Origin of the sequence: Thiothrix litoralis, from assembly GCF_017901135.1 — a bacterium.
Lineage (GTDB): Bacteria > Pseudomonadota > Gammaproteobacteria > Thiotrichales > Thiotrichaceae > Thiothrix > Thiothrix litoralis.
The window spans coordinates 2,589,724-2,646,598 of record NZ_CP072801.1 but is presented as its reverse complement, the minus strand read 5'-3'; the positions used below and the strand labels follow the sequence as shown (position 1 = coordinate 2,646,598).

Here is a 56,875-nt window from a genome sequence, read left to right as displayed (position 1 = left end):
GCACCCTGATGAAAGTGGTTTACGGCGTGACCAAAGCCGATGCGGGCGAGGTGTTCTGGGATGGCAAGCCCGTACAGATACACAGCCCGGCACAGGCTCGCAGTCTGGGCATTGGCATGGTGTTCCAGCATTTTTCCCTGTTTGACACCCTGACCGTGGTGGAGAATGTCGCGCTGGCGATGGATGAGAAGCAGGACATGGCGCAACTCGCTCGCCAGATCGCAGAGGTTTCCAAGCGTTACGGCCTGCCGCTGGAGCCGGAGCGCCCGGTGCATGGCTTGTCGGTTGGGGAGCGCCAGCGGGTGGAAATCGTGCGCTGTCTGTTGCAGAACCCGCGCTTGCTGATCATGGATGAGCCGACCTCGGTGCTGACTCCGCAAGCGGTACGCAAGCTGTTTGAAACCCTGCGGCGGCTGGCGGACGAAGGGTGCAGCATCCTCTATATCAGCCACAAGCTGGATGAAATCCGCGAACTGTGCCACACCGCCACGGTGCTGCGGAATGGGCGCGTGACCGGCAGCGCTGACCCGCGACAGGAAAGTGCTAAAAGTCTGGCGGAACTCATGATTGGCAAGGAATTGCCTGCCTGCCAACACGGCATGGCTCGCGAGGCTGGCGCAGCACGCTTGGTGGTTTCACAACTAACCCGGCAATCCGCCGACCCGTTCGGGACAGATTTGCAAAACATCGACCTGAGCGTGAATGCCGGTGAAATTTTCGGTATCGCCGGGGTGTCGGGCAATGGGCAGCAGGAATTGCTGTATGCCATCAGTGGCGAAAAACCTTCGCAGCAAGCGGATGACATCCTGCTCAACGGGCAGCCTGCGGGACGGATGAACCCTGCCCAACGGCGGGCGGCGGGTTTGCGTTTCATTCCCGAAGAACGGTTGGGGCGTGGGGCAGTACCGGATATGTCCCTCAACCTGAATGCGCTACTGACGGGCTACGAGGCCGGGTTGAGCCGTTTCGGTTTCATTCGCCAGCGCCAGATACGGGCGTTTGTCAGCGACTGTATCACCCGATTCAACGTCAAGTGCAGCGGCCCAGAAGCGGAAGCCAAGAGCCTTTCCGGCGGCAATGCGCAGAAATTCATTGTCGGTCGGGAGTTGCTGCTCAAGCCGCAGGTGCTGGTGGTGTCCCAACCGACTTGGGGGGTGGATGTGGGGGCAGCCAGCTTTATCCGCCAGACCTTGCTGGATTTGCGGGATAGCGGCGTAGCCATTCTGGTGGTGTCGGAAGAGCTGGATGAGCTGTTTGAAATTTGTGACCGTATCGCGGTGATCGCGGGGGGTAAGCTGTTTCCCAGCCGTGCGATTGCGGCGACCAGTATCGAGGAAATCGGTTTGTGGATGGGTGGTAGTCAGCAACAGGAGCTTGCACATGAGGGGATTTAAACTGGAACCACGTCTGCACCCTTCGCGGAAGATGGTGTATCTGTCGCCCTTAATCGCTATCGGTTTGACCCTGTTGTTCGGCATGGCGATTTTCAGCCTGCTGGGGCAAAGCCCGGTGAAAGCCTTCCATGCTTTTTTCATTGAGCCGATCAATGACTGGTACGGCTTGGGTGAATTGCTGATCAAGGCATCGCCGTTGGCGCTGATTGCGCTGGGCTTGTCGGTGGGCTACCGCGCCAATATCTGGAATATCGGTGCCGAAGGGCAGTTGACGCTGGGAGCCATTGCCGCTGGGGGCGTGGCGTTGTGGCTGCATGACAGTGACAGCCATTGGGTGTTGCCCTTGATGTTTGTGGCGGGGGCGTTGGGGGGCATGGCGTGGGCGGCGATTCCGGCCTTGCTCAAGACGCGCTTCAATACCAGTGAAATTCTGGTGAGCCTGATGCTGGTGTATATCGCCAATCTGTTGCTGAGTTGGCTGATTCATGGCCCTTGGCGTGACCCGGATGGGTATGGCTTTCCACAATCCCGGCTGTTTTCAGATGCAGCGCTGTTGCCCAATTTGCTGGAAGGTACACGTACTCATGCGGGGGTATTGGTGACGTTGCTGGCCTTGGGCGTGGCTTTGGTGTTTTTCCGCTGGAGCTTGCTGGCGTTCCAGATGCGGGTGGCGGGGTTGGCTCCGCGAGCGGCGGGATATGCTGGTTTCAATCAGCACCGGATGGTGTGGACAGGTTTGCTGGTGGGCGGGGCTGCTGCCGGTATGGCCGGAACCAGTGAGGTGGCAGGCCCGATCGGGCAACTGCTGATACCGCTGTCACCCGGTTACGGTTTCGCCGCCATTATCGTGGCGTTTGTGGGGCGTTTGCACCCGGTTGGCATTGTGCTGGCGAGCTTGTTGATGGCCTTGCTGTATCTGGGTGGGGAATCGGCGCAAATGCAGTTGGCGTTGCCCGCTGCGGTGAGTGGTGTGTTTCAGGGCATGTTGCTGTTTTTCTTGTTGGCGGCGGATGTGTTGATTCACTTCCGCGTGCGGCTGACGGGTACTAAGCGGCTTGCTGCCGTCATTGTGCCGGAGCATTGAAATGGATATGCAAATGTTGATTCTGATCCTGACCGCTACAGTGGCGGCGAGTATCCCGCTGGTGTACGCGGCGCTGGGTGAGTTGGTGGTGGAAAAGTCTGGGGTGTTGAACCTTGGGGTGGAAGGCATGATGGTGATCGGTGCGGTCTGTGCGTTCATGGTGGCAGCAGAAACCGGCCTGTTGTGGCTGGCAGTATTGGCGGGAGCCGTGGCCGGAGCTTTGATGGCGTTGATTTTTGCGGTGCTGACGCTGAGCCTGATGGCGAATCAGGTGGCTAGTGGTTTGGCCTTGACCATTTTCGGGGTGGGTTTGAGTGCCTTTATTGGGCAGGCATACACCAGCGTTGCGCTGGATGGCCTTAAAGGGCTTTCCCTGCCTTGGCTGAGTTCGCTACCGGTGGTGGGAAAGTTGCTGTTTTCTTACGATATTTTGGCTTATGGGGCGCTGCTGGCCTTTTTCGGGGTGTCGTTGTTTTTGTACCGTAGCCGTGCCGGGTTAATCCTGAGGGCGGTGGGGGAATCGCCGCATTCGGCTCATGCGTTGGGGTATCCGGTGATCCGCATCCGTTATTTCGCGGTGCTGTTCGGGGGCGCAATGGCGGGCTTGGGCGGTGCTTACCTGTCGGTGGTTTATACACCGTTGTGGGCGGAAAACATGACGGCAGGGCGCGGCTGGATTGCGCTGGCGCTGGTGGTGTTTGCGACTTGGCGACCGGGGCGGGTGTTGTTGGGGGCGCTGCTGTTCGGCGGGGCGACGATTGCTCAATTCCATGTTCAGGGGCTGGGAGTGGAGATTCCCTCGCAGTTCTTAACCATGTTGCCGTATCTGGCAACCATTGTTGTATTGGTCATTATTTCGCGCGATGCGAATGTGATCCGGCTGAATGCCCCGGCTTCTCTGGGGCAGGTTTATCACGACGACGTTCATTGACGTAACCAAGGAGACTTGCATATGCATTATCAATATCTGGCTGGTAAAGCCAAACACTTACTGGGGCTGTGCCTGTTGGCAGGCGGGCTTGCCGCAGCAGGGAGCGTGCTGGCTGAGGAAAAAGCCGCAGCGGCAGCAGGGGAACCCTTGAAGATCGGGTTCATTTACGTTAGCCCGATTGGTGATGCAGGCTGGACTTACCAGCATGATGAAGGGCGCAAGGCGGTAGAGGAAAAATTCGGTGACAAGGTGAAAGTCACTGTTATTGATAGCGTTCCTGAAGGGGCAGAAGCCGAACGCGTGGCTCGCGAAATGGCCTCCAGTGGCAACAAGCTGATTTTTGGCACGTCTTTCGGTTTTATGAACCCGTTGCTGAAAGTCGCCAAAGCCTTCCCGGACACGGCATTTGACCATGCCAGCGGTTATAAGACGGCGGCTAATCTGGGCAACTATAATGCCCGTTATTATGAAGGGCGCTATTTGGCGGGAATCATTGCTGGTTCCATGACCAAATCCAATACCTTGGGGTATGTGGCGGCGTTCCCGATTCCTGAAGTAGTACAGGGGATCAACGCTTATACATTGGGGGCGCAAAGTGTGAACCCGGCTATCAAGGTGAAAGTGGTGTGGGTAAACTCTTGGTTTGACCCCGGTCGTGAGCGTGAAGCAGCCGATGCCCTGATTGATCAGGGGGCGGATATTGTTACCCATCACACCGATTCCACGGCGGTCGTCGCGGCGGCAGAAGAAAAGGGCAAGTACGCGATTGCCTACCATTCCGATATGTCCAAGTACGGCAAGAAAGCCCAGTTGACCGCTGTTACCCATCATTGGGGTGATTATTGCGTGAGTGAAGTGCAGAAAGTGCTGGATGGTACTTGGAAGCCTAGCAGCATCTGGAAAGGCATCAAGGATGGCATGGTGGATCTGGCTCCGTTCAGTGACGCAGTGCCCAAAGATGTCGTCGAGAAAGTAACGACAGCCAAGGCCGCAATTGTCAGTGGTGAGCTGCAACCCTTCGCCGGGCCAGTCGTTGATCAGGATGGCAAAGAAGTAGTTGCCAAAGGCAGCATCATGTCGGATGAAGACTTGTCTAAAATGGATTTCTACGTGAAGGGTGTGGAAGGTAAACTGCCTAAGTAAACCTCGAAACGCCGCACAAAAAAACGCCCGCCGATTCAAACCGGCGGGCGTTTTTTATGGTGTGGAGATTGGCTTAACTCTCCGCGTGTTGGCTGGCTGCTTTTACCGCCTCCAAATCTTCTTTCGCACCATTCAGGAAGAGATTCAGCAACACGGCACTGAAAGACGCCAGCAATATCCCAGATTCAATCAAGGGGTGAATGCCATGCGGCAACCATTGTTTGAAGTTGGGTGCGACCAGCGGGATCATGCCGATGCCAGCAGAAATAGCAATGATCAGCGCATTGTAGCGGTTATGCTTGAAGTCAACGTTGGACAGTATGCGGATGCCGGTAGCAGCAACCATCCCGAACATGACAATGCCAGCCCCGCCTAACACCATGGTTGGCAGCGATTCGACCAGCGCCGCCATTTTAGGCAGCAGCCCCAGCAAAATCAGGATCAGGCCACCGGCGACGCAAACAAAACGGCTACGAATACCCGTGACAGCAACCAAGCCCACATTTTGCGAGAAACTGGTGTAGGGGAAAGCATTGAAGACGCCGCCCAGTATGGTGCCGAGGCCATCGGTACGCAGACCGCGAGCCAATGCAGGTTGATCAACCTTGCGTTCGGTCATGTCGCCCAAGGCAAGGAACATGCCGGTGGATTCGATCATCACCACAATCATGACTAACGACATGGTTAGAATCAGCAGCGGGTCAAACACCGGCATACCGAACTGGAAAGGTTTCACCAAAGCGAACCAAGGTGCATTGGCTACTTTGTCGAAGGTCATCAGCCCCATTGCCGCCGTCAACACCCCACCAAGGATGATACCGAGCAGTACCGCGACATTGGAAAAGAAACCCTTGGCATATTTGGTAATCAACAGGATCGACACCAGCACGGCTGCGGAAATACCAATATTACTGAGTGAAGCGTATTTTGGGTTAGGCACGGACGGGGCGAGCGCCAAACCGTCCGGTATGGCTGGTAAGCCGGAAGCCGTCGCTGTTTTCGCTGCATCGAGCCAGGCGGCATGGTCAGGGTTGATGATACTGGGCGCTGTTGGGCCAAACGGGTTGCCGAAAATCCAGTTAATGCCGATGCGCATCAAGCTGATGCCGATCACAGTAATGATGGTTCCGGTGACAACAGGTGGGAAAAAACGCAGCATACGGCTAACCAGCGGTGCAATAATCACCGCAACTATACCCGCGCCAATGACCGAGCCGAAGATAAGCTGTGCACCTTCCATGCCGGGGGTGGTTTTAGCAATGGCTACCAGTGGTGCAACCGCCGCAAAAGTAACCCCCATCATCACGGGAAGTTTGATACCGAACCATTGGGTTGCACCAAAAGATTGAATCAGGGTGACCAGCCCACAGACGAACAAGTCGGCAGAAATCAGCAGGGCGATCTGCTCAGGGCTGAGTTGCAGGGCTTTACCGATAATCAATGGAACGGCAACCGCTCCGGCATACATGACCAGTACGTGTTGTAACCCAAGGGTGGCTAGCTGCCCGAAGGGTAGGACTTCATCAACAGGATGCGTCGAGTTAGGCATAGGAGGGGCTCCTTGTAACAGTGGGTGAAATAAAAAGTTGATCAATCGGTCAGGATTTATTTAAGATAATGCAAAATCCTTGCCATCTACTCCATCAAAGGAAACTGTCGTTATATGCTTATGAATAATTCGGCTGTGTGGATCAAGAATCCGTTAGCCATACTGGTGTCGGACGGCGTGGATGCTGGCGGCGGTCTGGTCGTGCAAGACGGGATAATCACCGAACTGGTTCGCAGCGGGCAGCAACCTGACACAAACGGTGCACAAGTGTTTGATGCCAGTGCGCATGTGGTCTTGCCGGGGTTGGTCAATACCCATCACCATTTCTACCAAACTCTGACCCGCGCATATCCGGGTGCCTTGAATCAGGAACTGTTCAACTGGCTGGTTTCCCTCTACCCGGTTTGGGCAGGGTTGGAGCCAGACATGCTAGCTGTGGCGACCCGCTTGGCACTGACCGAGCTGCTCTTGTCTGGCTGCACCACCGCCGCAGATCATCACTACCTGTTCCCGGCGGGCATGGAAAATGCCATTGATGTGCAGGTGGAAGCGGCACGGCAGGTCGGGGTGCGGGTGACACTGACACGCGGTTCCATGAGTCTGGGCAAAGATCAGGGCGGTTTGCCCCCGCAAAGTACCGTACAGGCAGAAACCACGATCATGGACGATAGCGAACGCCTGATCCGCGACTACCATGACCCTGCCGCCGGGTCGATGGTACAAATTGCACTAGCGCCTTGTTCCCCCTTCTCTGTGACCACTGAGCTGATGAAAGCCAGCGCCGTCTTGGCTGCCCAGCATAAGGTACGGCTGCACACCCATTTGGCTGAAACGCTGGATGAAGAAGCGTTCTGCCTGAAACACTTCGGTATGCGTACTGTCGATTATCTGGAAAGTGTCGGCTGGCTGGGTAAACAGACGTGGCTGGCGCACGGCATCCACTTTGATGACGGCGAAATCGCGCGTTTGGGCGCTGCTGGAGTGGGCGTATGCCATTGTCCCAATTCCAATATGATGCTGGCTTCCGGTATTTGCCGCACGCTGGAACTGGAAGCTGCTGGTAGCCCGGTCGGTTTGGGAGTGGATGGTTCTGCCTCCAACGACCATTCCAACCTCATCAGTGAAGTGCGTCAGGCCATGTATTTACAGCGCTTGCGTTACGGTTCGGCAAAAATCAGCCATCGGGATGCTTACCGCTGGGCAACGCAAGGTTCCGCACGGGTACTGGGGCGCACGGATATTGGCGAAATCGCGGTGGGAATGCAGGCGGATCTGGCCTTGTTCAAACTCGATGAATTGCGCTTTTCCGGTAGCCATGACCCGTTAGCCGCACTGTTATTGGGCGGTGCGCAACAAGCTGATCGTGTCATGGTCGCAGGGCAGTGGAAAGTGGTGGATGGGCAATTGCCAGATGTAGATTTGGCAGAGCTAATGCACCAACATAATCAAGCCGCTAAGAAGCTGGTGGGGAAAGTAAGCTGATAACGTATTCCGTGCTTGCCAGCTTGGCGCGAAACCTGCATAACTGCTAATGGTCAATGATAAGTAGGAGTAACTATTTCATGCACAAACGTTTGGTCTTTCTGATTACCAGTGTTTTCTTGATGCTCTCTGGCAGTGCATTTGCCCACTCCGGCATTCTGCCCCACCCAGAAACGGCTTCAGAGCCTAGCCATTTTATTGTGCATACCCTGATGCTGTTGCCAGTTGTGCTTGGCGCATGGTTGCTGTTTGCGGGTGTGAAACGTCTGCTTACTCAACGTATCCGTTCCCGCCAGCGTGATTGAAGCTGCCGCCGTCGCAGCGGGCGAGGGCTGGCAGGCTGAATTAACACTAGGCTTTAGTCGGCGTGGTGACAAAACCGTGCTGTCTTCACGCCGTCAGCGCGGCCCACTGGCGGTGCAACGCCCGTTTTACCCCGAAGGCGAAGTCTGCCACGCCTACGTATTGCACCCGCCCGGTGGAGTAGTAGGTGGTGATGCATTGCACCTGCATTTCACGGTTGAACCTGCGGCACACGCTTTGCTGACCACACCGGGGGCGACCAAATTCTACCGCAGTGCCGGATTACAGGCGCAGCAACACCAGCATTTCCACGTCGCAGGTGGCTGTCTGGAATGGTTGCCGCAGGAAAACATTTTCTTCCCCGGCGCGAAGATTGCGTTGCGCAGCACCATCCATCTGGATACGGCAGCGCAATTCATCGGCTGGGAAATCCACAGCCTGGGGCGTCCGGTGATTGCTGAGCCATTCACGCAGGGCAGTGCCTTATTCAAAACAGCCCTGTACCGCGACGGCAAACCTTTGTTGCTGGATCGGCTGCTGATTGACCATGCACAGGCGTTGCATACCGCTGCCGGATTGCGTGGGCAACCGGTCATGGCAACGCTGTTGGCTACCCCTGCCACGCCTGCGCTACTGGAAGCAGTACGCCCGTACTGTCAGGGCATTACCGATGGCAGCGCAGGCGTGACCCTGCTCAATGGCGTGCTGGTGGTGCGTTATTTGGGTAACAGCACCGCACAGGCACAACGCCTGTTTCGCCACATCTGGCAACATATTCGCCCGCTGGTCACGGGACGCCCCGCCGTACCGCCGCGCATCTGGAATACTTAGGAGGAGCACACGACATGGAACTCACCCCCCGCGAAAAAGACAAGCTGCTGCTGTTCACCGCCGGATTACTGGCTGAACGCCGCAAAGCCCGTGGCCTAAAACTCAACTACCCCGAAGCGATTGCCTACATCAGTTGCGCGATCATGGAAGGCGCACGCGACGGCAAATCCGTCGCCGAAATGATGGATTACGGGCGCACCTTGCTGAGCCGTGACGACGTGATGGATGGCATCGCCGAGATGATCCACGACGTGCAGGTCGAGGCCACTTTCCCCGATGGCACTAAACTCGTCACCGTTCACGACCCGATTGTGTAAGGAGCAAGCCATGATCCCCGGACAACTTTTCCCCGCTGATGGCGACATCGAACTCAATGCAGGGCGCGAAACCGTCACCCTCACCGTTGCCAACACCGGCGACCGCCCGATTCAGGTCGGTTCGCATTACCATTTCTTTGAAACCAACGATGCGCTGGCGTTTGAACGCGCCAAAACACGCGGTTTCCGCCTCAATATTCCAGCGGGAACAGCCGTGCGTTTCGAGCCGGGGCAAACCCGCGACGTTGAACTGGTCGCCCTCGCCGGAACTCGCGAAGTTTACGGTTTCCAAGGCAAAATCATGGGGAAACTGGCATGAAAATCAGCAGACAAGCCTACGCCGAAATGTACGGCCCTACCACCGGCGACCGGGTACGGCTGGGCGATACCGCCCTCATTATTGAGGTCGAACACGACCACACCGTGTACGGCGATGAGGTCAAATTCGGCGGCGGCAAAGTCATCCGCGACGGCATGGGGCAATGCCAGCGCAACGCTGCCGAAGTCGTCGATGTAGTCATTACCAACGCCCTGATCCTCGATCACTGGGGCATTGTCAAAGCCGACATCGGTATCAAACACGGGCGCATTGTCGGCATCGGTAAAGCGGGCAACCCCGACACCCAGGCCGGGGTGAATATTCTGGTCGGTGCTGGCACGGAAGCGATTGCGGGCGAAGGCCACATCCTCACCGCTGGCGGGATTGATTCGCACATTCACTTCATTTGCCCGCAACAAATCGACGAAGCACTAATGTCCGGCGTGACCACCATGCTCGGCGGCGGCACAGGGCCTGCAACCGGCACTAATGCCACCACTTGCACCCCCGGCATCTGGAATTTGCACCGCATGTTGGAAGCCGCCGACAGCTTTCCCATGAACCTCGGTTTTCTCGGCAAAGGCAATGTCAGCCTACCCGACCCTTTGCGCGAACAAGTGGCTGCCGGAGCCATCGGCCTGAAACTCCACGAAGACTGGGGAACCACCCCCGCCGCGATCGACAATTGCCTGACGGTGGCGGATGAAATGGATGTGCAAGTCGCCATCCACACCGACACGCTCAACGAATCGGGTTTTCTCGAAGACACGCTGGCGGCGATGAAAGGCCGCGTGATCCACACCTATCACACCGAAGGCGCTGGCGGTGGGCACGCACCCGACATTATCAAAGCGTGTGGGCAAGCCAATATTCTGCCGTCGTCCACCAACCCGACGCGGCCTTACACCGTCAATACGGTTGACGAACACCTCGATATGCTGATGGTTTGCCACCACCTTTCCCCCGCGATTGCCGAAGACGTGGCGTTTGCCGAAAGCCGTATTCGTCGCGAAACCATTGCGGCCGAAGACATCCTGCATGACCTTGGGGCATTTTCGATGATTTCCTCGGACTCGCAAGCGATGGGGCGGGTGGGCGAAGTGATTATCCGCACTTGGCAAACCGCGCACAAAATGAAAGTGCAACGCGGTAGCCTTGGAACTGATCCTGCGACGCACGATAATTTCCGCGCTAAACGCTACGTGGCGAAATACACCATCAACCCGGCGATTACGCACGGTATTTCCCACGAAGTCGGTTCGGTGGAAGTCGGTAAGCTCGCCGATCTGGTGCTGTGGAAACCGGCGTTTTTCGGCGCGAAACCCAGCCTGATCATCAAGGGCGGTATGATTATCGCCGCACCGATGGGCGACCCGAATGCCTCGATCCCAACACCGCAGCCGGTGCATTACCGCCCAATGTTCGGTGCATTTGGCAAGGCCAAACATGCCACGACGATGACTTTCCTCTCGCAAGCAGGCTACAACGCAGGTGTGCATCAGCAATTGGGGCTACAAAGCCTGATTGGGGTGGTGAAAAACTGCCGTAGCATCAGCAAAGCCAGCATGATTCACAACGATTACCAGCCGGTGATCGAAGTGGATTCGCAAACCTATCAGGTGCGTGCCGATGGCGAGTTGCTGATTTGCGAACCTGCGAGTGAATTGCCGTTGGCGCAACGCTATTTCCTGTTCTAACACCTCCTTGTCGGTGGTGGATAGGTGATTGTCCACCACCTATTCTTGGCATTTTAGTTACCAATATTCGCGTAAAGCTCCGTCCTTCAGGTCGAGGATATAAGCGTCTTTAGCTAACTTATCCGTTGGTGGCGTATCTCCCACCTTTCATACGGTTTTCCCGTTGTCATTTACACCTAAACGGGTCATCATCGCCCGATGATTGCCCCCACAACATCCCTCAAAACGCTATCGGTCAGAGTTCGCGACAACAAACACGCGGCGATTCTGTCACGCATGGCATTTGAGGCGAATCAGGTCTGGAATGCAGCCAATGCGGAAACCAAGTCCCGCCAGCAGCACAGCCCATGTTGGCCTTGATTTGGGTTTGAAAGACACCGCGACGTGCAGCAATTTCTACCGCCACCTCGAAGCAAAGTTAGGCATTGCCCAACGCGCCAAGCAAAAAAAGCGCGTGAAAGCCATCCATGCTAAAATCAAAAATAAGCGTAAAGATGCGCTACAAAAGTTCACCACCAAGCTGGTGTGTGAGAATGAACTTATCGTTGTTGGCAACGTTAGCAGTTCCGCCTTAGCCAAAACCACGATGGCGAAAAGCGTCTTGGATGCAGGCTGGTTCATGCTGAAAACACAACTGAAATACAAAGCGATCGCGCGGTCAGTGGTGTTTGAGGAAGTCAACGAAGCGTACACTACCCAAACTTGCTCGTGTTGCGGCAGTATTTCTGTCAACAGTCCGAAAGGTAGAGCAGGACTTGGAATAAGAGAATGGACGTGTGCCGAGTGTGGCACGCTGCACGATAGAGATGTCAATGCAGCTCGGAACATTCTCGCGGCTGGGCATAGCCGTCTCGTAGGAGGAATCCTCGTTCTTTAGGGCGGGGAGGATGTCAATTGGCAAACAGATCATACTGAAAGTTCTGTAAACCTTGGTCGGCACAATGGACACTTCCCTGCATCACATAGGCCGAAGGTGTTGCGGTACCGCCTTTCAGCACCAAACCCTGCACTTCCTGCCCACAACGCTGGCCTTTCACGGGTGTCCCGACTACCGCAACCACCGAAGTGGTTTTATTATGCCGATACACCTGCACTTGCGATGAACCGGGGGATTCCATGAAATAGCAGGGAGCCATCGGCTTCATCCAGACAGTGGGCTTAGCCTTGCCTACCTGCAATTTGCAACCGCCGTCATCATTCCACAACACCAAAGACAAACCCGCCGCTGTGGTCTGGTCTGACACATGTGGTGTATTCAAATGTTTAGGCAAGGCCAGCACCTGATTTTCAGGTGCTTTGTCAGGCTCACACCCCAACAGCGCCACCAGCAACAGGGTGGTACCACCAGAGAGCATTAATGGACGGGCCAAAACCAGACCTCCTCGGAACGCTCGAAATAATCCAGCGAGCCATCCGCCAATGCTGGGCCTTCCCAGTTAGGATATTTTTCACGCATCAGGATACCCGTACCGTCCCACAAGTCGATGTGATCACCCTGGTTATTTTCACCCCAGAAATTCTGGAAGCAAATAAACCCGGTGCGCCCTTTGAAAGCACCCCACGTCACATTGCTACGCACTTCCACCGGGCCGAAACGTTCCGGGTGGCGGCGCATCCAGTCAGACACTTCCCGCGCCCGCAGGGTATGCCCCACATGACCGCTATACCAACAGGTGGTCTTGTCATAGCCTTGCAACAAATCACTACGCAACAAGCATGTCCCCATCAGGATGGCACACTGGTTGCCAAAATTGGGGTTGCCATCAGCATCAAGGCACACGAACGTCTGCCCTGTCGCCACAGTTGGGTGATTGTTCCAGATACGGCGAAACCCCAGATTGATGCCCTCAGTCGGCAAGGATTGCGTCAACTCACTGGCACTGCCAAGCGGCTGAATGGGCGCAACTGACGGTGGCGGTGGTGGTAATGGTGGTGCCGCACTTAATTCATCAATCACAGCCTCCCGTTCAGGCTCTGTGCTCAAGACAGGAGGAACCGGCGCGGGCACGGGAATGGGTGCAGGCACAGGTCGTGGCACTGGGGTCGGGGTAGGTATAGGGGCTGGCGTCGGGGTAGGTGCGGGGCTACTCCCCCGAAGCAACGACAATAACCAACTCCAGAATGAATTCGACGCAGGCATAGGGAACTCCTTAATGAACATGCTTTAACTATAGAAAAAAATCCCCGTGTCAGTCGGACTAAAATCCCGGCAAACGCCCCCGTTCACGCAATTTGCTACTACGTGGAAAATGCGCACTCAGGAATTCCATCTGATCAACGAGAATATTACGCCCTTGTAAAAAGATGTATTCAGCATACGTGGGTTGGAACGGGATTGCGAGTAACGGCATGTGCGCCTGTTCCGGGGTACGCCCGCCCTTGCGGCTATTGCAATGCTTGCAGGCCGTCACGACATTGGTCCACACATCGCGCCCGCCTAATACCTGTGGGTGAACATGATCACGCGACAAATCCTTTTCCTGAAAATGCTCGCCACAATACAGGCAAATATGGTCATCACGTCGGAACAGCAAGGGGTTGCCTAATGGGGGGACATAATGCTGGTGTAATTGCTGCTTGCTGCCGTGGGTAGCAATGATGGAGTTCAGTTCGATCCGGCTGACCCGCCCGGTTCTGGCATTGATACCGCCACGAATCGAGAGAATGGGAGACCCGCAGGTGTAAGCTACCTGATCAGAATAGTAAAGTTTGACTGCCGTCTGGAAATGTATCCATTCCAACGGCATCCCACTGACATCAGTCCGCAGGATTAGTTGGTTCAAGCTGATCATGGCAAGCATGATTGCAGATTCCTGACATAAATCAAGTATTCATGCAATCTTTCATGAAGTTATCACGATCGGCTTAAATTATTGAGCCATGTCAAGTTACACCCCACCCGCTTCAGGCAAACTGCATCCATTGATTATTGAGAAACTCGGAAGGAAACACCCATGTTTAGTTTTGATTATGGTTTACCCGCTGCCATTGTTATCGCGCTGATCCTGTTTGCGTGGTTCAGTTTCTTCTCAGTCGTGTTCGCTTAAGCCAAACCACACATTCATTGCGGCGCAGATTCATTAGGAACGTGCACGAAACAACTTCCCAAGGTTTGTATAGCCCCCACAGACGGCTTGTTGCTATCCTATAGCCCCAACCTCCCGCTGGTGATACAAGACGATCAAGCGCGGCATGGGTGATTTGCAGGAACCGCCTTCCCTGGCTCTAGGCCGGGTGCGTCAGGCGGGAGGTGGTAGAAAAAAAAGTCGACGCCCTTGATGCTGAAGGGCTGGGCAGGGCTTTCCTGAGCATTGTGGGTGAACAGACCGCCGGAGACCCGATGCGTGAGCAGGTACGCTGGACAAACTTGGGTGCATGGCAGATTGAGCAACGTTTACTGGAAGCAGGCTACACGGTCAGTCGTAAGTTCGCCTGCGACAACCTGTACCGCTGGTGGGTGCAACACGGCAAGCCACAATACTCGGATGCCACCTCCATCCTGCTATTGTGCGACGGTGGCGGCAGCAACAGTGCCAACCACTTCATTTTCAAGGAAGACTTGCAGAAACTGGTGGAGCGTATAGGTGTGGAAATCCGCATCGCCCATTACCCGCCCTACACCTCCAAGTACAACCCGATCGAACACCGCCTGTTCCCGCCTGTCACCCGTGCCTGTCAGGGCGTGGTGTTTGACTCACTGCAAACCGTCGAAAAACGGATGGCAAAAACCCAAACCCGCAAGGGTCTGACGGCCGTGGATAAGCTGTACCTGACAGGACGCAAGTATGCCGAAAGTTTCAAGGCAAACATCCCCATCATCTTTGACTGCCATCTACCCAAATGGAACTACACCGCCGTCCCTTCCATTGCAATCGCTTAACCTGGGGAAGTTGTTTCGGGCGCGTTCCTAAGGCGGCTTTAGTCGCCTTCCACGACAAAACTCCCGCCAAAATTGATGGGGTAACGATTACGCAGTGTGGTCTGGAGCTTTTCAGCTTGTGAGCGAGAACGGTAAGTACCGACCCGTAATTTGAACATTAACCCGCGTGGAGTATTCAGGCTGACCAGATAAGCATCGTAGCCATCGCGGGCTAGCTCGTCACGCCAGCTATACAGTTGCCGGGAATCGTAGCCTGCTGCTACCTGCACTGCGTAACGGTTGGTCGTGTACTGGGTGCCTTCACGCTCGCGGACAACCGGCACGGTCTGGCGCTGTCGTGCTTGAATATAGTTATTACCGTTACTACCGAATGAGGGCGGTTCCCATAGGTCGCTGCTGTTGTTATTCCAACTGTTTGGGTTGCCACTATAATTGTTAATATTCCAGCCCTGAAGGTTTGGGCGGTAATTGATGAAGGGCAATTTTCCTGCTCGGTAGAGCATCACCACGCCCACAACAGCAACCACGATCAGTAGCGAGTGAATCAGTTTGAACACGAAACCGCGTTGTTTTGTAAGAGAACTTGATGACACGCGACTTGAATTATTCACTCCAACCTCTTTCGACGTATTGCTGCCCTATGACTATAGCCAAAAAGATGGGGATGCGGGAGATACATTTACGCTAAAATCCACAGTTTATTTTATTGACGGATACGGGATGAGCCCTGACATTTGGAATCCTCGCTTCGATACCTTGCACCCGTGTTTTCAGCAATTACAGAATGTGCGCTGTTGGGATGGTCGGGAAGACTGGCCTGCCTGTGAAGATTTAGCGGGATTATTGCCTGCTGGCTTGCGGGCGCAATCCGGTTTGCCGATTACCTTTGTGCCACAGGATGATACGTTGCCTTTCCCCGATTTGTATTACGAGGAGCGGATTTTTCAGCATGGCATGGTGTCAACCCGCCCCAACTGGCACGACTTTTTTAATGCACTGATGTGGAATGTATACCCGCGTAGCAAGGTGATGATCAATGCGCTCCATGCTGCCGATATAAGCCAGTATGGCAAGCCGCGTACCCCGCAACGCGATGCGCTGACGGTGCTGGACGAAAGTGGTGTGCTCATCGTGGCAAGCCGCCGCGCCTTATTGCAGCACGTGCTGGATTTCGCGTGGGAAAGGCTATTTTGGGAAGAGCGGGCGGCGTGGGAGCAGGAGGTCAGTTGTTACATGATCGGTCATGCCACCCTGGAAAAAATGCTAACACCTTACATCGGGGTAACGGCTCATGCGCTGCTGGTGGAAGTGGAGCCTGCCTTTTTCAGTTTGTCGCTGGCACAACAGCACGCTTATCTGGATGCTGTGGTGGGGAATACCTTGCAACAAGGTGGTTTGGCTTCCACAGCTTGCCTGAATCCTTTGCCGCTATTGGGAGTACCGGGGTGGTGGGATAATGCTAGTCAGGCGTTTTACCGCAACAAGGCTTATTTTCGTGATAAAAGCCGTGAACGCGCAGTGCAAATCATTGCGCCTGCCTGAACTGGAAGGTGTGTACGGTTTCGCCGGTCGGGTTGATGGCGAGTTGGGTTTCTTGCGATTCCGCGCCAAGGTTGGCTTTGATGCGGTAAGTGCCGATGGGTAGTGTGTCGCTGATTTGAGCTTTCAATAAGTGTTCAGCAAGGTAGTCACCTGTGGGGGAGTAAAGGGTGAAACTGGCGTCTACTGGCTGTTGTTGGGCATTGAGTGCCTCCAGCCGCAGCTTGCCCATCACGCCAAGGTCGAAATGCTGGGACAGGGTTTGTCCCGGTGTCAGTTCCAGCGTGGTTTGCTGTTTGGTGGTACGCCATAACACGTTGATCTGATACTTGCCCGGTGGTAACACTTGGCTGGCTTCGGTGCGGGCGGTGAGGCTGGCAACGTGCTCGCCCTTGTCAGTATAAATCAGGTAACTGGCGGTGAGGTTATTATCGCTGCCACTGGCGCTGGCACTGAGTGTCAGGGTGGCAGGGGTGTTGTCAGCGCCAGCCGTACTTTCCGGGGCGGGGAGCGGTGCGGGGGCTGGCAACAGTTGCTGGGCAAGCTGGCTGGCATCGCCAATCAGGGCGAAATGTCCGCCCGTGTTGTCTGCCAGACAATGCAGACTGGTTTCACTGGCCACATTTTCAAACGATAAAACGTGTATCTGCACAGCGGGGTTATCCGCTTTCAGGCGTGCGGCAGTAGCGCAGGGGTCACCTTGGCAACTTTCCGGGCCATCGCTGACCAGCACAATATTACCTTCGCCATTCAACAAGTTGGCGGCCTGTTCCAACGCTGCACTGATGGGGGAACGTCCGTAAGGAGCAATGCCGTTGATGTGTTGTATTAGGCTGGGGATGTCCTGTTCGCCGGGTGTTGCTACAACGCTGATGTCGTTACAGTCCGATTTATAACGGTTGCCATAGGTCATCAGGCCAATAGTGGCGTGCGCGGGTTGTTGCGCCAGCAAGGCTTCAAGGCCGAGGCGTGCTTGGGTAATTTTGTGGAAGCCGTTGGTCTGTCCCCACATGCTGTTGGAAGCATCCAGCACAATCACCAGTTTGCCGTTATCCGCCGCTACCAGTGTGGTGGGTAGTGTTAGCAGTGCCAGCAAATACCCGGCTGTGGTTATTTTGGTAAATGACATATCCATGCCTTGCAAGGTTAGTACGCTTTGTCTGTGAAGGTGGGTATTACGCCTGATTTGGTGCTAAATTGAATACTTTTTACGATAAAAGGAAAAATAGTTATGAGTGTTCAAGACGCTTTCGCCACACCTCGTTCAACGGTTCGTGATGTTGCGGGTGGTAGTGGTGTGCTTACCGATGCCATTATTAATGCCTTGAAAAAAACTCGTCCGTGGGTATTGCTACTCGCTATTGTGGGTTTCATTAGTGCAGCGCTGATGGCGGTGATCGCTGTGCCAATACTGATGGGTAGCACCATGATGAGCGGTTTGGAAGGAGCCGAAGCGGAGCAACTGGGCGCAATGGCGGGTGCTGGTGTCATGATCGGCATGGGCGTGATGTATTTGGTGTTTGCTGCCATTTATTTCATGGCGTCGCTGTACTTGCTGCGTTATGCCGGTTCCATCAAACGGGCAGTCAGTTCCCTGAGTGTTACCGATCTGGAAGCGGCGCTGGATCAGCAAGCCAGTTTCTGGAAACTGATCGGCATTATGGCGCTGATCTTCATCGTATTGATGCTCGGACTGTTTGTGATTGGTATCGGTAGTGCGGTCTTTATGGGAAGTTCTGGTCTATAAGCGGTAGCATTTTTCTGACCGTTCAGGGGGAAACTGCTTGCATGTTTCCCGCCCATCCCTAGAATGGGGTCGCATTATAATAAGAAAGATACATCATCATGCAGGTTGCGACATCCCATGCTCCAGCCGCACTGTTTGGCGAAAGGCTGGTCAAACTAGGCAAATTAAAACCCGTTGATCTGGATCGTGCGTTACGTGCGCAGGCTGAAATACGCCAGCCACTGGGCAGCGTCTTGGTTCGACTGGGAATGCTCACCGAACAGGAAGTGGCTTTCGTGCTGTCACGTCATTTGAACGTGCGCATGGCCTTGAGCAAAGACTATCCCTCCATTGCGGTCGAAAACCCCGGTATCGCTGTCAATTACATGCGTAATGCTGAAATTGTGCCGTTACAGGCAGGCGATGAGCGTATTGTGGTGGCCATGTCCAACCCACAAGATGCCTTTACTTGCCAAGCCATCTGTATGGCCAGCGGCAAGCTGGTGGAGCCGCTGCTAGGCTTGCCGAGCGAAATCCGCGCCAATATTGAACGCTTGTACGGTGCTGAAGCCAGTAAGAAAGATGGCTCCGGCGGTGATGACGATTTCGAGATTACCAGCCACGACAATCACTCTGATGACGTGGAACACCTCAAAGATATGGCGAGTGAAGCGCCGGTTATCCGTCTGGTGAACCAGATCATGACCAGCGCCATGACGCAGCGGGCTTCCGATATTCACATCGAGCCGTTCGAGAGCCACCTCAAAGTCCGTTACCGGATTGATGGTGTCATCCATGAAGTCGAATCCCCCCCACCACAATTAACCGCCGCGATCATTTCCCGCCTCAAGCTGATGGCGCGGCTGAACATTGCTGAGCGCCGCTTACCGCAAGACGGGCGTATCCAGCTCCGCGCCCAAGGCAAGGAAATCGACATGCGGGTATCGACTGTGCCCACCATGCACGGCGAAAGCGTGGTCATGCGTTTGCTGGATAAACACAGCGTCAAACTTGACCTGAATACCCTGGGCTTTTCCGACGATAACTTGCGCAAAGTGCAGCAACAACTGGATGCCCCCCACGGCGTTATTCTGGTCACAGGCCCCACGGGTTCGGGGAAAACCACCACGCTGTATTCCGCGCTGACCCAGTTGAATACCCCGGAAAATAAAGTGCTGACCGTTGAAGACCCGGTGGAATACGAGCTGGAAGGTATTAACCAGATTCAGGCCAACCCGAAAATCGGCCTCAATTTCGCCGATGCCTTACGTTCCATCGTGCGTCAGGACCCGGACGTGATCATGATCGGGGAAATGCGTGACGTGGAAACCGCGCGTATCGCGATCCAGTCCGCGCTGACTGGGCATTTGGTGTTATCCACCTTGCACACCAACGACGCTGCCAGCGGCATTACCCGTTTGATGGACATGGGGCTGGAAGATTACCTGCTCACCTCCACGGTCAACGGTATTCTGGCGCAACGTCTGGTACGGCGTTTATGCCCGCAATGCCGCGAATCCTACCCGGTATTGCCGGAAATCGAGCAGGAACTGGGCTTACGCCAATACCAGCCGGAAGGTGAGATGCGTTTGTGGCACGCCAAAGGGTGCAGCGCTTGCAACAATTCCGGTTACAAAGGGCGTAGTGCCATTCACGAAGTCTTGATCATGGATGACCCGCTGCGCCGCCTGATTCTCAAGCACGAAGATGCAGGCGTCTTGCAGGAACAGGCGCGTAAAGGCGGGATGCGCACCATGTACGAAGATGGCCTGATGAAAGCACTCAAAGGCGTGACCACCTTGGAAGAAGTGCTGCGCGTCGCGGAGGAAACCCCGAATGCCAGCGTATAGTTACAAGGCCATCACCCCGCAAGGCGTTGCCAAAGAGGGTGTTCTTGAAGCCGCGAGTGAAGCGCAAGCCGCTGAAAATCTGCACGCCCAAGGGCTAATCCCCATCAAAATCGTCGCGGGCAAAGCGGCGGTGGCGAGTGGGAATCAAGCCGCTTCTGCTAAGAAATCCGCGAAGCTGTTTGCCAGTAAAACAGTCAGTCAGCCCGACATCATGGCACTGACCCAGCAACTCTCCACCATGCTTCGAGCTGGGCTACCACTCGATCGCGCCTTGGGCATTTTGCTGGAAATCGGTGAAAAACCACCCGTACTGGAGCTGGTGCAAGGGATTCAGAATAACGTGCGCAGCGGCAAGCGTTTTGCTGATTCACTGGATGAGAGTGGCAAGTTTTCACGTTTCTACATCAATATGGTGCGTGCCGGGGAAGCGGGTGGTTCCATTGATGATGCGCTGGCGCGTTTGGTCGATTACATGGCGCGAGCCAAAGAATTGCGCGGCACGGTGATTTCGGCGCTGATTTACCCCGCTATTCTTGCCTTCGTGGCGGTGGTGTCGATCTTTGCTTTGCTGACCTTTGTCGTGCCGCAATTTGCCCAGATGTTTGGCGATATGGGGGCGGAATTGCCGACGATTACCAAAGTGGTCATGGGGGCGGCTGCCACCTTGCAGCATTACTGGTGGGCAGTATTGGGTGGTTTCTTGCTGATGCTGATGTTGGTGCAGTACGTGCTTTCCAATGAAAAGGCACGTACAGGGCTTGACCGCAGCATGTTGCGTTGGCCAGTCGTGGGCGACTTGATTGGCAAAGTGGAAACAGCACGTTTTTCCCGCAGTCTGGGGACGCTGTTACACAATGGTGTGCCGCTGTTGGGGGCGTTGAAAATCGCCAAAAATACCATTGGCAACCGGGTGATGGCGACGGCCGTCGAAGAATCGGCGGATAGCCTTAAGCAAGGGGAAAGCCTGACCCGTACATTATTGGCCAAGGGTGTGTTCCCCCCTTACGCTTTGCACATGCTGCGCGTCGGTGAAGAAACCGGGCGCATGGAAGACTTGCTGCGTGAAGTGGCCGATATTTATGACGATGAAGTCAAAACGTCCGTGAAACAGATGCTGGCGCTGCTCGAACCGCTGCTGATTCTAGTCATGGCGCTTGCCATTCTGGTGATTATTGGTTCGGTATTGTTGCCGATGATCAATATGGCCGATTTGGTAAAATAGTGAAATAATAACAAGGAGTTAATAATGAAGTCACAATTCTCTAAACCCTGCCTGTCTACCCAACAACGCGGCTTCAGCCTGATCGAATTGATGATCGTGCTGGTTATCCTCGGCCTGATCGCCGGGATCGTGGGGCCACAGGCGATGAAATATCTGGGTAAAGGCAAAACGCAATCCTCCAAGGTGCAAATTGAAAATATCAGCGCCGCGCTGGATATGTACCGTTTGGAAGTAGGCAGTTACCCCACCTCGGCTGATGGCTTGAAAGCACTGGTGACAGCGCCTTCCAGCGCCCGGGGCTGGAATGGCCCTTATCTGAAAAAAGGCGAAGTGCCTAAAGATGCGTGGAATAATGAATACCAATACAAGCGCCCCGGCAGCAACAGTCAACCCTATGACCTGCTTTCGTTTGGTGCGGATGGCGCAGCCGGTGGTGAAGGCGACGATGCCGATATTAGCCTCTGGCAGAAATAAGGCGGGTCGCAATAAGGGCTTCACTCTTCTCGAAGTTCTGATTGTGTTAGTGCTGGGGGCGTTGCTGATGGGGGTCGTGGCGACTTCCGTGAGTGAAGGCCCGGTATTGCGCAAAAGCAGTCGGGAAGTCGCGGCGAGTTTGCGCCATGCGCGTGCTCAGGCGGTGATGCGCCAGCAGCCAACTTTGTGGAAGATGAATATCCAAGAAAAACGTTTCTGGATAGACGGCGGAGCTGCGGATGCTGAGCGCAGCCTTAGCCCGTCAATTACCGCCAAAATCAACACAGCCTCCGCTGAAGTGGATGCCGCCAATCAGGGCGGTATTCGCTTTTTTCCTGATGGCAGTTCCACGGGCGGTTCGGTGGAACTGACGCACAATCAACAGACCTACAAGGTCAACGTGGAATGGGTGACGGGGCGTGTCTCGATTCAATAAAGGTTTTTCCCTGCTGGAAGTGATGGTCGCCTTCGTGGTGATGGGCTTGGTGGTGGGCGTTATTTTGCAACTGTTTGGTTCGTCAATGAACAGTGTGGCGCTATCAGACGAATACAGTTTCGCGGTACAGGTTGCCGAGTCGCGCCTCGCTACTGTCGGCAATGAAATCGAAGTCCAGGATGGCAACGAGAGTGGCGAAGAAAAAGGCTCTGGCTACCGTTGGGAAGTGCAAATGGCACCGATTAAACTCAGTGATGAAATGGAAAAGCTGCCTTTACCATTGCAATTGTACCGGGTAGAAGTGGTGGTGACGTGGAAGAGTGGCGATAAGTCGCGAGAGTTCCACTTGTCATCCTTGCGCTTTGGGGAAAAGTCATGAGGCAACGTGGTTTCACCCTGCTGGAAATGCTGATTTCTTTCGCGCTGGTTTCCTTGCTGTTTCTTGCCCTGTTTGCCAGCTTCAATACGATTAGTCGTGGTTGGGATGCAGCGGATACGCGCATCAATAAAACCGAAGACATGCGGCTGATTGCCGATTTCTTGCGTCGTCAATTGAGTCAGGCGATGGTGGTGAAGATAACGGGCAAAAAAGAAGCGAAGGTGTATGCTTTTGAAGGGACTGCTACATCCCTGCGTTATGCCGCGCCGCTGCAACCCTTGCAGCATCAGGGCGGGGTATTTCTGATCGAACTCAATATTGTCTCCAGCAAAGCGGGCAAAAAGCTGGAAATGCTGTTTGCACCTTATCGCCCGGAACTGACTTGGGATGAAGCCTTCAAGGATGCCGAACCCGTGCTGGTGTTCGATGGTTTAAAAGACGCTGATTTTGAGTATTTTGGCGCGGAAGAAGAAGGTAAAGATGCCGATTGGACAAGCGATTGGGAAGACAAGCCGCGTTACCCGAATATGCTGAAGCTGAGGCTGGAAGATCAGGAACGCGCTTGGCCTGAAATGTTGGTGGACTTGCCACAGGTAACTGATTATGCGAAATAGGGTTTCTTCTCGCCAATCCGGTGTTGCCATGATTGTGGTGTTATGGATGATCATGGTGATGATGACGCTTGCTGCGAGCCTCATCTACGCTACCCGCACCGAAACCAGCATGGTGGATTACGCCCGTCGCAGTGCACAAGCCCGTGCTGTTGCGGATGCTGCCGCGCATTACGCCGTGATGCAGCTTTTCTTGCCCAATAAAGACCGCGCCCTCAAACTGGGTGGTGCGCCGCTGCTGTGGGATTACGAGGGGGCGAAGGTGGAAATCCGCGTGGTGGGTGAAAATGGCTTGATCGACATCAATTATGCTAGCCGCCCTCTGCTGGAACTGATCCTGAAACAGACCGGAATGGACGATCAAGCGGTGCAGAATATGCTGGATATTCTGGAAGATTTCCGGGATGTGGATGACCTGAAACGCCTGAATGGTGCGGAAGATGCTGATTACGAGAATGAGGGTTTGGCTTTTGGGGCGAAAGATGCGCCGTTTGAGCGCATTGAAGAGTTGCAGCAGATACTGGGTATGACACCACAACTGTATAAAGCGTTAACACGTTATTTGACGGTTAACTCCGGCGCAAAAGGCATCAACCCGATGTTGGCTCCGCGCCAAACCTTGTTGCTGTTGGCTGAAGGCGATGCGGCAAAGGTAGATGCGTATATTCAGCAGCGGGATGAGGCAGAGGGGCAATATGTGCAGCCTGATTTCGGTGGCGCTTTCTGGGATGCCAGTCAACAACCCTTGTACCGGATGCAGCTCAGGGTCTACACCGATGAAACCGCTCCCCCCTATTTTGAGGAGCGGTCTCTGCGCTTAAGGCCGGGGCAAACCCCACCCTTTATTAATTATTTCCGTATCTTGCAAGAATCTTCCGCGCAGTTTGGGTAAGCGACTTTTCTTCCATCCAGCGTTGCAGGCTACCTTTCTCAGCGTTAACCAAGGGCGCAACGATTAGCAGATAAGCCAGGAAGGTCAGCAGGAAGCCATAGAACATGTAGCTTTCACTGGTTTGCAAGTGCTCTGTCACAATCCCGACGCTAGCCAACAGCACCGCAACGGTTGCCATCGTCAGCATCGTAGCGCATTTACTCATGCCCATTTCCAGCAACAAGTGATGCAAGTGGTCGCGGCCTGCGGCAAAAGGTGAGCGGCGATCCCGCAAGCGCACCAGAATGACCCGTACCATGTCCATCAGCGGGAGGGCAATCAACCACAAGGCTGTTACCGGGCGGAACGCAGTATTGGCAGAGCCACCTTGTGTACCTTCGATCAGCAGCCAGCTTACGCTCAAGCCAATCAGCATGGAGCCTGCATCACCCATGAAAATTTTCTGTTTGAACGGTGGTAACACCAGATTATTGAGCAAGTAAGGAATCAGGGCGGCGATGAAAATCACGCTAACCCCTAATTCTGCTGGATGGCTGGATGGGCTGAACAGCATCACCAAACTCAGGAATAACACCATCGCCACCGAACCCAACAAGCCGTCAATGCCGTCAATCATGTTAAAGGCATTGATAATCCCCAGTACGATCAGGATGGTGAAGGGGTAGCTGAACACACCAAGGTCGATTTTACCCAGCCCCAGCAAGTCACCAAGGTTTTCCAGCGATAAGTCAGTGCCGATACACAGCGCCAAGGTCAGCAATATTTGCATGGTGATACGCAATTTGACGGAAAGGTCTTCGGCATCATCTGCAACGCCTAACAGGACGATGCCAAGGGAGCACAGCAGCCAGGTACTAAGGACAGCATCGGTTGGCAGGGTGAGAATGACAGCGCTGGCGACACCTATGAAGATCGACATGCCGCCGATCAGCGGGACGGCTCCAACGTGTTGTTTACGGCCTTGGGGTATATCTAAAAGACGGGCACGATGAGCCACGGGCTTCAATAGATGAAGTGCAATCCATGTCGCACACAAGCTTGTTATTAGCGATAGTATAAGCATGTTGTCCTCGGGGTTTCTGGCTGGCTTCTTACTTTTTATATGTTAACCAATGCTTATCTATTGTAATTATCGAAGCGGTTCAAGTGAGTAATAATTCTGATTAGTGGAAGGGGTTTTGTGTAAAACTCTGATAGGCGGCATTTTGAATAAGAAATTATCCATCGTCCTTTTTTAAGCAAAGTGCAAGTCTTCAGTGTAATGCCACCTTCTATCAGAATTACATGATAATGGCGGGTTTCTGTGATAATTTGACTATACCTTACCAATAATAATTTTAATTAATAGGGAATGGTATTGACATAAACCTATGTCAATAGCCGTTTTCCTTTAGCAGTTTGATTACATCAACATGATAGATTTACACAGTCATATTTTGCCTGCACTTTGTGATGGTTCCCAAGATCTGGAAACTTCATTAGAGATGGCGCGTTTGGCGGTAGCTGATGGTATTACCCATCTGGCTGGTACGCCGCACATTCATCCGGGGGTATATGATAATTCAACGGATAATATCGCCAAGACCTTGCGTATGTTGCAAGTGGAGTTGTATTCCCAAGACATAGCCTTGCGTCTGGTGATGGGGGCTGACGTCCACATGGTGTTCGGTGTGCTGGAGCGCTTGCAGGATGGGCAGATTCCTACCTTGCATGGTTCACGCTATTTCTTGCTGGAGCCATCACATTATTTGCCTGTCCCGCAGTTTTTGCGGCAGATTGAGGCTTTTTTGAATGCTGGCTATGTGCCCGTGATTACGCACCCGGAACGTTTACGCTGGTGCGAAGACAATTATCAGGATTTCATTACAGCGGCGCGTATGGGGGCTTGGTTGCAAGTGACGGCTGCGGCGATCAGTGGCACGTTTGGGCGTACTGCAAAACGCTGTGCTGAGCGGCTGTTACTGGATGGTGTGGTACATATTATTGCATCCGATGCGCATAATACCGGGTATCGCCCGCCTATTTTGTCTGAGGGGGTGGCGGCTGCGATACGTATTACCGGGGATGATGCTGATGTTATGCGGATGGTGATTGATCGGCCGCTGGCTATTCTGGATAATATTGATCCACGTGAAGTGTTATTGCCGCCGGGATTAATCAGTGCAGCGCCTGCGGTTGAGTGTTTATTATGTTGATCAGTCGTTATTGAGCAGTTTTAGCCACGTCATTTTGATGAACTCCCCTAATTGCGTGAATTCTACTTCGCGGGCGCTGCCTCGCCGCCATGCCAAACCCACTTCGCGGTAACTTTCTTCGGGTAATGCCCATATTTTGACATTTGTGCCGGTGAGCAAGGTTGAGCCTTTCACCATTTCTGGCAGGTAGGAAATACCTAAATCAGCATCTACCATTTGTGTCAGGGTCAGCAGGCTACTGGCGGTGAAGCGGCTGATTTTATCCATGTCCTGCAAATGACAAGCGGATAGGGTATGGTCGCGCAAACAATGCCCATCTTCCAGTAACAGGATGCTTTCCGGGTTAAGGTCATTAAAGATGTGACGTCTGGGGCGGGTATGCTGGGTGTCTTCCCGGCAGGCGAGGAAGAACCTGTCTTTGAACAATGACATGACTTCGACATTGCGTAGTGCATAGGGCAGGGCAATGATAATGAGGTCAAGTTCACCATTCATCAGCTTTTCGTAAACCCGCTGGGTAATGTCTTCGGTCAGGTAGAGGCGTAAGTGTGGGAACTGTTGGCGCAATGCAGGCATTACCCTTGGCAGCAGGAAGGGTGCAATGGTCGGAATGATGCCAACCCGTAGTTCACCGGTGAGTGGTGCATGATTACTGCGTGCCAGTTCCACTAGATTTTCAACATCACGTAGGCAACGGCGGGCTTCAACAGCGATTTGGCGACCGATGTGGGTCACGGTCACATTTTTGTTGGTTCGGTCGACCAGTTGCACTTCCAGTGTGGTTTCCAGTTCGCGGATAGCGGTGCTGAACGCTGATTGTGACACAAAACAAGCCTCAGCAGCCTTGCCGAAGTGTTCGTGGCTTTCGAGCGCAACGAAGTAGCGGAGTTGTTTTACGGTTGGCAGATTCATGGCAACCTCGGGATGAATCGTTTTTAAAGCTTACTACAGAGATAATATTCTATTTTCTCTATGAATGTAACAGTCTTTTGGGGCGTTATGCCTTTTGTCAGCTTATGTGCTACGCCTGCTTGGTTATGGTCTTATTTTTTCGATAAAAAGCCTAATCTATAGTGTGTCTTGTTTTTTATCATTGGCAGATGCTATTTGCTTGATTCTTGTTGGTGGCTAAGGACATCATTGCTGGATTTCTTGACGGCTAAAAATAATCACATGCAGTGTAGGCTTATTCATTAGTGCTCGGGAAAATTCATTGCTTTATTTTTTTGTATCACCAATACGACAGAATCTTACTTGGTTTTGTTTATTTTTAATATTATCAGTTGGTTGTTTTGTTGTTATTTTGCCTTTATTATTGGCTTATTCAAGAAATATATCATCATAAAAATAAATAGAATTGATTCGATTTCTGTTAATGATACATTGGTTTGTGAAATGAAATAATTTGATTTCGTCGTAATTAAGTTAATTAATATGATTGATAGCTATTGTCGCATTTTAATGGGTTCGAGTATTTAATTTATTAAAAAATAGGATTTTTTATGGATGAGGTTCCTGTCCAGCTTAAAAATGCACGTAAGAATGTGATTTTTAGTGGGTTTGGTTACGCATTACCGTTATTGGCGGCATTGGCGACCATCCCGATTATGGTTGGCGCACTAGGTGCTGATCTATATGGCTTATATGTTATATGTACGTCACTTATTGGTTTTATGACGTTGGTCGACTTGGGGATCGGTCAGACAGTTATTAAGTATGTTGCTGAGTACGAAGCAACCAATAAACGCGCCAAGGTTCAGCCCGTCTTGAATGTGGCTTTGCTGATTTATCTGCTGATCGGTTTGTTGAGTGCCGTTTGCCTGTTTGTGTTCTCGTCAAATTTGGCGGCGGCTTTGTATGATGATCCACAGAAGCAGGTGCTTGCCCACAGGGTATTGCAAATTACGGCATTTCCTCTGTTTTTCAGCTACATGAACCAGTTTTTCCTGAATGTTTGCAAGGCTTACCACCGTTTTGACTTACCGGCAGTAGTGCATAATTCTGGAAACCTAGGGGGGATTGTGCTGGCGAGCGTGCTGTTGCTGCTGGGATATGGTTTGCAGGAAGTCATGTGGGGGTACGTGGTGATTCAGGGCTTGGCCTTAACGGCGGGCTATACTGCTTGCCGACATGTATTACCTGCCACTATCCGCTTGCAGCTTGCTTTTGATAAAAAGCTTTTTGATGAAATCGTTTCTTTCAGCTTCTACACCTTTATCGGTAATTTTGTCAGTTCAGTGGCTGCACGCGCTGATAAGCTGTTTATCGGGATGATTCTGGGTACAGAAGCTGTCACTTATTATCAGATACCGTTTACGATTGCGCAGATGGCGAACGGTATTATCCATGCATTAGTGAATATTGCATTTCCACGTTTTAGTGAAATGTTTGCCACTGATAATAAGCAGGGTTTATTGTCGTTGTACCGTAAAGTAGGGCAAGTCATGTCCCTGATTAGCATGGTCATTGCGGTCTTGTTAATAACGGTGGGCGGTAATTTCCTGGCGTTGTGGATTTCGCCTGAGTTTGCGCAGCACGCTACCTTGACCTTGCAGATTATTGCGCTGTATTTCTTCCTGCATTCCAATACGGTGACAGGTTATTGGGTGCTTCAGGGCGGTGGTGAAGCGAAGCTGACGGCGCTCATCGCAGTGATTGGTACCGTATCCTATTTTGTGGGGATGTATTATCTGGGCGAGCACTATGCCCATAACGGCGTGGCGTTTGCCTTGTTCCTGTTGCTGCTGGCAGTGCCGTTGCAATACGTGTGGATTGCCCGCTATGTTGGGCATCGTGTAGTGGAGTATATCGTGCAACTGGTGATTTTTGCTGTGCTGGGTTATTTCATGCTGTACGGCTTGGAAATAGTGAATGACTGGTTGAACAATCACCTGCTGGAAATTTTGGTGGATGGTGTGTTGGGCTTGCTGGTCTTGATTGTTGGCGGGTATTGGTTACTGAAACGCAAGGATAGTGAAGGCGAAGGTTTCGAGACTCCTCCCTTGTTGAAAGGAAGGAGTTAGGGGTGTTGTTTACGCTTTCAGGCGCTTGTACTTGATCCGGTGTGGATGCAGTTCATTGCCGTGGCGGCGCTTGTAGTCTTCCTCGTAATCGCTGTAGTTGCCTTCAAACCACGTGACTTGTGAATCGCCTTCAAACGCGAGGATGTGAGTCGCAATCCGGTCAAGGAACCAGCGGTCATGCGAGATGACTACCGCGCAGCCGGGGAAGTTGAGAATCGCTTCTTCCAGCGCCCGCAAGGTTTCCACGTCGAGGTCATTGGTCGGTTCATCCAACAGCAACAGGTTGCCGCCTTCTTTCAGCAACTTCGCCAAATGCACGCGGTTGCGTTCCCCACCCGACAAATCGCACAGGCGTTTTTGCTGGGAATCACCCTTGAAGTTGAAACGTCCGCAATAGGCGCGTGACTGAATCTGGTAGCCGCCGACGGTCATGATGTCGTGCCCGTCAGCAATTTCCTGCCACACGGTTTTATTCGGGTCGAGGTCGTCGCGGGACTGGTCAACGTAAGCAATCTTGACGGTTTCACCGACTTTGAACGTGCCGCTATCCGGCTTTTCCTGTCCGGTAATCATGCGGAACAGGGTGGTTTTACCCGCACCGTTGGGGCCGATGATGCCGACAATGCCGCCTTTGGGTAGGCTGAAACTGACGTTTTCATACAGCAAACGATCACCGAAAGACTTGCTGATACCTTCCGCTTCAATCACTAAATCGCCGAGGCGTGGGCCGGGGGCGATGTAGATTTCGTTGGTTTCGGCACGTTTCTGGTAGTCGCTGGAAGAGAGTTCCTCAAAGCGTTGCATCCGTGCCTTGCTCTTGGCGTGGCGGCCTTTGGGGTTGGAACGTACCCATTCCAGCTCTTCCTTCATCGCCTTTTGGCGGCCTTGTTCGGATTTACTTTCCTGCGCCAAGCGGTTTTGCTTTTGCTCCAGCCACGAGGAATAGTTGCCTTCCCACGGGATGCCTTGCCCACGGTCGAGTTCCAGAATCCAGCCCGCCACGTTGTCGAGGAAGTAGCGGTCATGGGTAACAGCGACTACAGTGCCGGGGAAGTCTTGCAGGAAGCGTTCCAGCCAAGCGACGGATTCGGCATCCAAATGGTTGGTCGGTTCGTCGAGGATCAGCATGTCGGGGGAAGACAGCAGCAGGCGGCACAGTGCGACGCGGCGTTTTTCACCACCGGAGAGGGTGCTGACATCCGCATCCCACGGTGGCAGGCGCAGTGCATCGGCAGCCACTTCGAGGGTGTGTTCGAGGTTGTGCGCGTCGGAGGCTTGCAGGATATTTTCCAGTTTGGCCTGTTCGGCGGCGAGTGCGTCAAAATCGGCGTCGGGTTCGGCGTAGGCGGCGTAAACTTCATCCAGACGCGCTTGGGCATCCTTGATGACTTTCAAACCTTCTTCGACATTGCCACGCACGTCTTTGTCAGGGTTGAGTTGCGGCTCTTGCGACAGGTAGCCGATATTGATGCCCGGTTGTGGGCGGGCTTCGCCGAGGATGTCGGTGTCGAGGCCAGCCATGATGCGCAGTAAGGTGGATTTACCCGCGCCGTTATAACCGAGTACGCCGATTTTCGCGCCGGGGAAAAAGCTCAGGTAAATGTCTTTGAGAATGAAACGGTTCGGCGGGACGATCTTGCCGACACCGTTCATGGTGTAAATGTATTGTGCCATCCAGTGCTCCAGAGTGTGGAAAACACCAATTATGCGGGATGTGAGCGGGTCATGGTATGGTTGTCTTGCAGTTTTGGCGCATCTTCTCCGACTAGCATTGGTTTGCCATCTTGCCAAATGACGGCGTATTGACCGAGGCGTTTTTTGCGGTCTAGGGCTTTCTCGACGGCTTTACGCATCACATCCAGCATTTTCTGAGTGTCTGGGGATGGAGTGTTCATAATCCGGCTTCCTTCAGGAGTTTTTGATAGTAAATCTCGTGCAATATGACACGCTGATTGCCTTGTTGTTCAAACACGGGTTCGGAGAGATGGCTGTTCATGAAGCAGCGAGTACGGTTGGCTCGATAGCTGAAATCATTCAGCAAGTTGCGTAGGCTGCGGGCAAAACGTCGCTCAATGTCTTTCGGCGGGATGTTATGTCCGCCGTGTGCTACCCGTTCAGCAACCCGCAGTTTCGACATTTCCATGCTGGGCAGGGCTAAGTAAATCAGCTCAACTTGCCAGCCTGCTTGTTGTAGGCGATTGATGAGTTGTAGGTAACTGCGACCTGCTAAGGTAGTTTCAAAAGCGAAATCTTCTTGCTTGCGGATGTGTGTTTTGAGTTCTTGCAGGAAAATGCGGCTGGCTGCTACCAATTCGCGTTCTGGTGCAAGCGGTGACAGTCCGGCAGCAATCAGGTCGGCGTTGATGAAGTGTTGGCACGCTGCTTGGGGCAGGTATTCCAGCGCGAACGTGGTTTTACCTGCACCATTAGGGCCAGCGATTATCCAGCAGGTTGGCATGGGATCAAAACCTCTGAGGGCTTATCAATGAGCGGTTTAACGATCGCCAATATCTTGCTGAATTCTTCAACAAAGTAATCAATAGCTTCTTGAGGGTTTTCGTGTAATACAGCTAGTGTTTCTGGTTGAGTCCAGCATTCAAATTTGTCACATTTTGAACAGTGAAACCACCAGTTGTCGTTCCTTCCTTGTTTGTACTGTTGTATGATTTTAGGATAAATAAGATTATCAAGCATGGTTTTTTTATTTTTATCAATAACCGTTCCTTTTTTGGAAATTTCTGTTTTGGGTGAAACTCCAATAAGAAAGAATGGACGAGTCTTTGTTGGTTCTTTGTTTTGATTATTTATTTCGATATATATTGGCCAGTTTTCTTTTGTTAAAGATAAGGAGTAATCATGTGCTGGATATGGGTTTTTTGATTTTTCTTCAATCTTGTAATGTTGAAATTTTTCTTTCATTGCGCATAAAAGTTTTTCAACAAATGATGTAATAATTTGATTCTCAATTTTCTTAAAGTTATTAGCTATCATTGCAGCTATTTGCAACCTATTTTTATTGTTTGATTTTTCAAGTAGGTAATTAGAAATTGTTTGGATTTCGGTTTTATCGTCAATCATAAAGTGATAGTCTAAGTTGTGTTGGCAATAGTTTGAAAAGTCTGATAAAAACTGGCGAACATACTCGGCTTGAGATTCTTTTTGACAAGCCTGTAACCAAGAGGTAATGTGATATTTATAACTAATTGGAAGTAGTGTTTCTTTATCATTGATTTTTGTTTTTGCTGCACTGTGTTCTGGTGGCTCTCTGCCATCAGGTGTTAAGTAGATTATGTAATAATTAGGATAGTGTTGTCTGATATGATCACTATAATCATCAATCTGCTTATTCTGGTCTATTGCCCAAGGTTTGTTTTCTATGGCAATGCCTGCATGGTGCTGGTTATTCCTTTTGATTTCAATGAGTATATCAATTCTTCGCTTGTTATTTTCAATACTTGTCGTGTGTTCTTCGGTGCGTATAAACGCATGATCACCTGATTCATAAAATTCAGGTTTTTCGATGATTTCAATGAATTTTTGTAGAAATATATCACCTTGCCCATGATTGCCGTTAGGATCAAGTAAATCACGGATGATTTCGGAAATTCGGTTCTCATTGGGGGCGATGTAGGGGAACAAGCTAAAGCTGCTGGCAAGGCGTTTATCCAAGAGTTTTTTGGTGTCTTGGGCAATCTTGAGCCGATAGCCGATGTCGTGGAAGAAAGAGTCGAGTTTAGCCCTCATCAAACAGATTCTCATTAAGTTAGGTGTGTTGATTTTTGCACAGTTTATCCGGTGTGTCATGTTTGAAAGTGCCTGCCCCAAAACCAGCGGCTGTGCTATGTTTGTGGTATGCCTGCTTTGTGGAGAACAGCAATGTCTACTGCCGAAAAATTGCAACAACGTTATACCTATGCCGATTATGCCCACTGGTCGGAAGATGAGAGCTGGGAGCTAATCGACGGTATCGCTTATGCGATGGCTGCACCGTCCCGTATCCATCAGGAAATCGTGTTTGAGTTGGGCGGGCAGGTTCGTAATTACCTGCAAGGTAAATCCTGCCGTGGCTATGTCGCGCCGTTTGATGTGCGGTTGCCACGTCAGGGCGAGGCGGATGACAAGGTAGATACCGTGGTTCAACCCGATTTAACCGTGATTTGTGACCGCTCCAAGTTGGATGATAAAGGCTGTCGGGGTGCGCCGGATTGGATTGTGGAAGTGTTGTCACCCGCCACCACGCTCAAGGATATGCACACCAAAACCCGTTTGTATGAACAACACGGCGTGCGTGAATATTGGATTGTGCATCCCACTGAACGCTGGGTCATGGTGTACACTTTGGATGAGGCGGGCAAGTACAGCCGCCCGTCGGTGTATGGCATGGATGAGCCGCTTGCCCTGCAAGTCTTGCCTGATCTCAGCATTGATTGGGCATTTGTGGAACAGATTTAGGGTGGGCGGTGGTGTAGGGGCGGTTCGCGAACCGCCCCTACGGGATTAGAAGAATCGGCTAATGTTGGTGACTTGTTCTTGCACCAACGCCATATCTTGGCGCGATTCGACGTTTAAGCGTAACACAGGCTCAGTGTTGGAGCCGCGCAGGTTAAAGCGCCACTCCGCAAATTCCATGCTCAAACCGTCGGTGGTGTCGATCACCAGCGGTTGCAGCGCGGTGAAATGTTCGCGCACGGCGGCGATGCAAGCTTTCACATCGTTAACGTGGAAATTGATTTCGCCGCTGCACGGGAATTTCGCAATGCGCTCATTCACCAGCGAGGACAGGCTTTGGCCTTTCACGCTCATCAATTGCGCCACCAACAACCACGGGATCATGCCGCTGTCGCAGTAGGCGAAGTCGCGGAAGTAATGGTGCGCACTCATTTCACCGCCGTAAATCGCATCTTCCAGCCGCATCCGTTCCTTGATGAAAGCGTGCCCGGTTTTGGATTGGATCGGCTTGCCACCCGCGCTTTCCACCACGTCCACCGTGTTCCACGTCAAGCGCGGGTCGTGGATGATGTTGGAACCGGGGTGCAATTGCAGGAAAGCCTCCGCCAGCAAGCCGACGATGTAATAGCCTTCGATGAATTCGCCGGTTTCGTCAAACAGGAAGCAGCGGTCGAAATCACCATCCCACGCAATCCCCATATCGGCGTTATGGGCAAGCACCGCATCGCGGGTATCGGCGCGGTTTTCCGGCAGCAAGGGGTTAGGGATGCCGTGCGGGAAAGTGCCATCCGGTTCGTTGTGTACCTTGATGAAGCGGATGGGAACGTGCAGGCGGGTGAATTCGGCTTCGAGCGCATCCACGACGTGACCAGCAGCACCGTTACCCGCATTTACCACCAAGGTCAGTGGCTTGATGGCTTTCAGGTCGATGTAACCGAGCAAGTGTTGCACGTAATCCGCGAGGCAGGATTGCTGCGTCAAGCTGCCGCGCTGGGTAACGGCGGGGAAGTTGTTTTCCTCGGCCATGCGCTGGATGTCTTTCAAGCCAGTATCGCCGCTGATGGGGCGTGAGCCTTCGCGCACCAGCTTCATGCCGTTGTAATCCATCGGGTTATGGCTGGCGGTGACTTCAATACCGCCATCCACGCCGAGGTGGAAGGTGGCGAAATAGATTTCTTCGGTGCCGGTCATACCGATGTCGATGACATCCACCCCGGCATCTTGCAAGCCATTGGCCAGTGCCAACTTCAAGGTTTCCGAGGTGAGGCGCACGTCACCGCCGACCACGACGCGCTTGCCGCTGCCTACGAATTCCCCATACGCCCGTCCAATACGGTAGGCCACGTCATCGTTAAGCTCTTCGCCCAGCTTGCCACGAATATCGTAAGCCTTGAAACAGGTCAATTTTTGCATGTTAAACGTCTCTTTATTGCTGCTTTTGGGTTAATAGCTGCCCTTGCGTAACAAGACAGCTACAAAGGTTTTGGTAAGGATAATCAAATCCAGCTCCAGCGACCAGTTGCGCACGTACCAGACATCCAACTGGACACGTTCGGCATAGCTCAGTTCATTGCGCCCACTGACTTGCCATAAGCCGGTGATGCCCGGTCTGACTTGTTGGTAATAGTCGATGTATTCGCTGTATGCTGGAATTTCTTCTGTAATGATCGGTCTTGGGCCGACCAGTGACATTTGCCCACGCAATACGTTGATGAGTTGCGGTAATTCATCCAGTGAGGTGCGCCGTAAAAAGCCGCCGATGCGAGTAATGCGTGGGTCATTTTTTAATTTGCGGTCACGTTCCCATTCTTCACGGGCAGCCGGGTCAGCCGCGAGGATTCTTTCCAGTTGTTCGGCGGCATCGGCTCGCATGGTGCGGAATTTGTAAATCTTGAACGCTTGACCATCTTGCCCGACACGCTGTTGCCGGAAAATGGGTTTGCCGTCGGTTGCCACCCATACCCAAATATACAGGCCGAGCAGGAATGGCGACAGCGCCAGCGTCAGGGTGAGCGCCAGAATAAAATCAGAGATGTGCTTGAAAGCCCGGTCACTGCCACTCAACAGGTTGTTGCGGACAAAAAAGATCAAGCCTTTTTGGTTGATGGAGTTGAAAACTTCAGCATTAAACAAGGGTAATGAGGTCATACGGGGAACCAGTAGGATGCGTTTTACTTTATGCTGGATTTTGTCCATCAGGTAGAACATGTGTTCCATACCCGTGCTTTCCAGCATGATGACAGTGGCGAAGAAATGTTCTTTTTCAAGAATGCGCGTAACGGTGGTCTGTAAATCTTCGGGGGAATGGTGATTGATGTTGACGGTTTGCGCGACATCAAAGCCGAATGGGTTGTCGGCTGCCAGCCATTGGTGTGAATTAGCGCAGGCTTCTTCATCACAAATGAGTAGTATCCGCTCACGCAGCAAGGGGTGCTTGAGGCAACGCCGTTTCAGGTAGTAGATCCAGATCGGTAACAGCAGGTTCAGGCCAAAGAACGTCATGATGATCAGGCGCGAATACTGGTCAGCCTGTTTGAACATGGCCATCAGTGCAAAGCTAATGATCAGGGCAATGACGCTGCCCTTGATCACCAGCCAGGTTTCCGATGTCGTCACCATGCGCCGGGTAAACAGGCGCAGGTAAAAGAAAAGGAGCATGTAGACACCTATTTGCCACAAGTATTTGTTGGCGGGGTGGGCGTAAACGTCAGGCAACACGACTTCCGCCACGCCACGTGCCAGCAGTAGATTGAGCAGCAGCAGCAGGGTATACAGGGTCAGCTTGAACAGGGTATATTTCATCGTTTAGTTATTGAAAAGTAATCATCTTGAATCGAAGTGCCACCCCAGAGGTTGCTATCTTGCTTTGTACTTATAATGGTCAACATTATCTGAGTGACCAGCTTGATTCTATTGTCACTCAGACTTACCCAAACTGGATAATGTGGGTCTCGGATGATGGCTCGCAAGATAATACCCTCTCAATTTTGGCTGAGTATAGGTCAAAATGGCCGGATGGGCGCTTATCTATTGTTCATGGACCAGGGCAAGGGTTTGTGGCTAACTTTCTATCTTTGGCCTGTCGCGCCGATATTCAAGCGGATCATTACGCTTTTTGCGATCAGGATGACATTTGGGAAGCCGATAAGCTCCAGCGGGCGCTGGACTGGTTACAGGGTGTACCTGCTGATGTGCCAGCCTTGTACTGTTCGCGGACACGTTTGGTGGATGCGGATAATAATAGTATTGGTTTTTCACCGCTGTTTGCTAAGTCCCCCGTTTTTGCGAATGCTTTGACGCAGAATGTAGGAAGCGGAAATACCATGGTGTTCAACCATGCAGCCCGCTTATTGTTGCTGGAAGCTGGAGCAACAGTTGATGTAGTCGCGCATGACTGGTGGCTTTATATGCTGGTTAGCGGTTGTGGTGGCAAGGTTTTTTATGATCCGTACCCTTCATTACGTTACCGTCAGCACGACGCGAATGTGGTGGGAGTCGATTTGAGTTGGTCGGGTCTTTGGTTTCAGTTTCGCAAGTTGTGGCGCGGGCATTTCCGGGACGGCAATCGGCGTCACATAGGTGCATTGCGCGGCTTACGTGCTAGACTCACGCCGGAAAGCTGGGAGACGTTGAACAGGTTCGCGACAGCACGGGATCGCTGGTTGATACCACGTTTAGTGGGGTTGAAGCAATCCGGTGTTTATCGCCAACGTCTGTCAGGTAATCTGAGCCTTATTGCCGCTGCCATTCTCAAGAAGATTTAACGACATGAACCCACATCATCCCCATCCTTCTGATCCGTCAGAAATGTTGCATTCCTTTTGGAAAAACCGGCGGCTCATCTGGACTCTGGCCAAGCGTGAAGTGATCGGGCGTTACCGTGGCTCTGTCATGGGCATTGCTTGGTCGTTTTTTAATCCTGTTTTTATGCTGATTGTATACACGTTTGTGTTCAGCGTTGTCTTTAAGGCTCGCTGGGGGGTTGAAACAGATGGTGGGCAGGCTAGCTTTGCCGTGATTTTGTTTGCCGGGATGATTGTACATGGGGTATTTGCAGAATGCGTCAATCGTGCGCCAACCTTGGTGCTTGCGAATGCTAACTATGTAAAAAAGGTCGTATTCCCTCTTGAAATATTGCCGTGGGTTGGTGTGATTGCGGCGTTGTTTCATGCTGCTATCAGCGTGCTGGTTCTATTGGCTGCCGAGCTTATGTTAATGCACTACATACCGTGGACTATTGTATTTCTGCCAGTAGTGCTGTTTCCCTTTATCATCGCTGTTATGGGGATTAGCTGGTTTTTGGCATCAACAGGGGTTTTTCTGCGTGATGTCAGCCAATTAACGGGTTTGGTTACAACGGTTTTATTATTCATGAGTCCAGTTTTTTACCCGCTGTCCGCGCTACCTGAGAAATATCAGGCAATATTATTGCTGAATCCACTCACCTTCATTATCGAGCAAGTACGACAAGTGGTTGTATGGGGGCATATGCCTGCTTGGGGGGGGTTGTTTGTGTATACCATCATTGCTTGTTTTGTTGCATGGTTAGGTTTTTCATGGTTTCAGAAAACCAGAAAGGGATTCGCTGATGTCATCTGAAATAGCCATTAAGGTTGAAGGTTTGGAAAAGTGTTATCAAATCTATGATAACCCTCACGATCGTTTAAAGCAGTTTGTTTTTCCACCGCTACGGCGTCTATTGGGAAAGCCTCCCAAAGAATATGGTCGTGAATTTCTGGCAGTGAATGCTGTCTCCTTTCAAGTCAAAAAAGGTGAGGCAGTCGGTATCATCGGCCGTAATGGTTCAGGCAAGTCAACATTATTACAAATGATCTGCGGGACGTTGACACCTAGCAGTGGCAGTATTCAAACCACTGGTCGTGTCGCAGCCTTGTTGGAGTTAGGGTCTGGATTCAACCCAGAATTTACTGGGCGAGAAAATGTTTATATGAACGCCTCAATTCTGGGCTTGAGTAAAGCTGAAATTGATGCTCGCTTTGATGAGATTGTGGATTTTGCCGATATTGGTAATTTTATTGAACAACCTGTTAAAACCTATTCCAGTGGAATGTATGTTCGTCTTGCTTTCGCTGTTATTGCGCATGTAGATGCCGATATTTTGGTGGTTGATGAGGCATTATCGGTTGGTGATGCGGTATTTACCCAAAAGTGTATGCGCTTTATTCGAGGTTTTCAGGGAAAAGGCACGTTAATTTTTGTCAGCCATGATATTGCTTCCGTGCAGAACATTTGCAAGTCGGCTATCTGGATGAAAAATGGCAAGGTTGAGCGACTGGGAACAGCAAAAGCGATTTCGGAAGCGTATTTGCAATACACGCTTCAAGAAATTTATGGTGAGGAGGCAACCCTGACATCGATAGCACCTGCTGCCCTAGATAATCAGTCTACGCCAGATTCAAGCGTTGAACCTGTGATTGATTATGGGGCGGTTGCTTCTGTCACTGATAATATTCAGGCTGCCAAGGGTTGGAAAACTGCTCAGGCTGAGATTGTCTCTGTTGTGCTTGCGCACTTATCAGCCGGTAAAACTGCCTGTGTTTTTGAAGGAGGAGAGCGTGTACGCATGAGTATTCGTACTAAAACGCATGTTGCGCTCAAAAACCCAATTATTGGCTTTTTAGTGCGTGACCGTTTAGGACAAGATTTGTTTGGTGAAAATACGCTACCCTTTACTGAATACACACCTACCGCTGTTGGTGCTGGTATGGTGTTTGAGGGTGTTTTTGACTTCAAATTGCCGATGCTGCCTAATGGCTTATATGCTGTCATGGTATCGATTGCTGATGGGGATGCCCATGATAATGTCCAGCATCATTGGATGCATGATGCCCTGATTATTAATATTTCATCCAGCAAAATCCGCTATGGACTAGTCGGCATTCCATTTGAGCGCGTAGCATTAGAGGTGATTAATGAGTAATAACATGCTTCAACAACTATATAATAAACACTCTGGTAAATCATCAGACAAATGGTCTTTATACCTTAGTGAATATGATCGTTTGTTTCGGGATTATCGCAAAAAGCCAGTAAGATTGCTTGAGATCGGCATTCAAAATGGTGGTTCGCTCGAAATTTGGAGCAAATACTTTAAACATGCAAAATCCCTAGTTGGCTGTGATATTAACCCGGGTTGCGTGAATCTACGTTATAATGATACACGTATTAATGTTGTTGTCGGGGATGCTAATGCATCGGATATAAGTCAGCAAATATTCAAGCACTCGGCTGAGTTTGATATTATTATTGATGATGGCTCTCATCGTTCAAGTGATATTGTGAAGTCATTTGCCTTGTATTTCCCGAAGCTGGTGGATGGCGGGCTCTTTATCGCTGAAGACTTGCATTGTAGCTATTGGGAGGAATTTGAGGGCGGTCTATTTGATCCTTACGCATCGATGACGTTCTTCAAGCACTTTGCTGATATTATTAACCATGAGCATTGGGGTATCGAAAAGTCTCGTGCTGATATTTTACGAGGCATGTTTGCTAAATATGGCTGTGAGGCAATGGATGTTGAGTTGCTGGCTCAAGTACATTCCGTTGAGTTCATAAACTCCATGTGTGTATTGCGTAAAGCACCCAGCCTTGAAAATGGACTGGGGCACAGGGTCATTGCAGGTTCTGTTGAACAGGTTGTTCAGGGACATCATGATTTAAACGGCAAGGCTTACCAAGTTAATGACATATCAGAGAAGCGTAATGCTTGGTCGGTAAGAAGCCTTCCTCCGAGTGAAGCTATTGAGAGCTTAGAAGAAGAACTGGCTAAAAAGACCGAAGCGCTTGCTAAGCTTACTACGGATTTGGCTTATAAAGATCTGCAAATTGATGTCTTTGCTAATTCAACCTCGTGGAAAGTAACCGCTCCACTGCGTTGGTTGGCAGATAGAATGAAACTGGTGATTCCTGCTGTAAAGCGTGCAACCCTGACCATTAAACGTAGTGGTGGTTTGAAAAAAGCAATACAATTGTATAAGCGAGATGGTTTACCTGGTGTTGTGCGGGGGGTAAATAAGGTTATCAAGGCTTTGCGCCATATCCCTGTCATAGGCTCTGATGGACATGATAGAAATGACTACGTGGAATGGGTACGTCGTTACGATACCCTGACGGATGAAGGGCGTATTACTATCCGCACTCGTATCGCGGCTTTATCGGAACAGCCACTGATTGCTGTTGTGATGCCGGTTTATAACCCGAAGCCAGAATGGCTGGAAGAGGCCATTGAGTCAGTACGTAAGCAGTTATATCCTCATTGGGAATTATGTATTGCGGATGATGCTTCCACTGATCCAGCCATTCGCCCCATCCTTGAACGTTATACCAAAGAAGACGCACGTATCAAGGTGGTTTTCCGTGAACAGAATGGTCATATTTCTGCCGCGTCCAATAGTGCACTGGAGTTAGTAACAGGTGAGTGGTTAGCTCTGTTGGATCATGATGATATTTTGGCTGAACATGCCTTGTTTTGGGTTGCAGATGCGATTAATCATAACCCTGAAGCACATTTGATCTATTCAGATGAGGATAAGATTGATGAGCAGGGTCAACGTCATGCGCCTTATTTTAAATGTGACTGGAACGTTGATTTGTTTTATTCACATAATATGATTACTCATCTGGGGGTCTATCAAACTAGTCTGGTACGTCAGCTTCACGGCTTTTCGCTGGGAATGGAAGGTGCGCAGGATTATGATTTGGCCTTGCGCTATATCGAACAGATTAAGCCTACTTCTATTTGTCATATTCCTAGAATCCTGTATCACTGGCGGATACATAGTTCTAGTACCGCACAAGATCGTAATGCCAAACCTTATGCGGAATTGGCTGGGGAGAAAGCTCTAAATGCACACTTTCAACGACAAGGAATTAAAGCGACTGCGCAGTTACTGAATTTTGCCATGTACCGTGCTGTTTATGCATTACCTGAGCATGTTCCCAAAGTCAGTCTCATTATTCCAACCCGAAATGGTCTGAAGCTGATACGCACTTGTGTTGATAGTATTCTCACGAAAACCACTTATCCAAATTATGAAATACTGATTATTGATAATGGTTCAGATGATGTTGCGACCTTGAAATATTTTGAGTCATTGAATAATAAGCCGAATGTACGAGTGATTCGTGATGACCGTGAGTTTAACTACTCTGCCTTGAATAATGCAGCAGTGAAGTTGGCCGAAGGTGAGCTTGTGGCACTGGTCAATAATGATATTGAGGTTATTTCACCGGATTGGTTAGGTGAAATGATCGGTTTGGCTTTACAGAATGGCGTAGGTGCTGTGGGCGCTAGGTTATGGTATCCAGATAACACGCTGCAACATGGTGGCTGTGTCTTGGGAATTGGCGGGGTGGCTGGACATTCCCACAAATATCTGCCACGTAATGAATATGGCTATTTTGGACGGGCTTGCATTACGCAATCTTTTTCTGCTGTAACTGCTGCTTGTTTAGTGGTTAGAAAGAGTATTTATGAAGAGGTCGGTGGTTTAAACGAAATAGATTTAAAAGTTGCGTTTAATGATATAGATTTTTGTTTACGTGTCCGCGCTGCTGGGTATCGTAATGTATGGACGCCTTTTGCAGAACTTTATCATCATGAGTCGGCTACCCGTGGATTTCATGAAGATAGCCCCGCAAAGCAGGCTGCTTTTGCCAAAGAGGTTGCTTATATGGAACAGCGTTGGGGAGATCAATTGTTGCATGATCCTGCCTACAGCCCCAACCTGACTTTGGATCACGAGGATTTTAGTTTGGCATGGCCACCGAGAGTGACAGATGCTCTTTGATTGTGCAGATACCATTGCCGATAATTATCTGCCATTTGCTGGATGTTAAACTGCTGCTCCAGCAATTCCCGGCTCGCCCGTCCTAGCCGTTCACGCAGTGCCACATCCCCCGCCAGTGTTTTAATCGCGAGGATAGCCGTGTCATTATGCTGGAACAAATAGCCGTTACGCCCCGGCTGCACCATGTCCAGATGCCCGGTGCATTCGCTCAGCACCAAGGGCAAACGGTGGCACATGGCCTGTAACGCGGACAGCGGCAAGCCTTCCCACGCGGAGGTGGATAGGTAAATGTCGGCTTGTTGCAAGTGCTCTGCCACCTCGGTGGGGCTGACCCAGCCGGTGCAATGCAGGTTGGGTGACGTCAATTGGTGGCGCAGTTCGCCATCCCCGATCCACACAAAGTGCACTTGGGGTTGGTCGACAAACGCTTGGGCAATGGCGTTAAAACGTGCCGGGTTTTTCTGGTTGGAAACCCTGCCCACCAGCGCTACCGTGCAGGTGGCGTTATCCTGCTGTGTGGGTATCTTTTCCGGTATCCGGGCGCAGGTGATGCCGTTGTTGATGTAATCAGCCGGAATGCCGTGTGCGCGGAAACTTTGCGCTTCAGACGCTGAACAAGCGACGACCTGACCACTGCACAGGCTGGCGAGTTTTTCCAGCCAGATAAACAGGGATTGCTTGATGGAGGGAACATCCTGCCGCAGGAAAGCCACCCCGTGTGGTGTATAAATAACCCGTTCGGATTGCCACAGCAGTTTTGCGCTAATACGCCCCAAAAAACCCGCCTTGGAAGAGTGCAGGTGAATAATGTCACCATCGTATTGTTTCAATAAACACATCAAGCGGTAAAGCGCCAGCAGATCACCGAAAGGTGAAATATCCCGCGCTACGCCTTGCCAATGCAATAGCTTTACACCAGACGGGAAAAGGTCTGCGTAATTTTTAGGCGTATCTGGGCGCTTGCCATGAATGACAATATGCTCATGCTCAGGCATGACATGGGTCAGTTGGGCAACAAAATGCAATACACCAGCGGCGAATGATTCGGCTACGTGGATAACCTTCATGGTAGGTATTTGTCTTTACTTTTTGATCGGTTTATAGATAGTAGTCAATTTTTATATTTTCTGCTCAAGCAGTTTGCCAATATGTTGATTAATGTCTTGCCGGAAGCGAGTGACTGAAAATTTCTGGGCAAATTCACTGATTCTTTCCGGGTCAAAGGTTGCCTGTTGTGCTTCAAAAGTATCCACTGCCTGCCGGATCGCCTCAACCGTTTGTTCAGGAAAATGGATGCCGGTTACGCCGTGGATCACCGTTTCTGCCGTGCCTCCTTGATTGAGACAGATGACGGGTGTACCGCAAGCCTGTGCTTCTACCGGGATAATGCCGAAATCTTCCAGTGCGGCGAATACCAGTGCCTTGGCTTGTTGCATCAAGTGGGCAACCTGTTGGTCATCCTGAAAACCGAGAAGTTCAATATTCAGGGTGGCCATGCTGCGCAGCCTTTCCATTTCCGGGCCATTGCCCACCACCAGCAGTCGGCGCGAGGTATGCGCAAATGCCTGTACGATCAGGTCAATGCGCTTGTACGGAACCAAGCGTGAGAAGGCTAGATAGTAATCATCTTTATCCGTCGACAAGCTGAATCGATCCGTATCAACTGGCGGATAAATAACATGAGCCTCGCGCCGGTAAATCTTCTGGATACGTTTGCGGATGTAGTGTGAGTTGGCGATAAAATGGTCTACCCGATTGCTGCTGAGCACATCCCACAGGCGTAGGTGGTGTAAAGTGCGGCGGCTGAGCCAGGATTTAACACCCCCGTTTTGCAAATTGCCGCCACGCAGGTAATCGTGGTACATGTCCCAGGCATACCGCACCGGCGTATGGCAGTAACACACATGCAATTGCCCGTGGTGGGTTAGTACTCCTTTGGCGACCAGATGTGAAGAGGACAGCACCAGATCATACTTGTCGAGGTTGAATTGTTCGATGGCAATCGGGAACAGTGGCAAGTATTGGCGAAAATGCTTGCGGGCAAACGGTAAACGCTGGATAAACGAAGTGTTGGTTTGCTTGCCAGCGAGTAAAGACTGACGCCGGGTATCATCCAGCCAATCCACCAAGGTGTAAATGTCAGCATCGGGATAAAGGGTGTTGAACTCACCCACGCATTTTTCCGACCCCGCCACTTCATTGAACCATTCATGCACGAGTGCTACTTGCATTTAAAAACCTTGGCAGTGATGAAACGGGTCTGTAACAATGGGTAGCTGCGATGTACCAGTAGAAGACATGATGTTCCGCAAAAGCCGGAATTCTAACATACATTTAACGATTACATCTGCTGTGCGGCTGGGAGATAGAGGGATGGAACAACATATCATGAAACAGACAACCCTTGGGAGTGCAGAGGGAAAATGGCCGGATCTCGCGACTGTGAATTCATGGTTGCTGGTTCTGCTCGCTTTTAGCTTTATGATCAGTATTGCTGTTGGCAATATTTTACTGACACTTATCCTGTTGCTATGGTTATGGGAAGGTAAATTCCACGAAAAATTCCAGCAAGTCAAGCATAACCCTTTCGCGTGGGCGGCAGTAGCCTTTGTGGGCTTGCACTTTCTTGGCTTATTATGGACAAGCGATTGGGAATTTGCTGCATTTGTTTTGAAAAAAGAATTCAAGTTTCTGATGGTTCCGGTATTGATGACGGTGCTGAAACGTGAACATATTCCGTATTACCTGTTGGGTTTCCTGTTATCCATGAGCTTGCTGGTGGGTATTTCGTATGGGATTTATTTGGAACTGATTCCCCCTTACGCGATTTTTGGATTGGAAACCGTGCAAGACCCAACGCCGTTTGTGGGGCATATTGTCTACAACCCGGTGCTGGCATTTACCTTGTATATGATCTTGTACGTAGTGTTCCTGTCAGGTGAGTTGTCGTGGAAATTCAAGGCGCTGGGTTTGGTGTTGTTCGTCATGATGGGCATCAATATGTTCCTGACGCAGGGACGTATGGGGCAAGTGGTGTTTCTGGTGCTGCTGTCGTTATTTGTGTTTCAGTATTACCGGGGTAAGGTGCTCAAACCGGCTTTGGTTGCGCTGTTGTTGGTGGTGACGATTGCCCCGGCGGCTTACCTGTTCAGCCCCGTGGTGAAGGATCGGGTGAATCTGGCTGTCCACGAAGTGCAGAATTACCAGCAAGCACCCAACTCCAGCATGGGGTTACGGGTCATTATGCTGTTGAATTCGTTTCAACTCATTGAGGAAAATCCGCTGCTGGGGGTGGGTACGGGTGACTATCGACAAGAGTATGCGCGGGTGAATCAAGAAAACTTCCCCGAAGCGACGCGTGGCGAAGTGCTCGCGCACCCGCATAATGTGTATGTGCAGGAAATGGTGCAATTTGGGGTATTGGGTTTGCTGGTGTTGGGCTACCTGTTTTACGTGATGTTGTGCTTGTATCAGCGGTCTACCAGCCCGTTCCGCCCGGTGATGCTGGCGTTTCCTGTATTCTATTTTGTGATCTTTTTCTCTGACGGCTATATCATGGATCATTACCTAACGTTCCTGTTCCTGCTGTTGGGTTCGATTTTGTATGTCGATCAGGCTCGTCTGCGTGATTAAGAAAATCCTCGTTATTATCCGGCGTTCCAATGGTGATGTGCTGTTGGCTTCCCCACTGATCCAAGGTTTACAGGAATATTACCCGGGGGCAGTGATTGATCTGCTGGTAAACGACGATACGCTGGGTATTGCGAAAACCTTGCAGCCGATTCGCCAGATTCAGGTGTACTCGTATCAGTGGAAAAAGCTGCCCAAGTGGCAACGCTTACAGAAAACCGTTGCGCTAATGCGGGCGCTGTTTCGGCGTTATGACCTCGCGATTTCGCTAACCGCCACGGACAGCAGTGTGTTGTATGCGCTGTTGGCTGCACGGCGTGCCATCAGCACCATTGACGCTGAACCGCGTAAAAACTGGTGGAAAAAGCGTTTGTTGAGCGGGTATTACGTACTCGACCCCGCGCGTCACACCTTGTTGAATAATCTGGAACCTCTGCGACTGTTGGGCATTCTAACCGCGAAGATTGCGCCCACGGTGCATTGCTCGGCATCCGGCAAGGCGGCGGTATTGGCAAAGCTTCAGGCGAATAACCTTGAGCGATTCATGATTTTTCACCCTTCAGCACAGTATGGCTACAAGGTTTATCCCGCGCATTTGCGCCATACGCTGCTGCAACAACTCAGCACATTGGGGATGCCGATTGTGGTGACAGGGGCAGCAACGGCCTTGGATTTGCAGATCAAAGCCACCTTGCCCACGCTGGATAATGTCTACGATTGGATCGGTGAAACCAGCCTCGACGAATACATTGCCCTGAGCGAATATTCGCAAGCCTATGTGGGCGGCGATACCCTGAACATGCACATTGCAGCCGCGCAAAACAAGCGGGTGTTTGCCATTTTTGGCCCCACCTTATTGGAGGCTTGGTCGCCCTGGTCGAACGCTTTGCAGTGTAATGCTACCCGCAGCCAGCCCCAGCAGACCTATGCCAATATCACGGTGTTTCAGGCTGATATGCCGTGCGTACCGTGCGGGAAGAAAGGGTGCGATGATCAGTTGGGGGTGAGCGAATGCTTGCAGCGGATTGAGCCGGGGATGATTATTGCCGCCGTCAAGGCTTGGTTGCAACAGGAGCAATCGTGAAAATTTCAGTTATTGTGACCACGTATAACCGCCCACGCGCGTTGGAAATTGTGTTGCACAGCTTGTTCCAGCAACAGCGTTTGCCCGATGAAATTTTGGTGGCGGATGATGGTTCAACGCCAGCAACCGAAGCCTTGCTGACGGCGCTGCAAGCACGTTCGCCTTGCCCCTTGCGCCACGTTTGGCAAGCGGATGATGGTTTCCGTGCCGCCGGGATTCGTAATCAAGCGGTTGCGCAAGCCACCGGCGATTACCTGATTTTCTTGGATGGTGATAGCGTGGTGTTAGCGAATTTTGTTGCCCAGCATGAACGTCTGGCAGAAAAGGGCTGGCTGGTGGCGGGTAATCGGCTGTTATTGAGTGAGGTTCTGACGGCGGACTGGGAAGCAGGGCGCTGTAATCCACTGCATTTTTCCGCGTTGGCTTGGTTGGGACAACGGCTGGCGGGCAAGGTAAACCGCTTATTACCTTTGATTCGCTGCTCAACCACAGCGTCGTGGCGCAAAAAGAAACCTGCCGCTTGGGCAGGCGCAAAAACCTGTAATTTAGCGGTATGGCGGCAGGATTTCGTCGCGGTTAACGGTTTCGATGAGCTGTTCCACGGCTGGGGGCATGAAGATGCTGATCTTGCCATTCGGCTTATCCATCAGGGCGTATCGCGCAAAGAAGGGCGCTTTGCCGTGCCTATCCTGCACTTGTGGCACAAGGAAAGCCCACGCGACTTTGAATCGGCGAACCTGCAACGTTTACAATCACGTCTGGCGGATAAAACCTTTATCCGGGCAATCAAGGGTATGGAATAATGACAAAAATAAGTGGGTTGGTGATCACCTACAACGAAACGCAGCACATCCGTGCTTGCATTGAATCGTTGTTGCAAGTGTGCGATGACGTGGTGGTGGTCGATTCTTTGAGCAGCGATGACACCGCCGCGAGGGCGACAGCCATGGGCGCGACAGTGATTCCGCAGGCGTTTCTGGGTTATGGCCCGCAGAAAAATCATGGTCTGGCGTTTTGCAAGCACGCATGGGTATTGAGTCTGGATGCGGATGAGCGCTTGGATGCGGATGCTATCGCCGAGATTCAACGCTTGGATTTGGTTAATAGCCAGTACGATACGTATGCTTTTCGCCGTAAAAACCTGTTTCATGACAAATGGATACGTTGCACCACCTGGTATCCCGATCATGTGCGGCGTTTATTCAACCGCGAAAAGGTGCGCTTTTCCGAGGCGCAATGCCACGAAAAAGTCGAAAGTGCGGCACATACCGAACTGGATTCGCACATCATCCATTACTCGTTCAGCGACTACCACGACATGCTCCACAAGCTGAATAAGTATTCCACGCAATACGCTGAGGATAATATTGGCAAGAAAAAGCGTGTTAGCGTGTGGTCGCCGCCGTTGCATGGTCTGTTTGCCTTCCTCAAAAATTACTTCATCAAGGGCGGGATGTTGTGCGGGTTTGATGGCTTCAATATTTCCTTGCTGAATGCGCTAGGGTCGTATTTCAAATACGCCAAGCTGCTGGAAAAACAGCGTTACACGGGGGGCAAGCCATGAAAGTTAGTGCTTGTACCTTTATCCGCAATGGGCAGATTTTGGGCTACCCGTTTGTGGAATCAATTCGTTCCGTGTTGCCCATCGTCGATGAATTCGTGATTGCGGTGGGGCAAAGTGACGATGATACCCTCAGCATCCTCAAAAGCTTGAATGAACCCAAGTTGCGCCTGATTGAAACCGTGTGGAACGAAAATATGCGGGCGAAAGGCTATGTGTACGGTCAGCAAAAAATGCTGGCGCAGTTCGCGTGCACTGGCGAATGGATTTTCTATTTGGAAGCCGATGAAGTGCTGCATGAAAACGACTTGCCGATCATTCAGGCGAGTATGCAGCAATACCTGCACGATGACCGTGTGGAGGCGCTGATTTTCGATTACTTGCATTTCTACGGCAATGCCAACACCTACTTGTGGTCGCCGGGCTGGTATCGTCGCGCTCCGCGCATTATCAAAGCATCGGTCAGAAGCTATGCGCCCGATGGCCTGTTCTGGCTGGTGTTGGATTCCAACAAGCACGGGCGTTACCCCAAAGCCGCGCACAGCGGGGCGACGATGTACCATTACGGCTGGGTCAGGAGCGAGGAGCAGATGAACCTCAAAGCCAGCCGCGTGGAAAAGTACTGGAACAAACAAAACGCCGCGATTGATTACCGCGATATGGATGGGCGCATCCTGCGCGAATTTACCGGAACTCATCCGGTGGTGATGCAGACTTACTTGCCCAAGGAATCCGGCCTGTTTCAGGTGAACCCCGCGTACCAGCCGAGCCGCAAGCAGCAAAAACACGGGTGGATGCTCAAACTGGAACGCTGGTTCGGGCTGGAACTCAGCAAAAAACATTACACGCTGGTGAAATAACTCATGCTCTACCTGCACCATTCCAATCAGCTTGAACAGCTTGCCAGCCAGTTTGCCGAGTTGCAGCGCAAACAGCCTTTAGCGCCGTTGGCAACCGAACAGGTGGTGGTGCAAAACAGCGGCATGGGGCGCTGGTTGTCGTTGCAAACTGCCAGCTTCAATGGCATTGCTGCCAACATCCGTTACCTGTTTCCGGCGGAAATGACCTGGGAATTGCTGCGCATGGTGTTGGAGTCTGTGCCGGAAAAAGACCCGTGCGCTCCGGCAGTGATGCGCTGGCGTTTGTTTGATATTTTCCTGCAAGAGCCAGAGGCATGGCCGGAGTTGGCACGTTACCTTGAGGGTGGTGCAACGGCGGCGTGGCAACTCGCCGCGCAACTCGCCAAAGTGTTTGACCAATACCTGTTTTTCCGCCCGGACTGGATTCGGGAATGGGAGCAGGGCAAAGGCGGCCGTGATGATTGGCAAGCACGTTTGTGGTGGCGGGTAGCAGGTGAGCAGCAATTGCCGCACTGGGTGCGTTTACAGGAGCGTTTTTCCCATGCACTGGCAGCAGTCGATAAAACCAAATTGCCGCAACGTATCTGCTTTTTTTCCGTGCCGGTGTTGTCACCCGGTTATGTGCAATTGTTGGGGAAGGTCGCCGAATACCTCGACATCCACATCTACCTGATGAACCCTTGCGAAGAATACTGGGGCGATATCGAGTCCGAAAAACGCAAGCGTAAGCAGCAGGCGGATGTGCAGGATTATTACCATGTGGGCAATCCCTTGCTGGCATCGTGGGGGCGGCAAGGGCGTGATTTCCTTGATTTGCTGATCGAAGCCAACGCCGATATTGACGATTTATCGCTGTTCCATGAGCCGGATGAAACTACCTTGCTGGGGCGGGTACAAGCCGATATGTTGTACCTGCGGATGCCGGAAGAGGGGGAGGAGACAACAGCAGATTCTTCCATCGCCTTCCACGCCTGCCATTCGCCGATGCGTGAAGCCGAAGTGCTTTACGATCAGTTGCTGGCCTTGTTTACGGCTAACCCCGATGTGACCCCAGCAGACGTGGTGGTGATGACGCCCGACATCGACACTTACGCGCCGTATCTGGATGCAGTGTTTTCGAGTGCGCCTTACCCCTTGCCGTTCAGCATTGCTGACCGTAGCCCCGGTTACGTCCAGAGCATTACCAATCTGTGCGAACGTTTGCTGGAGATCCCGCAAGGCCGCTGTGATGTGGAAAGCGTGTTGGCCTTGCTGGAGTTCGAGGAAGTGCGTACCCGTATCGGGGTGGATGAGGCGCAAGTGATGCAGTGCCGCGCGTGGATGCGGGCGGTGAATATTCGCTGGGGTGCTGATGCCGGAATGCGCCCGGAATTGGGGGGCGCGGCGACATCCGAACACACTTGGCGTTACGGCCTTGACCGTTTGCTGCTGGGCTATGCGATGCCTGGTGAGGAACTGTTCGGCGGTATCCTGCCGTGGAATGAGATCGAAGGCAGTCAGGCCGAAATACTGGGGCGCTTGCAACAGGTGCTGGATGCGGTGTTCGAGCTGGCACGCTGGGGGCAGCAGCAACACTCGGTCACAGAATGGAACCGACGTTTCCGCTATGTGCTGGAAACCGTGGCAGGCGAAGACGCGCCGCTGCAATCGGTATGGCAGGCGCTGGAAAATCTGGAAAAAACCCTGGGGCAAGCCAATTTCGAGCAGCCGATTGTGTGGGCGGTGTTCCAGAGTGCGCTGGCGGAATTGCTCGACAAGCGCAGCGAATCCGACGGTTTTCTGGGGCGCGGGATTACCTGTTGCGCCCTGATGCCGATGCGTACCGTGCCGTTCCGTTTCGTTGCGCTGATCGGCATGAATGACGGTATTTACCCGCGTCGTGATGCCCGCGCCAGCTTCGACCGCATGGGGCAGGGGGTCAAGCGCGGCGACCGCCTCAAGCGTGACGAAGACCGTTACCTGTTTTTGGAAAGCATCCTGTCTGCGCGTGACTGGTTGTACCTCAGCTACATTGGGCAAAGCCCGCACGACAACAGCGAATTACCGCCGTCGGTGCTGGTCAGCGAACTGATGGATTATCTGGAGCGCTGCGTGCCGGGTAGCCGTAAAACCTTGTTGAGCAAACACCCGCTGCAAGCCTTCAGCCGCAAATACCTGCGCGGTGATAATGATTTGTTCACCTACAACCCGTATTGCCTGCCTGACGCAAACACTTCCCCAACGCTCCCCGGCTTTGCTCCTCCCCTGATAAGGGGAGGCTGGGAGGGGTTTCTGCCTCCCCCCGATCCTGCCTCCCGCTACGTCAGCCTTGCCAATTTGATCCGTTTTTACCAGCATCCGGCGCGGGTATTCCTGAAAGAGCGCTTCGGTTTGCGTCTGGCGGAATACGCCGATGAGTTGCCAATCCGTGAACCGTTTGGGCTGGAAAAGTACAGTGAGCGTGATGTGCGGGCGTGCATTTTCCGGCAACTGCAACACGCGCTGCCAGCGGCGACCGCCGAACCCTTGTTGCGGGCGCAAGGCTTGTTGCCGCACGGCAAACCCGGCGAACTGGTTTTCAGGAAGGAAGCGGGGGTGACGGAGGTGTTTTTCCAGAGCATTCAACCGCTGCCTGTCTTGGAGCGCGAACCCTTTAGCCTGACCTTGGGCGAGTTTCACCTCAGTGACACGCTGGCAAATCTGGATAGAACCGCCGGGCGCAAGGTGTACGAGTTCGGCAAACTGAGCTACTGGAACTGGCTGGACATCTGGCTGCACCATCTGGCGCTGAATACCTTGCCGGAAAGTGTTTGCCCACACCGCACTCTGATCTATACGCCGGAAGACCGTTTCCAGCTTGAGCCAGTAGCAGATGTACGCGAGCAATTGCACCAACTGCTGGACTGGTATTGGCAAGGCTTGCAGGAACCGTTGGCGTTTTTCCCCAAATCAGGCTTTAACCTGATGGAGCAGAAACAGCCGGATGTCGCCAAGGTGATGAGTACCTGGGATGGCAGCGGTAACTTCGCGGGCGAATGTGAAAAGCCCGAATACCGCCTGCTTTACCGTGGCATCAACCCGCTGGAAACACAAGAAGACGCTTTTGTGGAAATTGCACAAGGTGTATTCGGGCAGATGTTTAGCGCAAAGAAATAACCGGCCAGCCGTTGGCTAAGGCCGTTGCTTTGAGTGTGTCATCGGGGTCAACTGCCACCGGGTTTTCCACCATTTCCAGCAGTGGCAAGTCATTGCGCGAGTCGCTGTAGAAATAGCTGCCGCTGAGGGTTTCCGCGCTGGTTTCTAGCCAGTGTTGCAGGCGGGTGACTTTGCCCGCTTGAAAGCACGGCACGCCATCAATTTCACGGGTATAGCGCCCGTCGACGATTTTCGGTTCAGTTGCCAGCAAATGCGGAATGCCAAACGCTTCGACAATCGGGCGGGTGATGAAACTGTTGGTGGCGGTAATCACCATCAGCGTGTGGCCTTGGCTGCGGTGTTTTTCCACCAGTTGCCGGGCTGTGTCGCTGATCAACGGCTGGATGACACTGGCCATGAATTCGCGGTGCAGTTCGGTCAGTTCCGCCATGCTGCGCTCGCTGAGGGGCTTAAAGGAAAACGCCGAAAATTCGTGAATATCCAGCACGCCTTGTTTGTATTGGTCGTAAAAATACTGGTTGGCGGTGGCGTACTGATCGCGTTCCACCAATCCCTTGCTGACCAGAAATTGCCCCCATTCGTAGTCGCTGTCGCTGCTGAGCAGGGTGTTATCCAGATCAAAAAGTGCCAAAGTCATGTTTTTTTTGCTCCGTTTGCGGAAAACCGACGATTGTACCTGCTTTTTGCCAGCGTTAAATTGCTGAATCATGACAGTTGTGGAAAAATCAGGGAAAGTTAAGCTTTGGAGAGTGAATCGTGATTGATCAGGAAGGATTCAGAGCCAACGTTGGCATCATCCTCTGCAATTGCGACGGGAAAGTGTTTTGGGGGAAACGGTTGGGACAGGACTCCTGGCAGTTTCCACAGGGAGGAATAGATCGGGGAGAAACACCGACAGATGCCATGTTCCGCGAATTGTACGAAGAAGTTGGTTTGCGGCACGACCAAGTGCAAATAGTCGGGGAAACTCGTGGATGGTTGCGCTACCGCATCCCCCATTACATGATTCGCCGTCGTGCGAAGCCGTTGTGCATCGGTCAAAAGCAGCGTTGGTTTTTGCTGCGTTTGTTGTGCAACGACTATGATGTCAATTTGGAGGCCACCGGGAAACCGGAATTCGACCATTGGGAATGGGTGGACTATTGGAAGCCCGCCAACCAAGTGGTCTTTTTTAAACGTCGGGTCTACCATCGGGCGCTGAACGAATTAGCGCCGTTGTTGGAGTAAGAAACCCCTCCTAACCTCCCCTTATCAGGGGAGGAACAAGAGGGGGGTCTTAAAATGGCTTCACAATCGCCAGAATCACGATCACGATCAGCAGCACGCTGGGGGCTTCGTTAAACCAGCGATACCACTTGTGGTCGTGCGTGTTGGCATCACTCCTGAATTTGACCATCAGCTTGTAGCAAGCATGGTGATAACCCAGCAACAGCACAATCAGCAGCAGTTTGAGGTGGAACCAGTGACTGGCTACCAATAGATACTGCCAGTTCATCACCAGCATGATCAAACCAAACACCAGCGTAATGCCTGCGCCGATGGTCATGATCGCAAACAGCCGCCGTTCCATGATTTTGAACAGGGTAAAACTGCCGCTGTTTTCGGGCATGGCGTGGTACACATACAAGCGCGGCAGGTAAAACAAGCCTGCAAACCACGTCACCATAAAGATAACGTGGATGGCTTTGATCCATTCGTACATGGTTTATCCTTTTATTAAGTCGCGGACTTTTTGTTCCAGTTCCGCCGCATCCCATTCGCCCATTTTTCTGGCAGCAATATTGCCATCAGCGCCGATCAGGAACGAGGTGGGTGTGACCCGCACGTCAAACTGTTTGGTCAGTTCGCCGCTTTGGTCGTGTGCGACAGTATAAGTCATGCCTTTTTGCGTGCGCATCGCCTTGATTTCAGCGGGGACATCGTAAGGCATGGCGACGCCAATGATGCGGAAACCACTGCTTTGCATCTTTTGGTCGAGCGCTTCCAGTACCGGAATTTCTTTCACGCAGCCGGGGCAGGACGTTGACCAGAAGGTCAGCATATACGGCTTGCCTTGCAAGCTGCCAAGGTTGAGTTTTTCGCCGTCAAGGGTTTGCACGTTCATCGCCTCGGGGACGTGCATCACGCCCTTGCTGGGCATGAACACAAAAAATGTCAGCAAGCCAATGATGAATGCCAGTATGGCTATTCCTTTCGTATCCAGTTTCATAGTGCCTGAGGTTGTTAATCGTTAAGGAAGGCGTATTATACAGGGATTTTTCCAGCAGACATAAAAAGGGGTCGTGTGAAAAGGAAGATTGGTATTGTTGGCGCGACAGGTTATACCGGCGTTGAACTGTTACGGTTGCTGGTGAGCCACCCTGATGTTGAGATTATTTGCGTGACTTCCCGTGAACATGCGGGTAGCCGGGTGGATGCGATGTTCCCCAACCTGCGCGGTTATCTTGATCTGGCGTTTACTGCGCCGTCTGATGAAGCCCTGAGTGCTTGTGATCTGGTATTTTTTGCAACCCCCAACGGTGTTGCCATGAAAAGTACCCAGACCTTGCTGGATGCTGGTACTAAAGTTATTGATCTCGCCGCTGATTTCCGTATCAAGGATATTGCTGTCTGGGAAAAATGGTACGGGATGCAACACGCCAGCCCCGCCTTGGTGGAAGAAGCGGTGTATGGTTTGCCTGAATTAAACCGTGAACACATCCGCAATGCCCGCCTGGTTGCTAACCCCGGTTGTTACCCGACCGCTGTGACTTTAGGTTTGTTGCCCTTGGTGGAAAATGGCCTGATTGATCTGGAAGGTATTATTGCCGATACCAAGTCCGGGGTCAGTGGGGCAGGGCGCAAAGCCGAAGTCCACACCTTGCTGGCAGAAGCGGGCGATAATTTCAAAGCCTATGCGGTTGCTGGGCATCGCCATCAGCCAGAAATTGCCCAAACACTTTCAATTGTCGCGCAAAATGCAATAAGCCCCGTTTTTGTACCACATTTGTTGCCTATGATTCGCGGGATTCACGCTACACTCTACGCTATGCTGAGTGTTGACGCAGAACAAGCTGATTTGCAGCAACTGTACACGGCTCGCTATGCCAACGAACCCTTTGTGGATGTGATGCCTGCCGGTTCTCACCCTGAAACCCGCTCGGTGCGTGGCGCTAATATGTGCCGTATGGCGATTCACCGCCCCGGTAATACCCGCCGTGTTGTGGTACTCTCAGTGATTGATAACCTCGTTAAAGGTGCAGCGGGGCAAGCAGTGCAAAATATGAACCTGATGCTCGGTTTATCAGAACACACAGCGTTGCAGCATCCGGGGTTATTGCCCTGATATTACTAAAAAGAGATAGTAAGCACGCATGAGCTTCGAGTATAAATTTGAAAATCGTGGGACAGTACAAGTACGTCCCACCGGCAGTGACAAGCGCAATCCCTGCTGGTATATGTTGTTAGGTGTTTTGTTGTTGTCCACTGCGCTAGTCGGTTGGTTCTTTTTTAGTGGTTACCTGACCCCGGCTTCCTCCACAGGTGGTATTCATGCCGTGACCTTGGGCGGTAAAATGAACGAGCAGGAAAAACTCATCGCCGAGCAAACCACGACCATCCGCGATCTTGAAGCCAAGCTGGCTTCCACTAAACGGGATGCCGATGTACAAACGGCTGCCAATGCCGAGCTTACCAGGAAGTTTTCTGCCACTGAGGCTGATCTGACCACCGAACGTGGCAAGCTGGCTTTATACGAAGAGATTCTGTCGCCGGAAGGGCTGGAACAAGGTTTGCACTTGCAATACTTCGGTGTCAAAGAGCGCCTAGTTGATAGCGACGGTAAGAAAATCACTGGCAAGCATTTATACCAGTACCATTTGGTATTGGCGAATATCAAAGGCGGCGATACTGCGGTAAAAGGCAGTTACAGTATCGCTATCAGCGGCAAACAGAATGGCAAAGCCGCGAGTGTGTTACACAAAGATGTTACTCCGGACAATGAGAAAGTGCTGAGCACCTTTGATGTTAAGCATTACCAAAGTCTGGAAGGTAATTTGGTTTTCCCCAAGGATTTTGTGCCAGAATCCGT

The 56,875-nt window shown here is 51.9% G+C and carries 57 protein-coding genes (2 of these 57 running past the window's edge); 38 read left to right on the top strand and 19 right to left on the bottom strand.

What is annotated here, in order from left to right; all coding sequences use genetic code 11:
* The 4 genes in view from J9253_RS12870 to J9253_RS12855 are tightly spaced (at most 21 nt apart) and all read left to right on the top strand, a layout consistent with a single transcriptional unit that may run on beyond the window.
* On the top strand, window positions 1-1,394 hold the 3' portion of the coding sequence (locus tag J9253_RS12870; protein WP_228291376.1) for an ABC transporter ATP-binding protein. 157 nt of this gene lie to the left of the window's left edge; 1,394 of the gene's 1,551 nt are visible here — the last part of the coding sequence; the start codon falls outside the window, past its left edge; it ends in the stop codon at window positions 1,392-1,394.
* The gene (locus J9253_RS12865) at window positions 1,381-2,478 is read left to right on the top strand and encodes an ABC transporter permease (protein ID WP_210221345.1); all 1,098 of its coding nucleotides are present in this window, start codon (window positions 1,381-1,383) and stop codon (window positions 2,476-2,478) included. Before J9253_RS12870 ends, J9253_RS12865 begins: the two co-directional genes overlap by 14 nt.
* Before the next feature lie 13 nt (window positions 2,479-2,491).
* Window positions 2,492-3,409 (top strand): ABC transporter permease, encoded by a 918-nt coding sequence (locus J9253_RS12860; protein ID WP_228291375.1) that lies wholly within the window; start codon window positions 2,492-2,494, stop codon window positions 3,407-3,409.
* Between the two features lie 21 nt (window positions 3,410-3,430).
* The gene (locus tag J9253_RS12855) at window positions 3,431-4,552 is read left to right on the top strand and encodes a BMP family ABC transporter substrate-binding protein (RefSeq protein WP_210221343.1); all 1,122 of its coding nucleotides are present in this window, start codon (window positions 3,431-3,433) and stop codon (window positions 4,550-4,552) included.
* A 73-nt stretch (window positions 4,553-4,625) separates the two neighbouring features.
* On the opposite strand, the gene J9253_RS12850 is transcribed toward J9253_RS12855, so the two are convergent.
* On the bottom strand, window positions 4,626-6,101 hold the full coding sequence (locus J9253_RS12850) for a nucleobase:cation symporter-2 family protein (RefSeq protein ID WP_210221342.1): 1,476 nt from the start codon (window positions 6,099-6,101) through the stop codon (window positions 4,626-4,628).
* 114 nt (window positions 6,102-6,215) lie between these two features.
* Here J9253_RS12850 and J9253_RS12845 point away from each other — a divergent pair, with 114 nt between their 5' ends.
* From J9253_RS12845 to J9253_RS12815, 8 genes are all read left to right on the top strand, one after another.
* Entirely contained in the window at window positions 6,216-7,583 is a 1,368-nt protein-coding gene (locus J9253_RS12845; RefSeq protein ID WP_228291374.1) for an 8-oxoguanine deaminase, read from the top strand.
* Between the two features lie 80 nt (window positions 7,584-7,663).
* A complete protein-coding gene (locus tag J9253_RS12840; RefSeq protein WP_210221341.1) occupies window positions 7,664-7,888 on the top strand; it encodes a hypothetical protein in 225 nt (74 codons plus the stop codon).
* Entirely contained in the window at window positions 7,881-8,717 is an 837-nt protein-coding gene (locus tag J9253_RS12835; RefSeq protein ID WP_228291373.1) for an urease accessory protein UreD, read from the top strand. Before J9253_RS12840 ends, J9253_RS12835 begins: the two co-directional genes overlap by 8 nt.
* A gap of 14 nt (window positions 8,718-8,731) precedes the next feature.
* A complete protein-coding gene (gene ureA / locus J9253_RS12830) occupies window positions 8,732-9,034 on the top strand; it encodes an urease subunit gamma (protein WP_028488596.1) in 303 nt (100 codons plus the stop codon).
* 10 nt (window positions 9,035-9,044) lie between these two features.
* Window positions 9,045-9,353, top strand: a complete 309-nt coding sequence (locus tag J9253_RS12825) for an urease subunit beta (RefSeq protein WP_028488597.1) — start codon at window positions 9,045-9,047, stop codon at window positions 9,351-9,353.
* Window positions 9,350-11,050, top strand: a complete 1,701-nt coding sequence (gene ureC / locus J9253_RS12820) for an urease subunit alpha (protein WP_210221340.1) — start codon at window positions 9,350-9,352, stop codon at window positions 11,048-11,050. The genes J9253_RS12825 and ureC overlap by 4 nt, the downstream gene beginning before the upstream one ends.
* Before the next feature lie 198 nt (window positions 11,051-11,248).
* On the top strand, window positions 11,249-11,410 hold the full coding sequence (locus tag J9253_RS20990) for a hypothetical protein (RefSeq protein WP_228291372.1): 162 nt from the start codon (window positions 11,249-11,251) through the stop codon (window positions 11,408-11,410).
* The gene (locus tag J9253_RS12815) at window positions 11,364-11,927 is read left to right on the top strand and encodes an RNA-guided endonuclease InsQ/TnpB family protein (RefSeq protein ID WP_228291371.1); all 564 of its coding nucleotides are present in this window, start codon (window positions 11,364-11,366) and stop codon (window positions 11,925-11,927) included. The genes J9253_RS20990 and J9253_RS12815 overlap by 47 nt, the downstream gene beginning before the upstream one ends.
* Window positions 11,928-11,940: 13 nt before the next feature.
* Here J9253_RS12815 and J9253_RS12810 read toward each other — a convergent pair whose 3' ends face one another.
* From J9253_RS12810 to J9253_RS12800, 3 genes are read right to left on the bottom strand one after another with little or no spacing between them, the layout of a single operon-like run.
* Complete coding sequence (locus tag J9253_RS12810; RefSeq protein ID WP_210221339.1) at window positions 11,941-12,420, bottom strand: hypothetical protein; 480 nt, start codon at window positions 12,418-12,420, stop codon at window positions 11,941-11,943.
* Entirely contained in the window at window positions 12,405-13,190 is a 786-nt protein-coding gene (locus J9253_RS12805; protein ID WP_210221338.1) for a T6SS effector amidase Tae4 family protein, read from the bottom strand. Before J9253_RS12805 ends, J9253_RS12810 begins: the two co-directional genes overlap by 16 nt.
* A 58-nt stretch (window positions 13,191-13,248) precedes the next feature.
* Window positions 13,249-13,851 carry an HNH endonuclease gene (locus tag J9253_RS12800; protein WP_228291370.1) on the bottom strand — a complete coding sequence of 201 codons (603 nt, stop codon included), beginning with the start codon at window positions 13,849-13,851 and terminating at the stop codon, window positions 13,249-13,251.
* A 449-nt stretch (window positions 13,852-14,300) separates the two neighbouring features.
* On the opposite strand from J9253_RS12800, the gene J9253_RS12795 reads away from it, so the two are divergent.
* A complete protein-coding gene (locus J9253_RS12795) occupies window positions 14,301-14,930 on the top strand; it encodes an ISAzo13-like element transposase-related protein (protein ID WP_210221337.1) in 630 nt (209 codons plus the stop codon).
* Between the two features lie 38 nt (window positions 14,931-14,968).
* On the opposite strand, the gene J9253_RS12790 is transcribed toward J9253_RS12795, so the two are convergent.
* A complete protein-coding gene (locus J9253_RS12790; RefSeq protein ID WP_210221336.1) occupies window positions 14,969-15,487 on the bottom strand; it encodes an SPOR domain-containing protein in 519 nt (172 codons plus the stop codon).
* Between the two features lie 163 nt (window positions 15,488-15,650).
* On the opposite strand from J9253_RS12790, the gene J9253_RS12785 reads away from it, so the two are divergent.
* Entirely contained in the window at window positions 15,651-16,472 is an 822-nt protein-coding gene (locus J9253_RS12785) for a DUF3025 domain-containing protein (RefSeq protein WP_210221335.1), read from the top strand.
* On the opposite strand, the gene J9253_RS12780 is transcribed toward J9253_RS12785, so the two are convergent.
* Window positions 16,456-17,598 carry a vWA domain-containing protein gene (locus J9253_RS12780; protein WP_210221334.1) on the bottom strand — a complete coding sequence of 381 codons (1,143 nt, stop codon included), beginning with the start codon at window positions 17,596-17,598 and terminating at the stop codon, window positions 16,456-16,458. The genes J9253_RS12785 and J9253_RS12780 overlap by 17 nt on opposite strands.
* Before the next feature lie 102 nt (window positions 17,599-17,700).
* On the opposite strand from J9253_RS12780, the gene J9253_RS12775 reads away from it, so the two are divergent.
* From J9253_RS12775 to J9253_RS12740, 8 genes are all read left to right on the top strand, one after another.
* The gene (locus J9253_RS12775) at window positions 17,701-18,216 is read left to right on the top strand and encodes a hypothetical protein (protein ID WP_210221333.1); all 516 of its coding nucleotides are present in this window, start codon (window positions 17,701-17,703) and stop codon (window positions 18,214-18,216) included.
* A 98-nt stretch (window positions 18,217-18,314) separates the two neighbouring features.
* Window positions 18,315-20,045, top strand: coding sequence for a type II secretion system ATPase GspE (gspE, locus tag J9253_RS12770; protein ID WP_210221332.1), 1,731 nt, complete (start codon window positions 18,315-18,317; stop codon window positions 20,043-20,045).
* The gene (locus J9253_RS12765) at window positions 20,032-21,267 is read left to right on the top strand and encodes a type II secretion system F family protein (RefSeq protein WP_210221331.1); all 1,236 of its coding nucleotides are present in this window, start codon (window positions 20,032-20,034) and stop codon (window positions 21,265-21,267) included. The genes gspE and J9253_RS12765 overlap by 14 nt, the downstream gene beginning before the upstream one ends.
* A 24-nt stretch (window positions 21,268-21,291) precedes the next feature.
* Window positions 21,292-21,741, top strand: coding sequence for a type II secretion system major pseudopilin GspG (gene gspG / locus J9253_RS12760; RefSeq protein ID WP_210221330.1), 450 nt, complete (start codon window positions 21,292-21,294; stop codon window positions 21,739-21,741).
* Complete coding sequence (locus tag J9253_RS12755) at window positions 21,662-22,177, top strand: GspH/FimT family protein (RefSeq protein WP_210221329.1); 516 nt, start codon at window positions 21,662-21,664, stop codon at window positions 22,175-22,177. Before gspG ends, J9253_RS12755 begins: the two co-directional genes overlap by 80 nt.
* Window positions 22,161-22,556, top strand: a complete 396-nt coding sequence (locus J9253_RS12750; RefSeq protein ID WP_210221328.1) for a prepilin-type N-terminal cleavage/methylation domain-containing protein — start codon at window positions 22,161-22,163, stop codon at window positions 22,554-22,556. Before J9253_RS12755 ends, J9253_RS12750 begins: the two co-directional genes overlap by 17 nt.
* Window positions 22,553-23,170 carry a prepilin-type N-terminal cleavage/methylation domain-containing protein gene (locus J9253_RS12745; protein ID WP_210221327.1) on the top strand — a complete coding sequence of 206 codons (618 nt, stop codon included), beginning with the start codon at window positions 22,553-22,555 and terminating at the stop codon, window positions 23,168-23,170. Before J9253_RS12750 ends, J9253_RS12745 begins: the two co-directional genes overlap by 4 nt.
* Window positions 23,160-24,059: a type II secretion system minor pseudopilin gene (locus J9253_RS12740; protein ID WP_210221326.1), complete on the top strand. Its 900-nt coding sequence runs from the start codon at window positions 23,160-23,162 to the stop codon at window positions 24,057-24,059. Before J9253_RS12745 ends, J9253_RS12740 begins: the two co-directional genes overlap by 11 nt.
* On the opposite strand, the gene wecA is transcribed toward J9253_RS12740, so the two are convergent.
* Complete coding sequence (wecA, locus tag J9253_RS12735) at window positions 24,013-25,122, bottom strand: UDP-N-acetylglucosamine--undecaprenyl-phosphate N-acetylglucosaminephosphotransferase (protein WP_210221325.1); 1,110 nt, start codon at window positions 25,120-25,122, stop codon at window positions 24,013-24,015. The two genes, J9253_RS12740 and wecA, sit on opposite strands and share 47 nt — an antisense overlap.
* 349 nt (window positions 25,123-25,471) lie before the next feature.
* Between wecA and J9253_RS12730 the strand changes: the two genes are divergently transcribed.
* Window positions 25,472-26,254 carry a tyrosine-protein phosphatase gene (locus J9253_RS12730; protein WP_228291369.1) on the top strand — a complete coding sequence of 261 codons (783 nt, stop codon included), beginning with the start codon at window positions 25,472-25,474 and terminating at the stop codon, window positions 26,252-26,254.
* On the opposite strand, the gene J9253_RS12725 is transcribed toward J9253_RS12730, so the two are convergent.
* A complete protein-coding gene (locus J9253_RS12725; protein ID WP_210221324.1) occupies window positions 26,255-27,166 on the bottom strand; it encodes a hydrogen peroxide-inducible genes activator in 912 nt (303 codons plus the stop codon).
* Window positions 27,167-27,756: 590 nt separating this feature from the next.
* Between J9253_RS12725 and J9253_RS12720 the strand changes: the two genes are divergently transcribed.
* Window positions 27,757-29,277 (top strand): oligosaccharide flippase family protein, encoded by a 1,521-nt coding sequence (locus tag J9253_RS12720; protein ID WP_210221323.1) that lies wholly within the window; start codon window positions 27,757-27,759, stop codon window positions 29,275-29,277.
* A 9-nt stretch (window positions 29,278-29,286) separates the two neighbouring features.
* Here the strand turns inward: J9253_RS12720 and ettA are convergent, their stop codons facing one another.
* The 4 genes from ettA to J9253_RS12700 are packed head-to-tail and all read right to left on the bottom strand — an operon-like array spanning window position 29,287 to window position 33,021.
* Window positions 29,287-30,951 (bottom strand): energy-dependent translational throttle protein EttA, encoded by a 1,665-nt coding sequence (ettA, locus tag J9253_RS12715; RefSeq protein WP_028489255.1) that lies wholly within the window; start codon window positions 30,949-30,951, stop codon window positions 29,287-29,289.
* Window positions 30,952-30,980: 29 nt separating this feature from the next.
* Window positions 30,981-31,172: a hypothetical protein gene (locus J9253_RS12710; RefSeq protein ID WP_028489256.1), complete on the bottom strand. Its 192-nt coding sequence runs from the start codon at window positions 31,170-31,172 to the stop codon at window positions 30,981-30,983.
* On the bottom strand, window positions 31,169-31,735 hold the full coding sequence (locus tag J9253_RS12705) for a zeta toxin family protein (protein ID WP_210221322.1): 567 nt from the start codon (window positions 31,733-31,735) through the stop codon (window positions 31,169-31,171). Before J9253_RS12705 ends, J9253_RS12710 begins: the two co-directional genes overlap by 4 nt.
* Window positions 31,717-33,021 carry a PDDEXK-like family protein gene (locus tag J9253_RS12700; protein ID WP_210221321.1) on the bottom strand — a complete coding sequence of 435 codons (1,305 nt, stop codon included), beginning with the start codon at window positions 33,019-33,021 and terminating at the stop codon, window positions 31,717-31,719. Before J9253_RS12700 ends, J9253_RS12705 begins: the two co-directional genes overlap by 19 nt.
* 132 nt (window positions 33,022-33,153) lie before the next feature.
* On the opposite strand from J9253_RS12700, the gene J9253_RS12695 reads away from it, so the two are divergent.
* Complete coding sequence (locus tag J9253_RS12695) at window positions 33,154-33,729, top strand: Uma2 family endonuclease (protein ID WP_210221320.1); 576 nt, start codon at window positions 33,154-33,156, stop codon at window positions 33,727-33,729.
* 45 nt (window positions 33,730-33,774) lie between these two features.
* On the opposite strand, the gene cpsG is transcribed toward J9253_RS12695, so the two are convergent.
* Together cpsG and J9253_RS12685 are read right to left on the bottom strand one after the other, a co-directional pair.
* On the bottom strand, window positions 33,775-35,139 hold the full coding sequence (gene cpsG, locus J9253_RS12690; protein WP_028489260.1) for a phosphomannomutase CpsG: 1,365 nt from the start codon (window positions 35,137-35,139) through the stop codon (window positions 33,775-33,777).
* Between the two features lie 30 nt (window positions 35,140-35,169).
* A complete protein-coding gene (locus tag J9253_RS12685; RefSeq protein WP_210221319.1) occupies window positions 35,170-36,528 on the bottom strand; it encodes an exopolysaccharide biosynthesis polyprenyl glycosylphosphotransferase in 1,359 nt (452 codons plus the stop codon).
* Between the two features lie 26 nt (window positions 36,529-36,554).
* Here J9253_RS12685 and J9253_RS12680 point away from each other — a divergent pair, with 26 nt between their 5' ends.
* Genes J9253_RS12680 through J9253_RS12665 form a run of 4 tightly spaced genes read left to right on the top strand, consistent with a single transcriptional unit; the run spans window position 36,555 to window position 42,536 of the window.
* The gene (locus J9253_RS12680) at window positions 36,555-37,490 is read left to right on the top strand and encodes a glycosyltransferase family 2 protein (RefSeq protein ID WP_210221318.1); all 936 of its coding nucleotides are present in this window, start codon (window positions 36,555-36,557) and stop codon (window positions 37,488-37,490) included.
* A 4-nt stretch (window positions 37,491-37,494) separates the two neighbouring features.
* Window positions 37,495-38,325: an ABC transporter permease gene (locus tag J9253_RS12675; protein WP_210221317.1), complete on the top strand. Its 831-nt coding sequence runs from the start codon at window positions 37,495-37,497 to the stop codon at window positions 38,323-38,325.
* Window positions 38,315-39,667: an ABC transporter ATP-binding protein gene (locus J9253_RS12670; protein ID WP_210221316.1), complete on the top strand. Its 1,353-nt coding sequence runs from the start codon at window positions 38,315-38,317 to the stop codon at window positions 39,665-39,667. Before J9253_RS12675 ends, J9253_RS12670 begins: the two co-directional genes overlap by 11 nt.
* Window positions 39,660-42,536, top strand: coding sequence for a glycosyltransferase family 2 protein (locus J9253_RS12665; protein ID WP_210221315.1), 2,877 nt, complete (start codon window positions 39,660-39,662; stop codon window positions 42,534-42,536). Before J9253_RS12670 ends, J9253_RS12665 begins: the two co-directional genes overlap by 8 nt.
* Here J9253_RS12665 and J9253_RS12660 read toward each other — a convergent pair.
* Together J9253_RS12660 and J9253_RS12655 are read right to left on the bottom strand one after the other, a co-directional pair.
* Window positions 42,485-43,603, bottom strand: a complete 1,119-nt coding sequence (locus tag J9253_RS12660; RefSeq protein WP_210221314.1) for a glycosyltransferase — start codon at window positions 43,601-43,603, stop codon at window positions 42,485-42,487. The two genes, J9253_RS12665 and J9253_RS12660, sit on opposite strands and share 52 nt — an antisense overlap.
* Before the next feature lie 51 nt (window positions 43,604-43,654).
* A complete protein-coding gene (locus J9253_RS12655) occupies window positions 43,655-44,767 on the bottom strand; it encodes a glycosyltransferase family 4 protein (RefSeq protein WP_210221313.1) in 1,113 nt (370 codons plus the stop codon).
* Between the two features lie 157 nt (window positions 44,768-44,924).
* Here J9253_RS12655 and J9253_RS12650 point away from each other — a divergent pair, with 157 nt between their 5' ends.
* The 6 genes from J9253_RS12650 to recC are packed head-to-tail and all read left to right on the top strand — an operon-like array spanning window position 44,925 to window position 52,806.
* Window positions 44,925-46,169, top strand: a complete 1,245-nt coding sequence (locus J9253_RS12650; protein ID WP_210221312.1) for an O-antigen ligase family protein — start codon at window positions 44,925-44,927, stop codon at window positions 46,167-46,169.
* Window positions 46,162-47,250: a glycosyltransferase family 9 protein gene (locus tag J9253_RS12645; RefSeq protein ID WP_210221311.1), complete on the top strand. Its 1,089-nt coding sequence runs from the start codon at window positions 46,162-46,164 to the stop codon at window positions 47,248-47,250. Before J9253_RS12650 ends, J9253_RS12645 begins: the two co-directional genes overlap by 8 nt.
* The gene (locus tag J9253_RS12640; protein WP_228291368.1) at window positions 47,247-48,053 is read left to right on the top strand and encodes a glycosyltransferase family 2 protein; all 807 of its coding nucleotides are present in this window, start codon (window positions 47,247-47,249) and stop codon (window positions 48,051-48,053) included. The genes J9253_RS12645 and J9253_RS12640 overlap by 4 nt, the downstream gene beginning before the upstream one ends.
* Complete coding sequence (locus J9253_RS12635) at window positions 48,053-48,814, top strand: glycosyltransferase family 2 protein (RefSeq protein WP_210221310.1); 762 nt, start codon at window positions 48,053-48,055, stop codon at window positions 48,812-48,814. The genes J9253_RS12640 and J9253_RS12635 overlap by 1 nt, the downstream gene beginning before the upstream one ends.
* On the top strand, window positions 48,811-49,671 hold the full coding sequence (locus J9253_RS12630; protein ID WP_210221309.1) for a glycosyltransferase: 861 nt from the start codon (window positions 48,811-48,813) through the stop codon (window positions 49,669-49,671). The genes J9253_RS12635 and J9253_RS12630 overlap by 4 nt, the downstream gene beginning before the upstream one ends.
* A 3-nt stretch (window positions 49,672-49,674) precedes the next feature.
* Complete coding sequence (gene recC, locus J9253_RS12625; protein WP_210221308.1) at window positions 49,675-52,806, top strand: exodeoxyribonuclease V subunit gamma; 3,132 nt, start codon at window positions 49,675-49,677, stop codon at window positions 52,804-52,806.
* Here recC and J9253_RS12620 read toward each other — a convergent pair.
* Window positions 52,790-53,443 carry a histidinol-phosphatase gene (locus J9253_RS12620; protein WP_210221307.1) on the bottom strand — a complete coding sequence of 218 codons (654 nt, stop codon included), beginning with the start codon at window positions 53,441-53,443 and terminating at the stop codon, window positions 52,790-52,792. The genes recC and J9253_RS12620 overlap by 17 nt on opposite strands.
* Before the next feature lie 119 nt (window positions 53,444-53,562).
* Here J9253_RS12620 and J9253_RS12615 point away from each other — a divergent pair, with 119 nt between their 5' ends.
* Window positions 53,563-54,033, top strand: a complete 471-nt coding sequence (locus J9253_RS12615; protein ID WP_210221306.1) for an RNA pyrophosphohydrolase — start codon at window positions 53,563-53,565, stop codon at window positions 54,031-54,033.
* A gap of 49 nt (window positions 54,034-54,082) precedes the next feature.
* Here J9253_RS12615 and J9253_RS12610 read toward each other — a convergent pair whose 3' ends face one another.
* Window positions 54,083-54,508 (bottom strand): CopD family protein, encoded by a 426-nt coding sequence (locus J9253_RS12610; protein WP_210221305.1) that lies wholly within the window; start codon window positions 54,506-54,508, stop codon window positions 54,083-54,085.
* Window positions 54,509-54,511: 3 nt separating this feature from the next.
* Window positions 54,512-55,015: a TlpA disulfide reductase family protein gene (locus J9253_RS12605; protein ID WP_210221304.1), complete on the bottom strand. Its 504-nt coding sequence runs from the start codon at window positions 55,013-55,015 to the stop codon at window positions 54,512-54,514.
* Between the two features lie 75 nt (window positions 55,016-55,090).
* Here J9253_RS12605 and argC point away from each other — a divergent pair, with 75 nt between their 5' ends.
* Both argC and J9253_RS12595 read left to right on the top strand, forming a co-directional pair.
* Window positions 55,091-56,131: an N-acetyl-gamma-glutamyl-phosphate reductase gene (argC, locus tag J9253_RS12600; RefSeq protein ID WP_210221303.1), complete on the top strand. Its 1,041-nt coding sequence runs from the start codon at window positions 55,091-55,093 to the stop codon at window positions 56,129-56,131.
* Between the two features lie 28 nt (window positions 56,132-56,159).
* Window positions 56,160-56,875: the 5' portion of a DUF6776 family protein gene (locus tag J9253_RS12595; protein ID WP_210221302.1), read on the top strand. It continues 127 nt past the right edge of the window; the window shows 716 of its 843 coding nt (coding positions 1-716); its start codon is at window positions 56,160-56,162; its stop codon lies beyond the right edge, outside the window.

Bases quoted from the DNA above. Each gene is read 5' to 3' on its own strand.
- J9253_RS12865 (WP_210221345.1), top strand. From the start codon at position 1,381: ATGAGGGGATTTAAACTGGAACCACGTCTGCACCCTTCGCGGAAGATG.
- J9253_RS12860 (WP_228291375.1), top strand. From the start codon at position 2,492: ATGTTGATTCTGATCCTGACCGCTACAGTGGCGGCGAGTATCCCGCTG.
- J9253_RS12855 (WP_210221343.1), top strand. From the start codon at position 3,431: ATGCATTATCAATATCTGGCTGGTAAAGCCAAACACTTACTGGGGCTG.
- J9253_RS12850 (WP_210221342.1), bottom strand. From the start codon at position 6,101: ATGCCTAACTCGACGCATCCTGTTGATGAAGTCCTACCCTTCGGGCAG.
- J9253_RS12845 (WP_228291374.1), top strand. From the start codon at position 6,216: ATGCTTATGAATAATTCGGCTGTGTGGATCAAGAATCCGTTAGCCATA.
- J9253_RS12840 (WP_210221341.1), top strand. From the start codon at position 7,664: ATGCACAAACGTTTGGTCTTTCTGATTACCAGTGTTTTCTTGATGCTC.
- ureA (WP_028488596.1), top strand. From the start codon at position 8,732: ATGGAACTCACCCCCCGCGAAAAAGACAAGCTGCTGCTGTTCACCGCC.
- J9253_RS12825 (WP_028488597.1), top strand. From the start codon at position 9,045: ATGATCCCCGGACAACTTTTCCCCGCTGATGGCGACATCGAACTCAAT.
- ureC (WP_210221340.1), top strand. From the start codon at position 9,350: ATGAAAATCAGCAGACAAGCCTACGCCGAAATGTACGGCCCTACCACC.
- J9253_RS20990 (WP_228291372.1), top strand. From the start codon at position 11,249: ATGATTGCCCCCACAACATCCCTCAAAACGCTATCGGTCAGAGTTCGC.
- J9253_RS12815 (WP_228291371.1), top strand. From the start codon at position 11,364: ATGCGGAAACCAAGTCCCGCCAGCAGCACAGCCCATGTTGGCCTTGAT.
- J9253_RS12805 (WP_210221338.1), bottom strand. From the start codon at position 13,190: ATGCCTGCGTCGAATTCATTCTGGAGTTGGTTATTGTCGTTGCTTCGG.
- J9253_RS12800 (WP_228291370.1), bottom strand. From the start codon at position 13,851: ATGCTTGCCATGATCAGCTTGAACCAACTAATCCTGCGGACTGATGTC.
- J9253_RS12785 (WP_210221335.1), top strand. From the start codon at position 15,651: ATGAGCCCTGACATTTGGAATCCTCGCTTCGATACCTTGCACCCGTGT.
- J9253_RS12780 (WP_210221334.1), bottom strand. From the start codon at position 17,598: ATGTCATTTACCAAAATAACCACAGCCGGGTATTTGCTGGCACTGCTA.
- J9253_RS12775 (WP_210221333.1), top strand. From the start codon at position 17,701: ATGAGTGTTCAAGACGCTTTCGCCACACCTCGTTCAACGGTTCGTGAT.
- gspE (WP_210221332.1), top strand. From the start codon at position 18,315: ATGCAGGTTGCGACATCCCATGCTCCAGCCGCACTGTTTGGCGAAAGG.
- J9253_RS12765 (WP_210221331.1), top strand. From the start codon at position 20,032: ATGCCAGCGTATAGTTACAAGGCCATCACCCCGCAAGGCGTTGCCAAA.
- gspG (WP_210221330.1), top strand. From the start codon at position 21,292: ATGAAGTCACAATTCTCTAAACCCTGCCTGTCTACCCAACAACGCGGC.
- J9253_RS12755 (WP_210221329.1), top strand. From the start codon at position 21,662: ATGACCTGCTTTCGTTTGGTGCGGATGGCGCAGCCGGTGGTGAAGGCG.
- J9253_RS12745 (WP_210221327.1), top strand. From the start codon at position 22,553: ATGAGGCAACGTGGTTTCACCCTGCTGGAAATGCTGATTTCTTTCGCG.
- J9253_RS12740 (WP_210221326.1), top strand. From the start codon at position 23,160: ATGCGAAATAGGGTTTCTTCTCGCCAATCCGGTGTTGCCATGATTGTG.
- wecA (WP_210221325.1), bottom strand. From the start codon at position 25,122: ATGCTTATACTATCGCTAATAACAAGCTTGTGTGCGACATGGATTGCA.
- J9253_RS12730 (WP_228291369.1), top strand. From the start codon at position 25,472: ATGATAGATTTACACAGTCATATTTTGCCTGCACTTTGTGATGGTTCC.
- J9253_RS12725 (WP_210221324.1), bottom strand. From the start codon at position 27,166: ATGAATCTGCCAACCGTAAAACAACTCCGCTACTTCGTTGCGCTCGAA.
- J9253_RS12720 (WP_210221323.1), top strand. From the start codon at position 27,757: ATGGATGAGGTTCCTGTCCAGCTTAAAAATGCACGTAAGAATGTGATT.
- ettA (WP_028489255.1), bottom strand. From the start codon at position 30,951: ATGGCACAATACATTTACACCATGAACGGTGTCGGCAAGATCGTCCCG.
- J9253_RS12710 (WP_028489256.1), bottom strand. From the start codon at position 31,172: ATGAACACTCCATCCCCAGACACTCAGAAAATGCTGGATGTGATGCGT.
- J9253_RS12705 (WP_210221322.1), bottom strand. From the start codon at position 31,735: ATGCCAACCTGCTGGATAATCGCTGGCCCTAATGGTGCAGGTAAAACC.
- J9253_RS12700 (WP_210221321.1), bottom strand. From the start codon at position 33,021: ATGAGGGCTAAACTCGACTCTTTCTTCCACGACATCGGCTATCGGCTC.
- J9253_RS12695 (WP_210221320.1), top strand. From the start codon at position 33,154: ATGTCTACTGCCGAAAAATTGCAACAACGTTATACCTATGCCGATTAT.
- cpsG (WP_028489260.1), bottom strand. From the start codon at position 35,139: ATGCAAAAATTGACCTGTTTCAAGGCTTACGATATTCGTGGCAAGCTG.
- J9253_RS12685 (WP_210221319.1), bottom strand. From the start codon at position 36,528: ATGAAATATACCCTGTTCAAGCTGACCCTGTATACCCTGCTGCTGCTG.
- J9253_RS12675 (WP_210221317.1), top strand. From the start codon at position 37,495: ATGAACCCACATCATCCCCATCCTTCTGATCCGTCAGAAATGTTGCAT.
- J9253_RS12670 (WP_210221316.1), top strand. From the start codon at position 38,315: ATGTCATCTGAAATAGCCATTAAGGTTGAAGGTTTGGAAAAGTGTTAT.
- J9253_RS12665 (WP_210221315.1), top strand. From the start codon at position 39,660: ATGAGTAATAACATGCTTCAACAACTATATAATAAACACTCTGGTAAA.
- J9253_RS12660 (WP_210221314.1), bottom strand. From the start codon at position 43,603: ATGAAGGTTATCCACGTAGCCGAATCATTCGCCGCTGGTGTATTGCAT.
- J9253_RS12655 (WP_210221313.1), bottom strand. From the start codon at position 44,767: ATGCAAGTAGCACTCGTGCATGAATGGTTCAATGAAGTGGCGGGGTCG.
- J9253_RS12650 (WP_210221312.1), top strand. From the start codon at position 44,925: ATGAAACAGACAACCCTTGGGAGTGCAGAGGGAAAATGGCCGGATCTC.
- J9253_RS12635 (WP_210221310.1), top strand. From the start codon at position 48,053: ATGACAAAAATAAGTGGGTTGGTGATCACCTACAACGAAACGCAGCAC.
- J9253_RS12630 (WP_210221309.1), top strand. From the start codon at position 48,811: ATGAAAGTTAGTGCTTGTACCTTTATCCGCAATGGGCAGATTTTGGGC.
- recC (WP_210221308.1), top strand. From the start codon at position 49,675: ATGCTCTACCTGCACCATTCCAATCAGCTTGAACAGCTTGCCAGCCAG.
- J9253_RS12620 (WP_210221307.1), bottom strand. From the start codon at position 53,443: ATGACTTTGGCACTTTTTGATCTGGATAACACCCTGCTCAGCAGCGAC.
- J9253_RS12610 (WP_210221305.1), bottom strand. From the start codon at position 54,508: ATGTACGAATGGATCAAAGCCATCCACGTTATCTTTATGGTGACGTGG.
- J9253_RS12605 (WP_210221304.1), bottom strand. From the start codon at position 55,015: ATGAAACTGGATACGAAAGGAATAGCCATACTGGCATTCATCATTGGC.